The sequence below is a fragment of the Vibrio ouci genome (assembly GCF_004551525.1).
In the GTDB taxonomy this organism is placed as follows: domain Bacteria; phylum Pseudomonadota; class Gammaproteobacteria; order Enterobacterales; family Vibrionaceae; genus Vibrio; species Vibrio ouci.
Window position 1 is genome coordinate 57672 of record NZ_SATR01000009.1, and the last position, 57671, is coordinate 115342.

The 57671-nt window shown below is 45.7% G+C and carries 46 protein-coding genes and 2 riboswitches; of the genes, 9 read left to right on the plus strand and 37 right to left on the minus strand.

The features are described from left to right. Positions 1-499 precede the first annotated feature (499 nt). Positions 500-1720, plus strand: coding sequence for an arginine deiminase (arcA, locus tag ELS82_RS08045; protein WP_134835037.1), 1221 nt, complete (start codon positions 500-502; stop codon positions 1718-1720). 197 nt (positions 1721-1917) lie between these two features. Here arcA and tldD read toward each other — a convergent pair whose 3' ends face one another. The 26 genes from tldD to ELS82_RS08175 all read right to left on the minus strand — a co-directional run bounded on the left by tldD (position 1918) and on the right by ELS82_RS08175 (position 31441). Beyond that, positions 1918-3363 (minus strand): metalloprotease TldD, encoded by a 1446-nt coding sequence (gene tldD, locus ELS82_RS08050; RefSeq protein WP_134835038.1) that lies wholly within the window; start codon positions 3361-3363, stop codon positions 1918-1920. A gap of 9 nt (positions 3364-3372) precedes the next feature. Further along, the gene (locus tag ELS82_RS08055; protein WP_134835039.1) at positions 3373-4191 is read right to left on the minus strand and encodes a carbon-nitrogen hydrolase family protein; all 819 of its coding nucleotides are present in this window, start codon (positions 4189-4191) and stop codon (positions 3373-3375) included. Between the two features lie 12 nt (positions 4192-4203). Beyond that, entirely contained in the window at positions 4204-8073 is a 3870-nt protein-coding gene (locus ELS82_RS08060) for a YhdP family protein (RefSeq protein WP_134835040.1), read from the minus strand. A 9-nt stretch (positions 8074-8082) separates the two neighbouring features. Next, positions 8083-9552: a ribonuclease G gene (rng, locus tag ELS82_RS08065; RefSeq protein WP_134835041.1), complete on the minus strand. Its 1470-nt coding sequence runs from the start codon at positions 9550-9552 to the stop codon at positions 8083-8085. 21 nt (positions 9553-9573) lie between these two features. After that, entirely contained in the window at positions 9574-10134 is a 561-nt protein-coding gene (locus ELS82_RS08070; protein ID WP_134835042.1) for a Maf family protein, read from the minus strand. A 3-nt stretch (positions 10135-10137) separates the two neighbouring features. Further along, a complete protein-coding gene (gene mreD, locus ELS82_RS08075) occupies positions 10138-10626 on the minus strand; it encodes a rod shape-determining protein MreD (protein WP_004415751.1) in 489 nt (162 codons plus the stop codon). Between the two features lie 6 nt (positions 10627-10632). Beyond that, positions 10633-11502 (minus strand): rod shape-determining protein MreC, encoded by an 870-nt coding sequence (gene mreC / locus ELS82_RS08080; RefSeq protein WP_134835043.1) that lies wholly within the window; start codon positions 11500-11502, stop codon positions 10633-10635. A 56-nt stretch (positions 11503-11558) separates the two neighbouring features. Further along, entirely contained in the window at positions 11559-12602 is a 1044-nt protein-coding gene (locus ELS82_RS08085) for a rod shape-determining protein (RefSeq protein WP_004415753.1), read from the minus strand. 152 nt (positions 12603-12754) lie between these two features. Further along, the gene (locus ELS82_RS08090; RefSeq protein ID WP_134835044.1) at positions 12755-15964 is read right to left on the minus strand and encodes a DUF6701 domain-containing protein; all 3210 of its coding nucleotides are present in this window, start codon (positions 15962-15964) and stop codon (positions 12755-12757) included. A 2-nt stretch (positions 15965-15966) separates the two neighbouring features. Next, positions 15967-16413, minus strand: a complete 447-nt coding sequence (locus ELS82_RS08095; protein ID WP_134835045.1) for an MSHA biogenesis protein MshP — start codon at positions 16411-16413, stop codon at positions 15967-15969. Further along, positions 16403-17113: a prepilin-type N-terminal cleavage/methylation domain-containing protein gene (locus ELS82_RS08100; protein WP_134835046.1), complete on the minus strand. Its 711-nt coding sequence runs from the start codon at positions 17111-17113 to the stop codon at positions 16403-16405. Before ELS82_RS08100 ends, ELS82_RS08095 begins: the two co-directional genes overlap by 11 nt. Next, positions 17113-17490: an MSHA biogenesis protein MshD gene (locus ELS82_RS08105; RefSeq protein ID WP_134835047.1), complete on the minus strand. Its 378-nt coding sequence runs from the start codon at positions 17488-17490 to the stop codon at positions 17113-17115. The genes ELS82_RS08100 and ELS82_RS08105 overlap by 1 nt, the downstream gene beginning before the upstream one ends. Continuing rightward, positions 17490-18011, minus strand: coding sequence for a type II secretion system protein (locus tag ELS82_RS08110; protein ID WP_134835048.1), 522 nt, complete (start codon positions 18009-18011; stop codon positions 17490-17492). Before ELS82_RS08110 ends, ELS82_RS08105 begins: the two co-directional genes overlap by 1 nt. 151 nt (positions 18012-18162) lie before the next feature. After that, entirely contained in the window at positions 18163-18618 is a 456-nt protein-coding gene (locus tag ELS82_RS08115; RefSeq protein ID WP_134835049.1) for a type II secretion system protein, read from the minus strand. Positions 18619-18652: 34 nt separating this feature from the next. Further along, positions 18653-19219 carry a prepilin-type N-terminal cleavage/methylation domain-containing protein gene (locus tag ELS82_RS08120; RefSeq protein WP_134835050.1) on the minus strand — a complete coding sequence of 189 codons (567 nt, stop codon included), beginning with the start codon at positions 19217-19219 and terminating at the stop codon, positions 18653-18655. Positions 19220-19298: 79 nt separating this feature from the next. After that, complete coding sequence (locus tag ELS82_RS08125; RefSeq protein WP_134835051.1) at positions 19299-19778, minus strand: MSHA biogenesis protein MshF; 480 nt, start codon at positions 19776-19778, stop codon at positions 19299-19301. Further along, positions 19762-20982, minus strand: a complete 1221-nt coding sequence (locus tag ELS82_RS08130) for a type II secretion system F family protein (protein WP_134835052.1) — start codon at positions 20980-20982, stop codon at positions 19762-19764. The genes ELS82_RS08125 and ELS82_RS08130 overlap by 17 nt, the downstream gene beginning before the upstream one ends. 9 nt (positions 20983-20991) lie before the next feature. Beyond that, on the minus strand, positions 20992-22716 hold the full coding sequence (gene mshE, locus ELS82_RS08135; protein WP_134835053.1) for an MSHA fimbrial ATPase MshE: 1725 nt from the start codon (positions 22714-22716) through the stop codon (positions 20992-20994). Beyond that, on the minus strand, positions 22706-23785 hold the full coding sequence (locus tag ELS82_RS08140; protein WP_134835054.1) for a tetratricopeptide repeat protein: 1080 nt from the start codon (positions 23783-23785) through the stop codon (positions 22706-22708). The genes mshE and ELS82_RS08140 overlap by 11 nt, the downstream gene beginning before the upstream one ends. Before the next feature lie 3 nt (positions 23786-23788). Then, positions 23789-24628 carry an ExeA family protein gene (locus ELS82_RS08145; RefSeq protein ID WP_134835055.1) on the minus strand — a complete coding sequence of 280 codons (840 nt, stop codon included), beginning with the start codon at positions 24626-24628 and terminating at the stop codon, positions 23789-23791. Positions 24629-24633: 5 nt separating this feature from the next. Continuing rightward, positions 24634-26292, minus strand: coding sequence for a pilus (MSHA type) biogenesis protein MshL (gene mshL / locus ELS82_RS08150; protein WP_134835056.1), 1659 nt, complete (start codon positions 26290-26292; stop codon positions 24634-24636). Positions 26293-26307: 15 nt separating this feature from the next. Further along, positions 26308-26634 carry an MSHA biogenesis protein MshK gene (locus ELS82_RS08155; protein WP_134835057.1) on the minus strand — a complete coding sequence of 109 codons (327 nt, stop codon included), beginning with the start codon at positions 26632-26634 and terminating at the stop codon, positions 26308-26310. Beyond that, positions 26627-27277: a type II secretion system protein GspM gene (locus ELS82_RS08160; protein ID WP_134835058.1), complete on the minus strand. Its 651-nt coding sequence runs from the start codon at positions 27275-27277 to the stop codon at positions 26627-26629. The genes ELS82_RS08155 and ELS82_RS08160 overlap by 8 nt, the downstream gene beginning before the upstream one ends. After that, entirely contained in the window at positions 27277-28716 is a 1440-nt protein-coding gene (locus tag ELS82_RS08165) for an MSHA biogenesis protein MshI (protein WP_134835059.1), read from the minus strand. Before ELS82_RS08165 ends, ELS82_RS08160 begins: the two co-directional genes overlap by 1 nt. A gap of 8 nt (positions 28717-28724) precedes the next feature. After that, positions 28725-30734, minus strand: a complete 2010-nt coding sequence (gene csrD, locus ELS82_RS08170) for an RNase E specificity factor CsrD (protein WP_134835060.1) — start codon at positions 30732-30734, stop codon at positions 28725-28727. 173 nt (positions 30735-30907) lie between these two features. Further along, the gene (locus tag ELS82_RS08175) at positions 30908-31441 is read right to left on the minus strand and encodes a single-stranded DNA-binding protein (protein WP_134835061.1); all 534 of its coding nucleotides are present in this window, start codon (positions 31439-31441) and stop codon (positions 30908-30910) included. Between the two features lie 282 nt (positions 31442-31723). On the opposite strand from ELS82_RS08175, the gene ELS82_RS08180 reads away from it, so the two are divergent. The 4 genes from ELS82_RS08180 (at position 31724) to ELS82_RS08195 (ending at position 38153) form a co-directional block, all read left to right on the plus strand. Then, positions 31724-32371, plus strand: coding sequence for a LuxR C-terminal-related transcriptional regulator (locus tag ELS82_RS08180; protein ID WP_134835062.1), 648 nt, complete (start codon positions 31724-31726; stop codon positions 32369-32371). Positions 32372-32484: 113 nt separating this feature from the next. Continuing rightward, positions 32485-33360, plus strand: coding sequence for a UTP--glucose-1-phosphate uridylyltransferase GalU (gene galU, locus ELS82_RS08185; RefSeq protein WP_134835063.1), 876 nt, complete (start codon positions 32485-32487; stop codon positions 33358-33360). Positions 33361-33490: 130 nt separating this feature from the next. After that, positions 33491-36313: an excinuclease ABC subunit UvrA gene (uvrA, locus tag ELS82_RS08190; protein WP_134835064.1), complete on the plus strand. Its 2823-nt coding sequence runs from the start codon at positions 33491-33493 to the stop codon at positions 36311-36313. Between the two features lie 67 nt (positions 36314-36380). Further along, positions 36381-38153, plus strand: coding sequence for a PglL family O-oligosaccharyltransferase (locus ELS82_RS08195; RefSeq protein WP_134835065.1), 1773 nt, complete (start codon positions 36381-36383; stop codon positions 38151-38153). Positions 38154-38198: 45 nt separating this feature from the next. Here ELS82_RS08195 and ELS82_RS08200 read toward each other — a convergent pair whose 3' ends face one another. Further along, positions 38199-39320 carry a pyridoxal-phosphate-dependent aminotransferase family protein gene (locus ELS82_RS08200; RefSeq protein WP_134835066.1) on the minus strand — a complete coding sequence of 374 codons (1122 nt, stop codon included), beginning with the start codon at positions 39318-39320 and terminating at the stop codon, positions 38199-38201. A gap of 223 nt (positions 39321-39543) precedes the next feature. Further along, a riboswitch (Lysine riboswitch) is annotated at positions 39544-39720 on the plus strand. Between the two features lie 114 nt (positions 39721-39834). On the opposite strand from ELS82_RS08200, the gene lysC reads away from it, so the two are divergent. Beyond that, on the plus strand, positions 39835-41196 hold the full coding sequence (gene lysC, locus ELS82_RS08205; protein ID WP_134835067.1) for a lysine-sensitive aspartokinase 3: 1362 nt from the start codon (positions 39835-39837) through the stop codon (positions 41194-41196). A 177-nt stretch (positions 41197-41373) separates the two neighbouring features. On the opposite strand, the gene pmbA is transcribed toward lysC, so the two are convergent. Continuing rightward, positions 41374-42717 carry a metalloprotease PmbA gene (gene pmbA, locus ELS82_RS08210; RefSeq protein WP_134835068.1) on the minus strand — a complete coding sequence of 448 codons (1344 nt, stop codon included), beginning with the start codon at positions 42715-42717 and terminating at the stop codon, positions 41374-41376. A gap of 108 nt (positions 42718-42825) precedes the next feature. Between pmbA and yjgA the strand changes: the two genes are divergently transcribed. Then, positions 42826-43353, plus strand: a complete 528-nt coding sequence (gene yjgA / locus ELS82_RS08215) for a ribosome biogenesis factor YjgA (protein WP_134835069.1) — start codon at positions 42826-42828, stop codon at positions 43351-43353. A 246-nt stretch (positions 43354-43599) separates the two neighbouring features. Here yjgA and thiQ read toward each other — a convergent pair whose 3' ends face one another. The 5 genes from thiQ to mpl form a co-directional block, all read right to left on the minus strand. Next, complete coding sequence (thiQ, locus tag ELS82_RS08220) at positions 43600-44304, minus strand: thiamine ABC transporter ATP-binding protein (RefSeq protein WP_134835070.1); 705 nt, start codon at positions 44302-44304, stop codon at positions 43600-43602. Then, on the minus strand, positions 44288-45892 hold the full coding sequence (thiP, locus tag ELS82_RS08225) for a thiamine/thiamine pyrophosphate ABC transporter permease ThiP (protein WP_134835071.1): 1605 nt from the start codon (positions 45890-45892) through the stop codon (positions 44288-44290). Before thiP ends, thiQ begins: the two co-directional genes overlap by 17 nt. Positions 45893-45901: 9 nt before the next feature. Next, positions 45902-46909 carry a thiamine ABC transporter substrate binding subunit gene (thiB, locus tag ELS82_RS08230; RefSeq protein WP_134835072.1) on the minus strand — a complete coding sequence of 336 codons (1008 nt, stop codon included), beginning with the start codon at positions 46907-46909 and terminating at the stop codon, positions 45902-45904. Positions 46910-46963: 54 nt separating this feature from the next. Next, a riboswitch (TPP riboswitch) is annotated at positions 46964-47077 on the minus strand. A 142-nt stretch (positions 47078-47219) separates the two neighbouring features. Further along, entirely contained in the window at positions 47220-47846 is a 627-nt protein-coding gene (locus ELS82_RS08235; protein ID WP_134835073.1) for a flavin prenyltransferase UbiX, read from the minus strand. A gap of 8 nt (positions 47847-47854) precedes the next feature. Next, positions 47855-49210: a UDP-N-acetylmuramate:L-alanyl-gamma-D-glutamyl-meso-diaminopimelate ligase gene (mpl, locus tag ELS82_RS08240; protein ID WP_134835074.1), complete on the minus strand. Its 1356-nt coding sequence runs from the start codon at positions 49208-49210 to the stop codon at positions 47855-47857. Between the two features lie 310 nt (positions 49211-49520). On the opposite strand from mpl, the gene fbp reads away from it, so the two are divergent. Continuing rightward, positions 49521-50537: a class 1 fructose-bisphosphatase gene (gene fbp, locus ELS82_RS08245; protein WP_004415789.1), complete on the plus strand. Its 1017-nt coding sequence runs from the start codon at positions 49521-49523 to the stop codon at positions 50535-50537. A gap of 78 nt (positions 50538-50615) precedes the next feature. On the opposite strand, the gene ELS82_RS08250 is transcribed toward fbp, so the two are convergent. The 4 genes from ELS82_RS08250 to tamA are packed head-to-tail and all read right to left on the minus strand — an operon-like array spanning position 50616 to position 56864. Next, positions 50616-50975: a DUF2799 domain-containing protein gene (locus ELS82_RS08250; RefSeq protein ID WP_134835075.1), complete on the minus strand. Its 360-nt coding sequence runs from the start codon at positions 50973-50975 to the stop codon at positions 50616-50618. 49 nt (positions 50976-51024) lie between these two features. Continuing rightward, positions 51025-51372 (minus strand): gamma-glutamylcyclotransferase family protein, encoded by a 348-nt coding sequence (locus tag ELS82_RS08255; protein WP_134835076.1) that lies wholly within the window; start codon positions 51370-51372, stop codon positions 51025-51027. Between the two features lie 15 nt (positions 51373-51387). Next, complete coding sequence (tamB, locus tag ELS82_RS08260; protein WP_134835077.1) at positions 51388-55152, minus strand: autotransporter assembly complex protein TamB; 3765 nt, start codon at positions 55150-55152, stop codon at positions 51388-51390. Continuing rightward, positions 55149-56864, minus strand: a complete 1716-nt coding sequence (tamA, locus tag ELS82_RS08265) for an autotransporter assembly complex protein TamA (RefSeq protein WP_134835078.1) — start codon at positions 56862-56864, stop codon at positions 55149-55151. Before tamA ends, tamB begins: the two co-directional genes overlap by 4 nt. A 117-nt stretch (positions 56865-56981) precedes the next feature. Here tamA and msrA point away from each other — a divergent pair, with 117 nt between their 5' ends. Further along, positions 56982-57608, plus strand: a complete 627-nt coding sequence (gene msrA, locus ELS82_RS08270) for a peptide-methionine (S)-S-oxide reductase MsrA (protein WP_134835079.1) — start codon at positions 56982-56984, stop codon at positions 57606-57608. Positions 57609-57671: the final 63 nt, after the last annotated feature.

A 57671-nucleotide genomic window follows, 5' to 3' on the forward strand; every position in this document is an offset into this window, starting at 1 on the left:
GCTAAATTACTACCCAGAATATGGCTTGATCGCGATCTTTATCCGTCCTCGCAGGCTAGATCAAACCTGATCAAGCTCACAAGATGGTAAATTTAACATTTTGTTATCAAGTGCCCGATTCAGAATTATCTCTTTTAAACCCTTCGGCACCTATAAGCCAAGATTATGCGTTTTTATCACTATTCTTTGCATATCAAGTACGCGACTGTAATTGCATAAAAATATGCGCCACCGAAAGCAAAGCGCAAATTAGTGAATAGCTATGCTATAACTTGCTAGAACTTCGCACTTCTAAAGCGTGAAGCTAACGCATAGAGACGCAACTTTGAGAATACAACACCCAAACAACATATTTGGTGATTCTATAAATTACCGCCAATTATCAGTATAAAATACCAGAATAAAAACAAAAGGCAGTTATTTTTGCCACCAGACAAGCTTGCATCTTTATAACAAACTTGTCATAAATACGCTCTGGAATTAATTGTAAGGATACAAAATGAGTAAGTTGTACGTAGGCTCAGAAGTTGGTCAATTAAGACGAGTATTATTAAACCGTCCTGAGCGAGCACTCACCCACTTAACCCCTTCAAACTGTCATGAACTGCTATTTGATGATGTACTGGCTGTCGAAGCAGCCGGTGAAGAGCATGACAAGTTTGCCCAGACACTGACCAGCCAAGGGGTTGAAGTACTACTACTGCACGACTTACTGGTTGAAACATTAGAAGTTGCTGAGGCGCGAGCTTGGCTGCTTAATACCCAGATTTCTGATTTCCGCTATGGCCCTACTTTTGCCAAGGACCTACGCAACTATCTATCAGATATGGATAACGAACACCTAGCGACAGTTCTTCTTGGCGGTCTTGCTTATTCAGAACTACCAATCAAGTCTTCATCAATGCTACCGCGTATGCATCAGCCCCTCGACTTTGTCATTGAGCCGCTACCAAACCATCTATTCACCCGTGATACGTCATGTTGGGTATACGGTGGTGTATCGCTTAACCCAATGATGAAGCCTGCTCGTCAACGCGAAACCAATCATCTACGCGCGATTTACCGCTGGCACCCTGTCTTTGCTGGCCAAGACTTTATCAAGTACTTCGGTGATGAAGATCTTCATTACGATAACGCCAACATTGAAGGCGGCGATGTACTGGTTATTGGTAAAGGTGCTGTGCTTGTTGGTATGTCTGAAAGAACAACCGCTCAGGGTGTTGAAAACCTTGCGGCAAGTCTATTTAAGCATGGTCAAGCCAAGGAAGTGATTGCGATTGAGCTACCAAAACACCGCTCATGCATGCACTTAGATACCGTTATGACCCACATGGATATTGATACTTTCTCAGTCTACCCAGAGATCATGCGTAAAGATCTCAACACATGGCGTTTATCACCAAAAGACGATGGCGATATGAAAGTAGAAAAAGTACCGAGCTTTATTCATGCCATTGAAGAAGCACTCGGCTTAGATTACTTGAAGATCATTACCACTGGCGGTGACAGCTACGAAGCAGAGCGTGAACAGTGGAATGATGCCAATAATGTATTAACAGTCAAACCGGGTGTGGTTATCGGCTATGAACGTAACGTCTACACCAATGAGAAATACGATAAAGCAGGTATCGAGGTTCTGACTATCCCAGGCAATGAACTCGGTCGTGGCCGTGGTGGTGCGCGCTGTATGAGCTGTCCTATAGAGCGTGACGGTATTTAACACCACGCTTAACGGGAATTAAAAAGGGGTTGATGTGTAAACATCAACCCTTTTTGTTTTTTTAATGAATTAGGCCGTCATCCCCGAGAGTGAGGGACGAGCGAGTTGGGGATCTCTTCAAGCGCGTAGAAAGCCTCAAGAAATTCCCTACTCACTCCTTCGTCGTTCTATGGAATGACATAGACGGCAAGTCGTTTTTATTCGGTACCACCGACCGTGATTGAGTCGAGCTTCAATGTTGGCTGACCAACACCAACCGGTACGCTTTGGCCAGCTTTACCACACACGCCCACACCGCGGTCGAGGCTAAGATCGTTACCTACCATAGAGACCTGCTGCATGGCTTCAATACCAGAGCCGATCAAAGTTGCCCCTTTAACAGGACGAGTAATCTTACCGTTTTCAATCAAGTAAGCTTCAGACGCAGAGAACACAAACTTACCAGAGGTGATATCAACCTGACCGCCACCAAAGTTTGGCGCATATAAGCCTTTCTCAACCGTGGAAATAATCTCTTCTGGTGTGTGCTGACCCGGTAGCATGTAAGTATTGGTCATACGTGGCATTGGCAGGTGAGCGTAGGATTCACGACGGCCATTACCGGTTGGGTTTACCCCCATAAGGCGCGCATTGAGCTTATCTTGCATATAGCCTTTTAACACACCGTTCTCAATCAATGTGTTGTACTGGCCATTTACACCTTCATCATCAACGTTTAAAGAGCCACGTAGGTCTTTTAAAGTGCCATCGTCAACAATAGTACATAGATCTGAAGTGACTTTTTGGCCCACTTTACCGCTAAAGACTGAAGACTCTTTACGGTTAAAGTCACCCTCTAAGCCATGACCAACCGCTTCGTGCAATAGCACTCCTGGCCAACCAGAGCCAAGTACGACTGGCATCATACCTGCGGGTGCTGCATCGGCTTCAAGATTAACTAAAGCCATACGAATCGCTTCATCTGCATAGTGGTAGGCAACCTTGGCGCCATCGCTATCAGATAAGAAGAAGTCATAGCCAAATCGACCACCGCCACCTGAGCTGCCGCGCTCACGGCGATCGCCTTTCTGAGCAAGCACGCTGATTGATAGACGAACCAAAGGACGAGTATCGCCAGCATAGGTACCATCGGTTGCTGCAACCAGCATTTGTTCATGGACACCGCTTAAGCTAACCGAAACTTCTTTAATTAACGGCTCTTTAGTGCGGATGTAGGCATCTAGCTCTTTAAGCAGCTGAGTTTTTTGCTCTTTAGCCCAACACTCTAGTGGGTTAGCAGCGGTGTAATAACTCTGGTTATCGCTACGTTTAAATGCCTGAACTTGACCATTTTGACCTTGCTGAGCAATACCACGCGCCGCGATTGCACTTTGCTTCAGACCTTCTAATTGAATCTGGTCTGAATATGCAAAACCCGTTTTCTCACCGGTTACCGCTCGCACGCCTACGCCACAGTCAATATTAAAAGAGCCATCTTTAATGATGCTGTCTTCCAATACCAAAGACTCATGCCAGCTTGACTGGAAATAGATATCGGCATAGTCGATCTGGCGAGTGGCAATACTTGCCAAGGTATCTGCAATGTCTTGTTCACTAAGTCCGGCTGGTTTAAGCAACGCGTCTTCTACGTGATTTATGGTCATACTTTGCTCTTAATTTTGTAACTGATTGCTGAATCGAGTGTGCTGCCCTACTGGCATCGCGGCTCTCAACTCATCGACTTGGGTTAGGTCAATTTCGACTAATAAATTACTTGGCTGATCAGATAATGCTCCGATAATCTCTCCCCATGGAGAAATCACCATTGAGTGTCCCCAAGTTTCTCGTCCACACGGATGGACTCCTGCTTGATTCACCGCGATAAGCCATGACTGTGTTTCAATCGCACGCGCGCGCAGTAACGGCTCCCAGTGTGCTTGCCCTGTCACCGCTGTAAAAGCAGCTGGGACAAGAATCAAGTTCGCACCTAACCGGGTGAGTTCACTATAAAGTGCAGGAAAGCGGATATCATAGCAGATACTCAAGCCAAGATGCGCGAATGGAGCTGGATAAGTAACAATTTGAGAGCCCGGAGTAAAAGTTTCAGACTCTCGGTAGCGTTTATGTCCATCGGCCACATCGACGTCAAACATATGCAATTTGTCATAATGCGCGACTAACTCTCCTTGCGGAGAAAAAAGCAGTGACGTGGTGGTAACACCCTTTTGCTGCTGGATGGGCATACTACCAATCAGTAGCCACACAGAATTATCGCGAGCAAGATCGGCTAACTCGTTCTGTAATGGGCTATTTACCAAAGGCTCTGCATGTTGGTGATAGTCTTTACGACTACCGAAAACAAGGCTGTTTTCCGGGGTGACTATAAAGGTCGCGCCCTCTTTTGCTAAGGCAATCACCTGTTCACGGATATACGCCAAGTTGTGCTGCGGATTTGGCCCAGACGTCATCTGAATTAACCCTACTCGTTCCATGAGCAAATCTCCTTATTTCACCGCTTCTCGCAGTTTTTGTGGCAACTTAAATTCACCTTGGCTACGGGATAACTCTTTAACTATAGGCGCATCCAATGGGCCCTTCACTTCATAGTTAACTTGAGTAAAGACTTCCACCACAGGTGAAATCACCGTCGTAATAGCCAGTACGTATAACGCGGTTTGTGGCGTCACGGCAAACGCAGTCAACACTGGTATCCCTGAAGTTATATCAGGGGTAAAGTTCACCTCTGCATCTACGGTTCGGGTGTTCAGGTTAGCTAACCCTTTAATGTTCATCTCACCGGCAACCGCATCCATTTTGATGTCATTGGTGAGGAAAATACCATTGCGGATTGAACCACTGCCGGTAATGGAGTTAAACGCCATACCTTTATCAAACACATCAGTAAAATCGAGCTGCATTTTACGAATAATCGAGTCGAGACTGAAAATACCGAGTAATCTCGCCGCGCCGCTAACATCAGAAATAACACCTTTGCCTAGCTTGGTCTTAACATCACCTTGCAAGCTCGACACACGGCCTGACCATGGCGAACCATCCCACTCAATATTGGCACTGATGTCAAAAGGCGCACGCTGGATACCTGAAGAGATACCAAAGCGTTCCATCACATCACTGTTGTTCTCGCCCGACATAGCAATATTGAACTTCGTGTGGCTTTGCTTATCGTTCAGTTGCCACCAGCCATCCATATTGACCTTATTACTACCGCTTTCAAACGAGAGCTTCTTCCACTCAATTTTTTCACCTTGGCGCTGAAGGTCTAGGTGCGTTTTGCCGACCTTATATCCCTGTAGCCAGAAATCATCAATATTTAGCGTGATATTCGGGATCTGCTGATGGAAAGTTCGATCAAATGCGCTCACCAGTGGTTGTTCATCATTGGTCACATCGAACATGGTTTTATCTTTTAGCTCTTCGTCCAACACTGGGACATAGATATGGAGGCGTTCGAGAGAAACCGATAAATCATACGGTTCAATGTAACTCGCTTCCCCTTTCGCTTCTTGGCTATCAAGGTTCATATACCAGCCCAAACCTTTACGCTTGGCACTGAAGTCGACATCATTCCATTCAATATTTGCCAGCGTCAGCTCTTTTACATCAAGATCAATTCTCGATGGTAGCGGTATCTGTGGCGTATTCATTTGTGCTAATACCGCGGATGAGCTTTGTTGCTCTTGGCTAACAAGTTCAATCCAATCATCTAGGTTGAATTTGTCTGTGCGAACTTGAGCTTGATGGCCAGTAATTGGACTGATTTTAAAGCTGCCTTTACCCAGTACTAAATTGGTCGCTTTTAGCACAGGCACATCCGGACGAATGTCGATTTCGGTTTGATACTTAGCATCAGGCAGTTGCAGTCTTGCGGTAATACTCTCTTGGTTGCCTGAAGCTTGCAGGCGGGCTTTGCCTTTTTCACCGCTCTTTTTACCTAACGGCGCCGGATAGTTACTGCTTACTAACTTAAGGTCAGCAACAGTATCAATTTGGTAAGTAAAGCCAACGTCATTCAGTTGCAGGTCAATATCCATCTGCCAAGGTGCATGCCCGCCAACAGGCGCTACCCATTGATTGCCAAGATAAGGAGCCAGCGGTTTAACATCCCAATCCCCAACCACATTGATCGCCACACCGTAGCCTTGACCAATGTTCTCACCGCTAAAATCAATAGAGACAGGCTGAGTCAGTAACTCAGCCGATAATCCAGCAGCACTGACCACATCGTTATCAAACTCTACCCGACCAGACACGGTTTCGAGTGTCATCGGCGGTGCATCTATCGTTACATGGTTTTTACTTAGGTCAGCGTAACCCCAAGCGCGCGCTTCTTTATCCATATCAAACGGGATATTAAGCTGGAACTTCGATTTCACTGGCCCATCAACTTGCACGGCCGTTAGCGCGGCACCAACAGAGTCCACCAACGGAGAGGCTGTCATGTAATCGCGAACTGCATTGCCTTGCGCACTGGCCTGCGCTTCAATCTCAATGTGCCCATCAGGCCCAAGTACTGGGATACGGCCAGTAATACGCTGAGCTTTCACATCCATTAATGTTGCGCTGTGCGAATCAAGGTACATCGCATCATTTTGGAACAAGAGGTCCAGTTGTAAGTCGGTAATCGCTGGCCAAGCGGTATCAAAACTAAATTTAGCCTGCTTTAAACCTACCCAAGCCTGAAACATGCCATTGTGTTTCTGATAAGGAAAATCACCTAACTCGCCATACCAAAGCAACTTAGCAGTATTTACTCGTCCACCTTGAATTGCGGTACTCAAATAGTCCGTTAGGTCTCGACCAAGTGCTAGCGTTGGCAAGTAACGCCAAGTTTCACCAGCGTTATAGAGGTCAGCTTCAGCATAAAAAGATAAGAACGGGCTGCGCTGTTTAGGAAAATCGAGACGGAAGGCACCAAGCACTTGCAGATCAGGGGTTGCGGCAGTGACTTTATCCGCCCACAGGCTCCAGCCTTGCTCGCCATTTTGCCAAACAATGTCCACCTGGCCTTGTTTGATATTTAACGGAGCTTGAAACACTTCACCATAAGGAAGAACGTCATCAATCAGAGAAACACTGGCTTTAGCTTGCTGCAAGTTACCTGCAACCTTAGCCGATAGATGATGCACACCTGGCAGTAGCTCCCACTGAGACATGGTACCACCAGTGAGATCAGCCGAGTACTTCAAGCTATCAAGACCATCGCTCATGGAAACGCGAATATCTTCAACGAGGCCACCGAGTGAAAATGTCTCGATCAATTTTGACGTCGCTTGAGAATTTGGTGCCAGTTTGACCAAGGGAGTGATCGTTGCAATGTCGAGTTGAGACACATTGAGGCGCCATTGTTCAGGCTGCCAATCAAAGGCCATATCTAGTTCAGGCCACTCTTTCTCATCGGTTCTCAATTCAAGTGAGTGAGCATTTACTTGCCAACCATTATCTTTCGGCTCAAGCTCTAGAACACCTGACTCAATCGACAGTTCATGGCGTCCACCTTCTTGCCAAATCAGCTCAGAAGACTCCAACTCTAAGTAAGCACTTACTGGCTGACTGTTTTCAAGCGTTAGCCAACTATTAAAGCTGATCTGCCCTTTCTCAATACCTGTTTCTGTTTTGAGGTATTTACTCAACCATGGGGTCACTAGTACATTTTGCGCAGAAACATAAAACTCACCGCTCACGTCCGCTAACGAACCGTAATCGACAAAGTTTGCTTTTACCTGCGCTGAGTTAAGTTGAGTATTAACTAAGCTGATTTCACCGTCTGTAAGGTGATGACGACCATTATTTTGCCATCTCAGTTTGGCAATGTTCAGCTCACGGTCAGTCCCATCAATGCCTAAGAAATGAATTTGCGAATTCGCTAAGGTAAAACTGTCTAACTGGCGAAGAAACAACTGGTCTAACTGCTGTATCACTCCCCTCTGCTCACCTTGCGGTTTTAACTCTGATTTCTCATCATCCGTTGCCCAGTGCACGGAAGTGATATCTAAATTGAGCTGATAGATATTCAAATCCGCAACGACAGGTTGAAGCTGCATGATCGTTTGAAACAGATCAATTTCAACTTCAACTGTTTGAGCAGAAAAGTGAATACCACTGCTCTCAGGCGTTTGTGCTTTAACCCCTTGCAGTGAAATGGATGGGTGAGTGTTGCGCCAAAAACCATGCAGACCAGAAATCTCAAAATTCAAACCTGAGCCTTGGTTAACCCAAGTCTGTATTTGAGGTTTAAAATGGTTGAGCTGAGGTAGTGCGATACGCAGAGCCGTTACTGCGATTGCCAAAACAACCAAAACAGTAACGGTCAGCCAAAGAAAAAGTCGCATCAGACGAGTTGCAGTCGTAGTCACATACAGCCTTTACATCATTACAACGTCAAACTGCTCTTGAATATAGAGAGGTTCAGCTTGAATCTTCACTTGCTTACCAATAAAGACCTCTAGCTCTGCAAGTGCATGAGACTCATCGCCTTGCAGGGTATCGGCAACCGCAGGTGATGCGTAAACAACAAATTTATCTGCATCATAAGCTCGATTGACACGTGTCACTTCACGTAAGATTTCGTAGCACACAGACTCAACGGTCTTAACGCTGCCACGCCCTTCACATGTTGGACAAGTTGAACACAAGATGTGTTCGATACTTTCACGGGTACGCTTACGGGTCATCTCAACCAAACCAAGCTGAGTGAAGCCATTGATATTGGTTTTAACGCGATCTTTGTCTAATGCATTTTCCAGTGAGGTAAGCACGCGGCTACGATGCTCGTCAGCGATCATATCAATAAAGTCGATAATGATGATGCCACCTAAATTGCGCAGACGTAGTTGGCGCGCAATGGCCTGAGTCGCTTCAATGTTAGTGTTGAAAATCGTCTCTTCAAGATTACGTCGCCCAACGAAAGCACCGGTATTGATATCGACGGTCGTCATCGCTTCTGTTTGGTCGATAATCAGGTAGCCACCCGATTTAAGCTCAACTTTGCGCTCTAATGAACGTTGAATCTCATTCTCGGTGTCGTACATATCGAAGATAGGCTTTTCACCTTCATAAAGCTCAAGCTTTTCTGTCAGTTCAGGGACATACTCAGAAGTAAACTCTTTGAGGTTTTCAAACTCGATACGCGAGTCGACAAGAATTTTGTTTAGCTCTGTACCGACGAAATCACGTAAGATTCGCTGCGATAGGCCTAATTCACCATACAGGGTAGCACGAGTTTTGTACTTACTGCGGCGCTCAATAACCTTAGACCAAAGGCGCTTAAGGAAAGCGGCATCTTGCGACAGCTCTTTCTCATCCGCACCTTCAGCAGCAGTACGAATGATAAAGCCACCATTTTCATCGCAGTAATGACCCACTACCTTCTTAAGGCGATTACGCTCTTGTTCACTTTCGATACGCTGAGAGACGCCAACGTGGCTTGCTCCCGGCATAAAGACTAAGTAACGAGAAGGAAGGGTAATATCGGTAGTTAGACGTGCGCCTTTGGTACCTAGTGGATCTTTCACCACCTGCACAACAATGTCTTGTCCTTGGCGAACAAGCTCAGAGATATCACGAACTTGGAACTGCTGCTTTTCATTGTCAGCAACACATTCAGTATGCGGGACAATATCAGACGCATGCAGGAACGCGGCTTTTTCTAAACCAATATCAACAAAGGCAGCTTGCATGCCGGGCAGTACTCGACTGACTTTACCTTTGTAAATATTACCAACAATCCCGCGTTTAGCTTCACGTTCGACATGGATTTCTTGTAGGGTTCCCCCTTCAATCATGGCCACACGAGTTTCACTCGGGGTCACGTTGATCAGCAACTCTGCACTCATGAGCGCACCTCAAAAATAAAATTATAAAAATTTGTGCAAGAGCTGGTCAGTTTCAAATAATGGTAGGCCAACGACAGCGTAGTAGCTGCCTTCAATACGGGTGACAAAACGCCCACCGATACCCTGAATTCCATAACTGCCAGCTTTATCGCATGGTTCGCCCGTTTGCCAATATCGTTCTATTTCTTGCTCTGACAGGGTCTTAAACCATACGTCTGTCGATACCACGACAGTCTCTTGAATCTCGTTAGTTGCCACCGTTACGGCGGTCATCACTTGATGCTCTCGGCCTGAAAGCATCAGTAGCATTTGTTTAGCATGCGCTAAGTCGTCAGGTTTCTCTAATACTTTATCGTCGCATACGACAATCGTATCGGAGCCTAACACCACTGATTCTGGTTGTAGCTCAACAGCGGCCATCGCTTTATCTAGCGACAAGCGCGACACATACTCAAATGGCGTTTCGCCTTGTTGTTGGCTCTCTTCAACATCCGTCTTCAAAACAGAAAATTGAAAGCCCAATTGAGTAAGTAGCTCTTTTCTTCTTGGCGAGCCTGAAGCCAAAATCAGTGGTTTAGTCATTATTTATCGTACATGCCAATGGCGTCTTACTCGACGCATTAATAAGAACATCCAAGGCCACAATATGCAGTTGATCAATCCACTCCACATCGTAACAGGATTGAACATCACATCTTGAATCAGGTACTCACCACAGAAAATGAGCACATCTAAAACCACCGACATGATTCCTATTAGGATAGCCTGTTGCCACAGTGCCATGTTGCGAATAACCAAAAAGTTAAGCGCCACAAGGTAAACCACAATCGACATCATCATCCCTCGGATACCAAGGGTTGAGCCTAATAGTAAGTCCCATAACAGGCCAACAATCAGTGCGGTACCTACATTCACGCGATGAGGCAGTGCCAGTACCCAGTAACAGGTTACCAGCAATAGCCAAGATGGTCGTAACATGTCGAGCACACCAGGCCAAGGGATCGTCTGTAGGGTTAACGCCACCAAGAACGAGCATGCAATGACAAATTTGCCTTTTAGTACACTATTCGCCATGTTTGCTTATTCCTCAAGAGTTCCAGATAAGGACTGTTGAACCTTATCCTGACGCGAGTCGTTCGGCCAAATTAGTAGCAGGTAACGTAGACGCTCAAAGTCGACGACAGGCTCTGCTTCAATTAAGGCAAACTCGCGGCTTGTATTACGTTCGACTTCAGCCACATGAGCCACTGGGAAACCTTCTGGGTAAACGCCACCTAGACCTGATGTCACCAGCAAGTCCCCTTCCTCAATATCTAAACTGATTGGAATATGGTCAAGGTTGATACGATCAGACTTATCTGTGCCAGAAGCAATAATACGAATATCGTTACGGATCACTTGAACTGGGATGGCGCTTAGGCTGTCAGTTAACAGCAAAACGCGACTATTGTGCGCAGAAACAAACGTTACTTGACCAACAATACCTTTCTCGTTGGCAACCGGCTGCCCGACATAGACGCCATCGATTTGTCCCTTATCAATCACCACTTGGTGACGATATGGAGAAGTGTCGACCGCCATCACTTCGGTCACGACTTTACGCTCATCACGGATGAACGATGAGCCAAGTAACTTTCTTAAGCGCTGATTTTCTTCTCGATATTGATCGAGGAGTAATAGGTCATTTTTGAGACGCAGCACTTCACGTTTCAGATTATGAGTGCTTTCCATATAATCCCGACGGATATTGAAGCGCTCATAAGCACCATCAAACATTACTCGAGGCACGTCCGCTAAATATTGGATAGGAGCGACCATGCTGTTGAGTAAATAACGCACTTGGGTAAATGCGCCTAAACGACTATCAGCCAGCATAAGGCTGGCTGATAGAATGACGGCAAAAAACAGACGTAGCTGAAGTGAAGGTCCCTGGCCAAAAATAGGCTTCATGAATAGTGAGATCCTTGTATCTTGCCCGCCTCAGCATCACACTGAGGCCACATCGATTATTCTTCGCTGAATAGATCGCCGCCGTGCATATCGATCATTTCTAGAGCTTTACCGCCACCACGAGCCACACACGTTAGTGGATCTTCAGCGATAACAACTGGAATGCCTGTTTCTTCAGTTAGAAGGCGATCAAGGTCTTTTAGTAGTGCACCACCACCTGTTAGAACCATACCGTTTTCAGAGATGTCTGAAGCTAGCTCTGGTGGACATTGCTCAAGTGCAACCATCACAGCCGATACAATACCTGTTAGCGGTTCTTGTAGCGCTTCAAGAATTTCATTTGAGTTTAGGCAGAAGCTGCGAGGCACACCTTCAGCTAGGTTACGACCGCGAACTTCGATCTCTTCTACATCATCACCTGGATATGCAGAACCAATCTCATGTTTGATCTTTTCAGCCGTTGCTTCACCGATCAAGCTGCCGTAGTTACGACGTACATAGTTGATGATCGCTTCATCGAAACGGTCACCACCAATACGTACAGATGAAGAGTAAACCACACCGTTAAGTGAGATTACCGCGACTTCTGTTGTACCGCCGCCGATATCGACCACCATTGAACCTGTTGGTTCAGATACACGCAGGCCGGCACCGATTGCTGCAGCCATTGGTTCATCAATTAGGTAAACCTCACGCGCGCCAGCACCTAGTGCTGATTCACGGATTGCACGACGCTCTACTTGTGTTGAACCACAAGGTACACAAACTAGAACACGTGGGCTTGGTTTTAATACGCTGTTGTCATGCACTTGCTTAATGAAGTGCTGTAGCATTTTTTCGGTTACGTAAAAGTCAGCAATAACGCCATCTTTCATAGGACGGATCGCCGAGATATTCCCTGGCGTACGACCCAGCATTTGTTTTGCTGCGTGACCAACCGCTGCAACGCTTTTGCCCGCACGGTTACGGTCTTGGCGAATAGCGACTACAGAAGGCTCGTCTAGGACGATACCCTGTCCTTTAACGTAAATAAGAGTGTTGGCAGTACCTAAATCGATAGATAGGTCATTTGAAAATATGCCACGAAGTTTTTTGAACATATTCTTCGCTCGTCCTGAAAGAGTTAGAAGATAGAAAATTGCACTAAATGTACCAATGCCTTGCCGTCACAGCAAGGCATTGAAGTGTAAACATGGGCTGAAACCCGCAATTTCTAACAGATTCCTTACTTAAGCCAAAGAATTTACAATTATTATTGGCCGATCAAGCCTGGTTCACCGCGGAAGATCACTCGATCGTTACCTCGGTATATACCAAATGTCACAACACTGGATGGATCTTGTTCACCATTCGCATCATCACTGGCTAGATCATCATCCCAATTGTAACGAAGCCATGGCATGTCGTTATCGGTATTATCAAGCTCCAGCCATATCTGAGTCTGCTGACGAACCTGAGAGGAATGAGTCACAGTAATCGAATCGGACTCACCATCATTAACTAGCCCACCATTGGCGAAGCTCAAAGTTTCCGCGGTTTGACCTTCTTCAACCCAGATATTGTTATTGTTGGTCGATGTGCTTTCACCAAGAATAGTAGACACCGCATCGTCATCACTATTGACTACAAAGCGCCCACCGTTCCAGAACTCAACCCTAAGCGGGATGTTAAGCGTTGTATTTACGGTGCTGCCCAAGCTATCAAGAGCAACACGGCCAAAGCGCAGGTCGGGTTGGGTTGTTAGTAATCGAGGATCGCTTCCATTTTCTTCAGATGACTGATAAGCCACAGGGTCCACATTAGGTAGCCCTTCATCAGTGATCGAGATATTGCTTACTCCATCTCCAATACCATTAAATGGACCGTCTTCATAACCAATAGCTGTCGCAGCCTTCTCCCAACAAAGCTCACTAGCACAATTGGTCGTTGGCGAAGATTCAGCAATTTCGAAGGTGCCGATACTGCGGCCAGATGACAAGCTCCACTGTTTATTTGGCACTGGGGAATTGAACCGCTCAGTAAAGTCTGGCTCAAAAAGGGCAAAACTTGCCGTTAAGGACGACACAAAACTCGCATAATTTTGTACTGTACTCCCATTTGCATTTAACGCTTCAACATCAAATGAGACCCCATCAAAGGGTTGATTCATATAGGCAAATGATTGAGAACTCGGATAGTCCCAAACTGGAGTGTTTATCACTCTAAAGAATTTAGGATAAAAGCGACCGATATCTTCGATGTCAGAGTCCAGTTCCATCGTTAAGTAAGTCGCACCAGTTTGGAATCGAATCGTCCCTACTTCATTCCACGTATGTGACAGCGTTTGTGTGAGGTTACCACTGTCAAATGATGGAATAGATGTAGGTGTTATTACTCCTTGCTGTGGTGGGCTCGTTGGATAAACAAGGCTGTATGTTAATTCAAGAGGCCCATTGTCTAGACCATAGTTACCTGTTTGAGGATAGCTACACTCTTCATTCATATTGCCTCTGGAATCAGGATGTATGATAGGGATGTAGCTCGCGCTAAACTCATCACCTGAAGCCATGAATCCAGGAGTCCCTGTCGTTGTAGCTGGGTTCCCATTGGCGCTATTGCTCGTCTCATTAACATTACAGATAGCGATTTTCCAAGGCCTTGAATAGACGTCAAATTCACCTTTTAAGCTTCCGCCTTCTGAAGGACAACGTTCCTCATCACAGACAAAATTTGAATCTTCAATCTGAACCGTTATATGACCTGATTCTTTGAATGTTAAATCGGCTTGTCGATTATTATCATTCAGCACAGCACTAAACTCTAAATCATCGGCTGTAGGAGAAATACTTGGTCGGTTATAATTAAAGCTTGCTGTCGGGCTCCCCGTGTAACCGAGGTTAATTAGCTGTCCATTATCACTGCAAGCTTTTACGCCAATCGTAATTTGATTATTTTGTCCCGCGATTAGGTATTGGTCATCCACTTCAAACTTGTATGGTACATATTTGATCTGCTCGGTATCTTCAAAACTCTGCCCATTCGCGGTGAGACTCGCTTTAAGATCGTAATTACCAATCGAAGATGTTGGATTGGTAACGACTCTGTATTTAGCAATACCGTTCGCTTCAGAAATAAAATTAATGGTTAAGTTAGAACCATTTTCTTGTACTAGAGTTGGCTGATACCCAGTAACCAAGTTACCATCCCTGTCAAACATATGTACTTCAACAATATTCTCAGGATCAGATTCACAGGTTAGGTGGTAGTTGAATGGTTTGATCTCTATAGAAGAGAGAGACGGTGTCGGTTGAGACTCACAACTCAGAGGGTAGATCTTATTTTTGCTACCACTAATAGCAATACTGTGGGCCGTAATACCACCACGAATTTGGTTGTTACTACCATTAATAATGAACCCATTGCTGTTGTTATCAGCCCCTGGGTCTATATAGAAAAATGCATTGATGACATAGTTTCCATCGTCACCATCAAAGCTCGGGATGACAATTCCCGAATCACTTCCATGACCTACAAATAACAGCTCGTGGCTACTTCCTAGCTGATTTATCTTTACGTTCTTAGCGTCAAACTCAATCTCTTTATAATGAATAATACTTGGAGCTAGCACCTCCAGTTGTGCGTTCTGTTCACCAAACTCGAGTTCTTCTATCCAATAATGCCCACCTGTTAATTGCAGCTTAGCATTCTGGTCTATTGTGACCTCATCATAATAGCCACTGTTCAACTGACAAGTTTGGTCATCGGCACAGTTATAATCTCTAGATCCCCCGTTAAAGTCTGGACTAGGCATAGGCAACGACCCATGGACTTTGCTAGCATCAAAGCTACATACTCCGATAGAACCGTTCGGGTACTCACATAAGTTTGCAGGCTGAATTATAGTGAGGAACGAATACTTAGGATCGTTATTCACTGGATAGATACGATTATCAACCCCTCCTACTTGCATTGCCCCGAAAGGCGCTGGAGTTGTTGTGTATACGTTAGTTTGAAGCCCATTAGGTACATAATCACATACATTAATTTCAAAAGGTGGAGGGTCAACTGACTCACTACACTCAATGTTATTAATTCCCCCCGAAACATCTGGATTATGCTCTCCATTTTCAAGAGATTGAATTTTCTGTTCAATAAGAGTCCAACCATTACCTGAATCACGGTAATAGCTCAACTGACTTGATTTGTTTGTTTTACGATAATCGCTAACTATGCGAATTTGATAAGTATCGCCTGTAACTAAAGTCTCATCAGTAAACACTGATGACTCTGCCCTAACTTTAGTATTCCACAGAGTATATCCATGCCCACCTTGCTGAAGAAAAAAAGACTGATACTCATCCGTGGCAGTAACGGTAAATGAAACCGTGAAGTCATCCTTACCTTTGTAGTGGCAAGCGGCTACAGCCATAGATGAAAACAGTAGTGATACTAACAGCAATGAAAACAAACGAACTAACTTCATTCTTAGTCCCTCAGCCACACTTGCTGACTACGTTGCACTTCATGGATGCCTGTTCCGCAACTAACTGTTGATTGCAAAATATAAAATGTTCGGTCATCAAGCTCACCTCTGTCTTCACACTCTAGCTCTTGCAGCGCGCACGAAGCTGTCGCACTCGTAATCAACGTCTGCTCAATGAAACCTCTAATATCACCGCTAGCATCAAGCCTTGAGCCTGTACAAATTAAACCAACATTATCCGTATTTTCATCTGGGTACATCTCAGTCAGTACATACTCGTTAGCAGAATGACTCAATAACCAAGCTTGTGTGCCTAGAACTCCACGCGTGGTGGAGTCTCGACTTGACCAACTGGTTAGATTCAAACTGGTCGCCAGATAGCCCATCACCAAGATAACGAAGATAACAATGATCAGCATGCTGCCGCTTTGCTTTGACTTACGGGACATTGATCACCTGTATATCTTGATTATAGGTAGAGGACTCGCCATTTAACTCAAAAGTAAGCGTCACATTCACCACTCCATTGTGCTGAACATCGGCAGCTTGATAAGTGAGTTGGTTGCCGTTTCCCGCTAACTTGTCGGTAACAGTCATGCCATTACGGGTTATTCGGGTTCCTGCGATGCAATAAGTCACCTGCTCATTACCGTCAAAGATAAAGTGACGATTACTGACTGAGCCACCAACCAAATCTTGTGCTCCACTGGCAAAGCTAAATACATTGTCTTCGACCAGATCCGCACTTTCGACAGAATAGATATTGTCGAGATCATTTAAGTTCGCTGCTGAGCGGGTTGGATTGATGATTAAACGCTGCGTTGCGCTGGCACCACTTACCGATGCTGAATTACTGACGATGAAGTTCAAATCTGCACCAGACACTGCGTAAAAGCCTGAGTCCGCAATAGAATAAAACGACACGCAATTACTGCCATCGCCTTCAAACATGTTTGGTACGGCGTGACGAACTTCACGAGACATCTTCTCTAGCACAAAAGAGGCTTCCGTCTGCAGTCGGTAACGCTCGACTGAGCCAAAATAGCCAGTAACACCTAGATTAGTAAAGTTGGCGATCCCAAGTAATAGTATCGCCGACACAATCAGCGCCAACACCATTTCAATCAGGGTAAAGCCTTGGTTCCGCATCAGTACTCTCCCTTAAAGCCAGTAAAAGTAATCGGCGGTTGGCTACTTGCTGTAATGGTTAAAGAAATCTGCTGTAAATTCGCCGCGCCACTCACTGGGTCAATATCGATATCCAATACAAAATTGGCATAGCTAGGGTCTAGGTTGTCGATGATATTTTCTGCGGCACTGGCAAGAGAGGTTACGCTGGTATCAACAGAGAGCATGTCGGTCATCACACTCTGCCCCAGAGCCGAACTGCGGGAAAAGTAATGGTACTCGCCAGATTGAGATAATTGAGGTGCAAGAAAAGAAGAAAAGATAACCACAGCGACACCTAAAATAATCGTCACAATAACAGCTTCAAATAAGGTGAACCCATACGCTGACTTTCTCATTATATGCACCCCGAGTTTTGCGGAAAAACAAAGCCTTCACTATTGATACAGACCCAAGAGCTGTTCGAGCCATCTAGTGTAGAGATACGAATATCAATATTCCCACCTTCTACCGTCGCACTGGTCGGGTTGCCAAGTAAATCAAAACTCACTCGATTATCATTAGCAGTGATGGCGAATTGGTAATTGTCAGTCAGCACAACATCACTTCTTTGTTCAGCACGGTTAAGCGTTAAGTCGCACCCTTCTACAGAGCCTAAACAGTTGGTTGAAGTAGTACCAATCGCCCTTGTGGCCAGTATGAAGTTTTGGTTGGTATTGACCCCGTTATATTGCATGCGATTAACTTGTATTTGGCGCACCAAAGCAATGGTTTGGTCTTGTAGCGCATACAGCTCGTAGTCTTGACGTCCCGAAAAACGCGTTGCCGCGACGACTGACACGATAGCAAGTAACAGAATAACAACGACTAACTCTGTAAGAGTGAAACCTTGAGATGAGGAGTTAGGCTTTGCTTCCATGAGGCACCTAAGTGATTATTTTTTCTACTTATACAGTATAAAAGAGAACAGCAATTAAAGGGAATGTTTTGCGGTTATTTGAGAAGGATTAAAAGAAATTAATTCAGGCAAAGAAAAGGCCAGCGAATGCTGGCCTGTAGAAAAGAATTTACTAGTTACAGCCGTCTGTATCAACAACAGCCACAGCAGCACTAGCAACATTCGTTCCTGTTGCCTGAGTATATTGCACGGCACAAGTTGCATCCGTTGTACCTTCAAAGCTATAAGTGATACTTGTCGCTGTACTAGCAACAACATCCCAATCAGTTCCTAAACCAACTACTGCAGCTCCGATACCCGTAGCTGTCGCTGTAGGATAACCAAAAACAGTATCGATACCATCTACGTCTGTTGGGTTTGTATCACTTGCTTCTACGCCATCAATTGCAGCTTTACCGTAAACGATACCAGCTGCACCATCAATAGCGCCCTTCAAGCCTTGCAGTGAAGCTTGGCGCGCATCCGATTGCAAGTTCAAAAAGCGTGGTGCTGCAGTCACTGCAAGAATACCAAGAATAACAATTACCACCACTAGTTCAATTAGGGTGAAACCGCCTTGTCTTTTCATAGTTTAACTCTCTCTATGGATAATATTTGCAGCACTACTGCAACGTTACGGTCACACGACCAGTTTCAATTTCATACACAAACTGATGGTCGCTATTGCCTTCTTGCTGCACATAAGTACAGGTAGAGGCGCCGTTATCAGCTTGCGCAGAGTATTTAATATTCGAGTCGGTTGCGGCGTCTGCCACGGTACCAACTCGAGGTGGATTCTGGAGTAAGTTTTCCATTAAATCGATACAAGCTTGATCATCAAGGCTAGTTGGAAAACTACTGTTGTCTGTATTCAGGCCGTACGGGTAACCATCACGGAAATCACCGCCAGTTTGATCTGAGCTTGTTAGCCAAAAATCAATACCATCATAGTTAACTGTATTACGCACTTCGGTATTAATCGTCAGCGATGGCCTTGCTTCTGCTTCCCATTGAGCGCGAGCAGAAAGTACACCTGTCGCATAGCCACCAGCCACACCTTCAACACTGGCTTTTTTAGCCTCGTCAGTGACATCTAAAAAGCGAGGCAATGCCGCTACAGCTAACAAGCCGACGACAACAATAACGACCACTAGCTCAACTAAAGAAAAACCAGATTGTTTGTTAAACATAATAATCACTACTCACTATTTAGTACACCGTATTATACGTAATTTATACATTTGCGCTACTAATCAACACGTCAAAAAATCAATTCGCCAAAAATCCGACCTTTGCGGAAAATTTATTATTAATCAAACCAATAGAGATAAATTGTTCTTGATTATACAAGTAATTACAACGATAAGAAGAGCCAATAAACTCACTTTCAATTGCGACCGGAAAACTGCCTAACACCTCTTTTTCCGGATAAAGAATATCCAGCAAAAAAGCACAATCTTTTTGCTGCTGAACATTCATCGGCAAAACCCAACCTGAATCTGTATAAGTAATCAATTTACCATCCAACTCTAGAGTCTGTTTTTGCCCAGCAAGCAACCACTGCTGCTTGTAGTAACCTGCTTGCTCAATCACTCGTTTGCTCGCCACTAAAAATGCGGTGTCACTTGCCTCTCGCTCAACCTCTTTCCAAACGAGTAAGAAACTCATCACCAAAATAATGATAACTAGCAGCCAGATAACCAAACGCGAACGCTCAAGGTTGGTGATCAAGCTAGCCTTTGATGGCATCGAGCATTCCCCACATTGGTAAGAAGATGCCCAGTGCTAAAATCAACACCATGCCCGCAACAATCACCAATAAGATCGGCTCAATTCTCGCGGTCAGTGTTTTTAGATCATAGTCAACTTCACGGTCATAAAAATCAGCGACTTCTAACAGTAGCTCATCAATGCGGCCCGTCTCTTCACCCACCGATATCATCTGAATAACCAGAGGAGTGAAAACCCCACTGTTAATTGCGGTTGATGAAATGGTGCCACCTGCCTCAATTGAGGACTTCATTTCAAGCAATCTGTTTTCCAAAAACTTATTGCCCAGCGCCTCTGCTGACAAAGCTAACGACTGGTTCAATGGCACGCCAGCCTTGAGCATCAACGCGAAAGTTCGCGAGAAACGAGACAATTGAGCACGATTAATCAACTCACCAACAACCGGCATACGTAAACGGAACTTATCCCACTTTTCACGTCCATTGGCGGTATTGAGCCAAGCTTTAAACGCAAAACCCATTGCCACCATAGCAACCAGCATCATCATCCAATAATTTACAAAAAATTCTGAGGTCGCTATCAATATTCTAGTCGGTAGTGGCAGATCCACACCAAAGCGCGCAAACATGCTCGAAAACTGTGGAATAACTTTTACGTTAAGTACAAACATCGCCACCGTAATAAAGCTGATGACAAAGGTCGGATAACGCATCGCGGTCTTTATTCGCTTACGAGTCTCTACCTCTTGTTCATAGTAGTTGGCAAGTTGCAGCAGCGCTTCATCAAGTCGACCCGTGTTTTCCCCGACATGAATCATTGACACAAATAGCGGACTAAACACTTTAGGAAACATCTGCATTGAACTTGATAGACTTCTACCGTTAGTCAGCTCTTGCGTCACATCTTCCAGTGCATCTTGTAACTGCTTGTTGGAGCTGTTTTGGCTTAGCCCTTTCATTGAGCGCAGTAAAGGCACACCAGCCTTGGTTAAGCTGTATAACTGACGACAGAAGATCACCAATACTTCAAGAGGCACTGCTGGCGTCAGTAGCGCTTTGAAATCTATATTAAGAGCACTCTTTCCCCCACCAGCTTTAATGCTGATAGGGATAATACCTTTATTCATCAGTTGCTCGACGACAGCGTCTTGCGTCGGCGCGTCTATATGACCCGAGACGGAAGAACCGTCACTGTTTCGCCCTTGATAATGAAAACTTGGCATAACCTAGGCCTATATATAGATTGCTTGCTCAAAGCCAGATGAGTCGCCCTCACCTAAGCTCATCACTTCGCTGAAACTCACAACACCTTCAAGAGCGAGTTCCATTGCCGAAGCAAGCAGGGGTTTGTAGTTTTCAGACTGACGGGCAACGCGAGAAAATCCAACCGCATCATTGGCTCTTAGCATGTCCATCATATCTTGCTCTAGCTCTAGCAGCTCAAACACACCAATTCGTCCACGATAACCCGTCAAGTTACAGTTTTGACAGCCTCGCCCTTTAACAAATTGGCGGCCAACTTGATTCGGGAAACGTTGGGCAAGCCACTGCTTACGAGCATCATCAAGTTCTTCTTCGGTCTTACAATCAGGGCATACTTTACGCACTAATCGCTGTGCTACAACTGCTCGTACCGCACTGGCAACTAGATAACCGGGTGCCCCCATGTCCATCATTCGCAGGGCACTATCAACCGCATCATTGGTATGCAGAGTACTTAACACTAAGTGACCGGTTAATGCGGCTCTCAAACCGATTTCAACCGTTTCTTGATCACGCATCTCCCCGACTAAGATGATATCTGGATCCTGACGAAGAAAAGTTCTTAGTACTGTTGAGAAATCAAGGTCGATTTTTGGATTCACTTGCACCTGACAGACACGAGGTAAACGATATTCCACTGGGTCCTCAGCGGTAATGATTTTTTTCCCCGGCTGATTAAGCTCACTTAGCGCTCCGTATAGCGTGGTGGTTTTACCTGAGCCTGTTGGGCCCGTCACCAGAATCATGCCATGAGGACGGCGGAGCTGGAGACGTAAGCGTTCAAGTAGATGGCTAGGGATGCCTGACTGTTCCAGTTTTCGTACACCCGAAGACTGATTGAGCAAGCGCATAACCACAGACTCACCATGCTGTACGGGTAACGTCGACATACGAATATCGACCGATTGCCCTTTAGCTCGGATGTTGAAACGGCCATCTTGCGGCAAGCGCTTCTCTGAAATATCTAGGTTGGCCATTAACTTGAGACGTAACACTAATGCCGAGGCGATGTTCACCTCATTAAGCAAGGTTTCGTGCAGCACCCCATCAATACGTTGACGTAAGCGCAAAACATTGGCATCTGGCTCAATATGAATATCTGAAGCGCCAACTTGAATCGCATCTTCAAACAAGGAGTTAATCAGTTTTACAACTGTAACTTCTTCACTGTCATCACCTTCGATATTAAAATCGAAAGCTTCTGTGACTTGGTGCTCTGCTTGTAACTGCTCCGCAAACGACGCGATTTCTTTGGTACGTCGGTAGTAACGATCGAAGCCTTCCACCAGTTGCTTCTCTGGTGCAATAACAAACTCAATACCATATTGACCTAGCTGACCCAAGAGTGCTTCTTGAGCAAAGAGATCCGCAGGATCACTCATCGCCACACGTAAGGTATCCATCTGGCGACCAATCACCAGTGCGCGTAAGCGACGTGCGTGTACTTCAGGTAGAAGCTGAACCGCTTCGACATCGACATCAGCGCGGCTTAAATCAATCAGAGGAATATCTAGCTGCTGCGACAAAAACGTCAGCATTTGATGTTCAGAGAGAAAGCCTAACTCAATCAGCGCTGCACCAAGCTTTCGTCCGGTGGTTTTCTGCGCATTTAGCGCTTGCTCAACCTGGTGCTCAGTGATGATGCCTTCTTCGACTAATAGGTCACCAAGTCGCTTTCTTAGTTTAATTTTCACTCGGTTGTTCCTCTAAACGGCTAATCAAGGTTAATCGATCACGAATAAATTGCTGAGTTTGACTCGATAAACCAAGCTTGGTTATCGCTTGTTGATAAGAGGTTTTGGCAGAATCCAGATCAAATGCGCGCTCTTGTTGGATACCTAAACCTAACCACCAGCGTCCGCTTTCAGGCTCTTTCTCGACCAGCTTTTGATAACTTTGTAGTGCTAAATCATCCTGCTTGGCTTTTTGTGCCAATACGGCGCGCAGCGACAAGTACTCGACCGACGCAGATTTTGGCAAAGTGCTTAACACCGTCAATGCCGCTTCACCCTGCTTCTCTTTCATCAGCATTTTGGCTAGTGAGAGCCGCAGTTGGCCATTATCCGGTTCGAGTGCAATGCCTTTTTGCAGTATTTCAGCGGCTTTGCGCACTTCGCCTTTACCGTAATAGAGTGCAGACAAACGTCTACGCACCTCATCATTGCTAGGTGTGTAGCGAAGCGCTTCGTGATAATTTTTTAAAGCCTCAGCCAAATTATTGCTGTCTAAAGCTTTCTTAGCTCGCTCTTGTGCCTTTTTAGAGAGTTGCTGTGGCGTGAGTTCAACCTGCTCAATCACCACTTCACCGCTCTTCGCTGATGGCGCTGGTTTTGCTTTATCGGCACTATTAACTTGAGCAACCAATATCGGCGCTAATTTAGGCTTAGCAACGGATGGAGGAGATTCAGCGGCAATTTCAGCTTTTCGAGCAGCAGGCTTAGGTGTAGCGCTCGGTAACTCCTCACCGCTTGGCGTTGACTGGTAAATTGGCTGTTGCTCAGTATTTATTTTGCTAGTCGGAGAGGCAATCGCACTATGACTTGATACTGGTTCAGGAATGGAAAGCGCTTGCGGGTGGGCAACAACAACCTCTTGCTGAGAAACCGCCCAACCTCCAACAGCTAGACTTAAACCAAAGCTTCCTACAACCCAAGGTAGAATCGCTCTCTGCTTAACAGGCTTCACTTCAGCCTTTACTATGCCTTGTGAGCAAGCAGATTTCTTGTTGGCCAATTCTGACAGTGCATTATTCATCGCACTCATGGTTTAACTCCAGCCCCACAGTCGCGGGCTTTTAAATTTAGGTTTACAACTATCGTAAGTGTCATGGACAGCATCAAATAAGCAAGCATTGGTGACACTTTTCGATTTTTTGCTAAAGGCTAACACTAGGGCTTTATGACAAATTTGATTGATCAATCTCGGATAGCCCTTACTCGCTCGCCATATCGCTTTCTTTTGGCTCAGTGACAACAATGACATCTCACCACCAGATTTAGCTAATCGGTTGTCGATATAAGCCACCGCTTCATCCAAGGTTAGTCCTCTTAACTGAGCACTAAAAGTAATTCTCTGACGCAACTGTCGCAGGTGGTGCTGTGACAAACGCTCATCAAGCTCAGGTTGCCCAAATAAGACGATTTGCAATAGTTTGGCTTGCTCGGTTTCTAAATTGCCAAACAGCCTAAGCACTTCTAACGCGTCGTCACTTAGCGCCTGAGCCTCATCAACAAGCACAACCACTTGCAAGCCATCTCGTGCCAACTCGATTAACCGTCGTTGAATATCATCAACAATCGATGTTACATCTATCGACTCAATTCCGAGCTCTTTTGCTACCGCCACTCTAAGGCGATCGCCATCAAGAGCTGGGTTGGGTAAAAATACCAACTGTACGTGAGGCTTAAAATACTTAGCCATAACACGACAAACCATGGTTTTACCCGTTCCGACCTCTCCCGTCACTTTGATCAAACCCTCACCCATCTCAAGAGCGGCATTGACGGTCTGAATCGCTTCGTAGTGAGGTGCCAATCCTAGAAACAGATCCGTATCTGGAGTCAGGTGGAAAGGCAGCGATTCAAAGCCAAAGTGTTCGAGGTACATTTCAATTACTGCTCGTCAGGAAACCACTCTTGTAACAAATCACGTGAACGCTCTAACTCTTTTTGCCACGTATTCACACCAACAACGGAAGGCTTAAGCAAGATCACTAACTCTGTTTTCTGCGTCAATTGTGTCGTATTGCGGAACAGATGGCCTAGAGCAGGTATATCACCTAAGAAAGGAACCTTTGAAACTTGGTCAATGGTATTAGACTTCATCAAGCCACCAATCACTACTACATCGCCATCTTGCGCGCGAATCACAGAGTCTGATTCACGAATCGAGCTACGCGCTAATGGCAAGGTAATCTTGGTGTTACCGTAGCCAATCTCTTTCACTTGCTCATCAACATCAATTACGGCTGGGTGAACATGTAATAGCACATTCCCTTGGTCATCGATCTGTGGTGTCACATCAAGAGAGATACCTGAGAAGAACGGCGTCAGTTCTACTTCCGGTGAAGGCTCTGAATTATCTCCACTTCCAACGACACTAGAAAGATCGGTCACGTAGTACTCATCGGTACCCACTTTAATCACCGCTTTCTGGTTATTCGATGCCGTCACTCGCGGGCTAGACAGAACGTTCAAGTCACCTTGTGTAGCCATAAAGCTCAATACCGCTTCAAAGCTACCACTTGAAATAACTAGGTTAGACTGACCACCGAGTAAAGTTTCGATCGCATCTAAACCAGGTAAAGGAAGTGGAACAATACTGCCATTAGTATCTTTAACGATCGAACCCTGACCGATAGTGTAGTTGGTACCATTTGAACTGAAGGCCTTCGACCAGTTAATACCTTGCTGATAGCCATCACTCAGCGTGACTTCTAGAATTTTTGCCTCAAGAATCACTTGACGATGCATGCGCTGCTGGGAAATACCTAAGAAGCTACGTACTTCTCGAATTTCATCAGGGTATGCTCTAACAGTAATGACGCTCGCTTGAGGTGTTACGACAACGCTTTGCCCATTTCCAGAGCCGATAAGCTGTGATACTGCGACTTCTAGCTGAGGCCAAAAGTCACTTTCATTAGTGGTTTCAATTTCAGTACCGCCCTTCGCTGTGCTGGTTGAGCTTGAGGAAGAGCTTGACGATGAACTCGAAGAGTTCGAAGAAGACGAATCCGATGAACCAGTATCTGTATTGGTAATCGTACCTGTTGAGATAGAAGTTAAAGAGCGTCCGACACGCTTAAATTGGAGGTAATCAACAGGAATAGTAACTGTACGCAGGCCAGCAGGGTACACTTGAATAACATTGCCCGTTTTGACGATGTCATAGCCATACATATCTTGGACCACAGATAGCACTTCATCGAGTGAAACATCCGTTAGGTTTACGGTAATCGCACCACTAACTTGAGGGTGGATCGCAGCGCTGAACTGGGTGCCTTTGACTAAGCTGGCAAAAAACGCCTTAGCTTCGACTTGATTTGCCTTAATTCTGAAGCGCTTGATTGTTTGTGTCGTGCCTAGCTCATCACCATTTAATTCTGGCATCAGGTCAGCTTCTACCGAAGGCGGCAGCGTTTCAAGACTACGACTATTATTTTCATTGATCGCTTGATTCAATGCACTTTTCGCTTCAACGGGGTCTCTGTGCCCCATTGAGCAACCAGCTAATAGTGATGTAATGGTTATTGCTATAGCGAGTTTACGCATATATTTCTACTGACCTTACTGTTTTACGTCCAGAGTGAACAATTCTAACTTCCACTGCTTACCACTACGGGATAAGGTGACCACTTCTGGTTCAATCCGATTAACTCGATAACCACTGACGCTCTCGCCAGCTAATACTACTTTGCCACTTAAGATCGCGCGGCACTTAACCACTTCAGAACAGACAATGCTTTGTAAACGAGGCAAAGGTTTTGTTACTACTTTAGGTATCGCTGTTGCTTGGTTGGGTTGCTGCCACCCCAACGGCGCGGTGGGATCCTTTGATGCCCAGGCGCTTAACGAAGTGAAAACCAATAAAGTAAATAGCCATGTTTTAGCCACCGATAAACTCCTGCCTTGTGCCTAGGGTATAAACTTCTAATACTAATCGAGCAGTAGGATACTCTTCTACAGAGTACTGAAAAGCTCGCCAATAGTATTTTACCGGTAGACTTTCCAACGTCTCTAAATACTCAACGATCGCAAAATAGCTCCCGGTTAGCTCTAGCCTAACTGGATGTAAGTAGTAACTAGAAAATGACTTATTTTCTTTATCGCTAACAATTGACTCGGCATTCATCGACTCTAAAGAGACAAGGCGTAACCCTTTGGTTCCCGCTAACACATCTTCTAATAGCTGAGCCATCTCACTTGGTGCTATTAAGCTTTCAACAATTTCTGCGAGCTGCTGGGAGAGTAACTGACTTTCCGTCATCAGTTGCTTGTACTCAAGGTTCAGCTCTTGATCAGGATCTTTCTTTAGTTTAGCTGTCATCACCAGAATGTCTGCTTCCAGCCTCTGAGTGCTTAGCTTGGTATTCGAGATCTGCTTGTTTAATGCCTGAGTGCTTTTTAGCGCAGGCTCCACGACAAAAGTGAACAGACATAGAGTAATAAGGACAAAGCCACATAACGTTACTAGCCATTTCTCGCGCAGACTCATCTGAGTAAACTTTTCACTCCACTGCTGCCAGTACTGCTGCATCACTTTTTCTCCTGCTTAGTTTTAAGCTCGAAGGTAATAATATCGTGCTCATTTCGACCTATCTTTAATTTCTCAAAGCTACGCCCTACCAGGTTAATTTCACTTTTAAATTGGTTGACCCAATTTGGAATCGATTTCGCTTCTCGTGCTAACCCCTTGAGGTCAAGAGTCGTCGCATCAATAAATATCGAGCTTAAAGAGATATCATCACGGCCAAGCTCAGACAGGGAACGCATCACCCCGGAATAGCCCTGCTGTTGAGAGTCATCAAACTCTCCGACTGCATCTAAAGAAGTACGCTTTGCTTCAATTTCAAGTTTTAGTCGCGCTACGGCAGCAACTTTCGCCGCTGTCGGTTTATGTTTATCTAAGCGCTCTGCCAGACTTGTTACTTGCTGTTTAAACTCTGACTCCTGAGCCCTAAATAGCTGTAGCTCTTGCTCTAATTGGCTCTTTTGAAACTGGAAGTAGCTTGCACTTAACAACAATAATGCTGCAACAGCGCCCCATCCAGTCGCAACATTTTTCAGAGTAAGGTGATCTTTTTTCGGCTTGAGGTCTGCGGGAAATAAATTCACCTCGCTATGGTGAAGATCACTAAGCATAGCAGCTAAAACACGCCCAGACTCTTGCTCAGAATCAGACAAAGCAGCAACTTTAACATTCAGCCTATCGCTTAGCGCCAGTACAATCTCTTGCTGCTCTTCTTCATCACAGCAAACTTGCATCTGGTGCAGCGAAGCTCCTCTCAATTGAGATGAGAGATAATCAATAGAGCGCTGCAATTCCAGCGCGATACCATCAAGCTGTAAAACACTGCTTGCAACACCAGTTAACGGCGGGGTTACGCCACGAATAGTACGCTGGAATGCACACTGTTTTTCAACGAACGCACTGACACGAAACTGGCCTTTTTTACTGCGTTGGAGCAGTAAAAAATTAGATTTGTCGTTAGCCGTATATCCCCAGATTTCATCTTCAACTAAGACTTGATGAAGCTCTATATCTAGCTTCATCAACGATTCATAGAGACCGACAATGAGCGCGCGAGAAACAACATATACTTGGCGCTTAGTGCTTAATGGTAAAGGAGCCGAATCAGCCACAATCTCGGTAATGCGCTCGCTAATAATCTCCTTGAGCAGAAACGGTAATGCACTAGAGATTTCTTCATCAGGAACGTTCGGTTTCTCAATTTGATAAGTCTGATACAAATTAGAGTGAAGAACGACATCCAGTGTTACATCAGAGATATTTTTGTCGCGGAGGACTTTAACTAACGCCTCTTGCCAAGGAATGTTGTCAAATGGAACCTGCTGCGGTAAGTCGCTTCCGACTTCCGACGAAAAAAAGAGTGCACTCGGCTGTACCACAACCCCAATGCGAGCTGCAGTTTGCTTACTGTTTTTAAATTTACCGATCAGGGATTGAATATTCATTTGGTTATTTACGTTTTCCGCCAACGATTGCGTCGGCCAATCTGAACTTTATTCGGCGTAGCGACGACACTCTGTTTCACTGTTTGTTTTGGCAATAGCTGCTGTTCTGCTTCTAAATAACGTCCTTGTATTCCGTGTACACCTAACTCAACTACACTTTGATGTTCTTGTTTGTTGTCGACTCCGACAGCGATCACTTGAGTATTTAATCCGGCACACGCGCCTAACAAGCTTCGAACAAAAAGCTGGTTTTCATGGCGCTGGTCGATCTTCTTCACTAAGCTTCTGTGCAGCTTTAGCTGACTCACAGGAAGCTCTTTTAAATAGTGCGTACTGACAATCGAGCGCCCTGCTTGACCAATGGCAACCTGACAGCCAAGTCCGGCAATCATTTTTATCACTGGGCGCATATAGTCTAAGTGTTGTACGACTTTTGCTTCAGCAAATTCAAAGATCAATCTTACCCGCAGTTCCGACGAAATCTGCAGTAGCTCATCCCTAAACCACTTAAAGTAGTTTCGATCCGCAAAAGGTACCACATGCAGGTTAATTGCGTAACGGTTTGAATCCCTTGAATCTTTTAAATATTGTGTAATTGCTACAATGACCGCTTTATCAAGCACCCCTTCATAACCAACCGATTCAACTGCTGAATTAAATCGCGACGCTTTTATCACGCCATTTTCTGGATCGTTTAAACGCACAAATAACTCTAAGTGATCCACAGACTTTTCTTTCTGCGTATCGAGCATGTAACAAGACTGAGAGAATAGATAAAGCTGATCCGGTTTCAACACTTGATCAAATAGGGTTCTCCAGCGAACACTGCCTCGCTCTTCGGTCTGCGATGTGTGTTTTTTAAATCGACTCCAAGTATTGTTTCGCTGTAACTGGGCACTTTTCAGCGCAGTTTCAGCTTCATCAATAATTCTAGTTGGACTTTCGCCTTCATGATACATACTCACACCAACATGCACCCAGTCATCAAGCGCTAAAGGTTGAGGCGGTTGAATTTTTGCTAACTGCTTTAAACACTGAGTCGCGATATTCGAGACTTCTTTACTCGACAGGTTCGGGGCAAAAATCGCAAAATCTGAGCTGAAATAACGAGATAAAATGATATCTGGATAACGCTGAATTACGTTATTAAGCCCTTCTCCAACTTCGACCAAGAAGTCATTGGCAACCTGCTTACCTTGCTCTTCTTCAACATCCTCCCAGTCATTAATTCGCAGCAGCAGCACACCACCTTGCGAACCATGTTCTGAAAGCGCTGACTCCAACTTACTATCAAACAGGATGCGATTAGCCGTCCCTGTCAGTTGGTCTAAGAAGGTTTGGGTGCGAATAAAGGTATCAAATCGGCTGCGTTCTTGGCGGGCGTCTTGCAGCTCTTCAATTAACCGATCGAGCGCTTCGCTTGCAGTATAAGGCCACTCTTTAAGATCTCCTTCAGCGTATTCCTCGACTCGACCAGCCAATATCATTCGTCCTCGTTCTTCAAGAAGCTCGGAGCCAATTAGCTGCTCTTTCAGCCACTTCAAACCTCGCATTAAGCAAAAGACAATTAACGCGACGGCAAGCGTGATTGACCACAGAGCTTGCATCGAATATCCATAACCGATGTAGGGAGGAACAGCTTTAAAGCGAATACTGTAACCATCATTGCGTTCAAGTATGTATTCGGCTTGGTATAACAGAGAGGCATCGATTTTGGAGGAGGTATCTTTAAAGCGATAAATCACGCCATAAGACGACAGCAGTTCCATCTCGACGATATTGGAGGCCTGGAGCATTTTGGGCATCCAGCGCTGCAAAGAGTATGCGGCATCAGGGTCTTCCATCTCTTTATCAACGACTTCGACAATCCCTTGCAAAGAGTGGTCGAGATACTCTTGCCCCAAACGTTTAAAGGATAAAGTACCTCCCAAGAATAGGATAAACATGGCACTGATAACGATGACCGTTACAAACGCAACCAAACGCGTACTTAACTTTAAGGTAGGGGTATACCTCATTAATGAAAAATCCTTTTTCTACCACAGATGATTGTTGTCAGGATGGCAACCCATATAGAACAAATATACTACCTAAATAGTAAAACCTATAGTGAGTTTTAGTTATTGAGGTTTATCTTACCTAATATATAAAAAAGCCGCGACATGCGCGGCTTTTTTTCAATAACAGACACTTAGAATGGGATGTCGTCATCAAAATCCATTGGCGGCTCGTTATACTGAGGCTGAGCTTGCTTTGGCTGAGATTGTGGCTGCTGTTGAGCCGGTTGGTGCTGCATTGGCTGTTGAGGTTGTCCCCAACCACCTTGCTGTGGCTGAGATTGACCCATGCCTTGTGCTGGAGCGCCACCTTGAGCACGGCCACCTAGCATTTGCATTACACCGTTAAAGCCTTGTACTACAACTTCTGTCGTATAACGGTCTTGACCACTTTGATCTTGCCATTTACGAGTTTGCAGTTGACCTTCAACGTATACTTGCGAACCTTTGCGTAGGTACTCGCCTGCAACTTCAGCTAACTTGCCAAACAGAGCCACACGGTGCCATTCTGTTTTTTCGCGCTGCTCGCCAGTTGCTTTATCACGCCATGACTCAGACGTTGCGATAGTGATGTTTGCCACAGCACCGCCGCTCGGCATGTAACGTATTTCTGGGTCAGAACCCAGATTTCCGACTAATATAACTTTGTTAACTCCACGGCTAGCCATGTTTCACTCCGTCCAAAAAAGGTATTGATGTAGAAATAGCGCAATAGGATAACACGCTTTCCGCTTGGTACAAATCTTCCTACCAACAATGTCCATTTGCCTTCGACAACAACATTATACAGCGCTGATTTTTAGAGAGTGTTCAAATTTTACCTAGCCTGAGTAATCGATAAATTACTTCCAACTATGAAACTAAACGCAAAGAGCACACCTAAATTCGCACTCTAGCGCCGCATGCTCCACCCTATCAAAAAATATAAAACGTCAGTATGCGAGGAAATTATGGCTAAGAACATTTACAGCAGAACTATTTACTTTTTGTGCGAAGACCCCAACGCCGCTCACCCGGTTATCGAACAGGTTGAACAACAAACTGGTATCGCCATCCCAAGAATGGTCGCCGACGATTTATTGTTGGCACTGCAACAGCACAAACACCGTATATTAATGATAGACCACTACGACTATGCAAAAATTAAAAGCCAATTGCGCGACTTACCGCTGGCTAATAAATCGTTTGAAACCATTGTGTTTAATGTCAGCCATCGCTTAACTACCGATGAGCTGCTCTCTTTTGGCCATCTCAAGGGGCTGTTCTATCACAAAGATAACATTGAGGTGATTGCGAAAGGTTGTGAAGAGATCATTAATGGTGAGAACTGGTTGCCAAGAAAGGTAGCATCACAACTGCTGTTTCATTATCGCAATGTCGTCGATACGCATACCTCCCCAGCGACAGTGGATCTCACCACTCGCGAAATTCAAATCCTGCGCTGTCTAATGACAGGCTCTTCGAATATCCAAATCGCCGAAGATATGTTTATCAGTGAATTCACCGTGAAGTCTCACCTGCAGAAGATATTTAAAAAGCTATCGGTCAAGAATCGCGTTCAAGCTGCAGCATGGGCAAAGCAGCATATGCGCCCTTAACTGATTAACATGACACATTTTTAACTTCAAACTTGGCGTATTCATTATCTATTTATGCAAATCATGGTATGGTTGCGCCAGTTCAAATATAAATAGAAAGTTAAGGTTTTATCATGATCAAAAAATGCCTTTTCCCTGCAGCTGGCTATGGCACACGTTTCTTACCTGCAACAAAGTCGATGCCAAAAGAGATGATGCCAGTAGTCAACAAGCCGCTAATCGAGTACGGCGTTGAAGAAGCAATTCAAGCTGGTATGGATGGGATGTGTATTGTTACTGGCCGTGGCAAACATTCGATCATGGATCACTTTGATAAAAACTATGAGCTTGAGCATCAGATCAGCGGCACCAATAAAGAAGAACTGTTAGTTGATATCCGTGACATCATTGATACTGCCAACTTCACTTATATTCGTCAGCGTGAAATGAAAGGTTTAGGCCATGCAATCTTAACCGGTAAAGAGTTGATCGGTGATGAACCATTTGCTGTTGTGCTTGCTGATGACCTATGTGTCAATGAGCAAGAGGGCGTATTGGCGCAAATGGTCGCGCTGTTTAAACAGTTCCGTTGCTCTATTGTTGCTGTGCAGGAAGTACCAGCAGACGAAACGCATAAGTACGGTGTCATTTCGGGCGAAATGATCAAAGACGATATCTACCGCGTTGATGATATGGTGGAAAAACCAGAGCCAGGTACTGCACCAAGCAATTTAGCGATTATTGGTCGTTATATCCTTACTCCAGATATTTTTGAGCTGATCGAAAATACTGAACCAGGTAAAGGCGGTGAAATCCAGATCACTGATGCACTACTAAAACAAGCTCAAGCAGGCTGCGTTCTGGCATACAAATTTAAAGGTCAGCGTTTCGACTGTGGTAGCGTAGAAGGCTACATTGAAGCAACGAATTACTGCTTTGAAAACCTATACCTAAAAGACACCAAAAAGTCTGAACTAGACAAGCAGCAAACCACTAAAGAACAAGCTTAATTAATCAATAAGTTACTATCTAAGGGCGACTAACACAGTCGCCCTTACTGTTTTTTTATCCAGTATTTCTTTGCACATTTGTCACTCTATGTAATACTTAGCCCACTTGATTTTTCATAGAGTGACGAGAATGGATCAGATAGAAGTCCGCGGTGCCCGCACCCATAACCTGAAGAATATCAATTTAACTATCCCTCGCGATAAGCTTATCGTTATTACAGGTTTGTCTGGTTCAGGTAAATCTTCTCTAGCCTTCGACACTCTCTATGCAGAAGGCCAACGCCGCTATGTAGAATCGCTTTCTGCTTACGCGCGTCAGTTTTTATCGCTAATGGAAAAGCCTGATGTTGACCATATTGAAGGCTTATCTCCTGCCATCTCTATTGAGCAAAAATCAACATCGCATAACCCTCGTTCTACCGTCGGTACCATTACCGAAGTCTATGACTACCTACGTTTGCTATACGCTCGTGTCGGTGAACCTCGTTGTCCTGAGCATCACACCCCACTTGCCGCGCAGACCATTTCTCAAATGGTCGATAAGGTTTTAGAGCTACCAGAAGGCTCAAAGATGATGCTCCTTGCGCCAATCGTCAAAGAGCGTAAAGGTGAGCACGTTAAAACACTCGAGAACCTAGCAGCACAGGGGTTTATTCGCGCGCGTATCGATGGTGAAACCTGTGACCTTTCTGATCCCCCAACGCTAGAACTGCATAAAAAGCACACCATTGAAGTGGTTGTCGATCGTTTCAAAGTACGTGGCGATCTTCAGCAGCGTTTAGCGGAATCTTTTGAAACCACACTTGAGCTATCAGGTGGTATTGCAGTAGTCGCACCAATGGACGGTGAAGGTGAGGAAATCATATTCTCCGCCAACTTTGCCTGTCCACTATGTGGCTATAGCATGCAAGAGTTAGAACCACGTTTGTTCTCATTCAATAACCCAGCAGGAGCCTGCGGTACTTGTGATGGTTTAGGGGTACAACAATACTTTGATCCTGAGCGAGTGATCGTCGACGATTCACTAAGCTTGGCCGACGGGGCAATTCGCGGATGGGATCAAAAGAACTATTACTACTTCCAGATGCTCTCCTCACTAGCAGAGCACTTTGACTTCGACCTCAAGGTTCCTTTTAAGTCGCTGCCGAAAAAAACTCGCGATATTATTCTTACTGGTTCAGGTCGAACAGAAGTTGAGTTTAAGTACATCAATGACCGCGGTGATATTCGTGTAAAGCGACACCCATTTGAAGGGATCCTCAATACACTAGAGCGTCGCTACCGCGATACAGAGTCTAACGCTGTTCGCGAAGATTTAGCTAAATACATCTCAACCAAGACCTGTTCAAGCTGTGACGGTAGCCGTCTACGTTTAGAGGCACGTAACGTCTTTATTGGCGATACCACTCTTCCGCAAATCGTTGAGCTGAGCATTGCCGATGCTCTGGGCTTTTTTGCCACACTGAAACTAGAAGGTCAGCGTGCTCAGATTGCTGAAAAAGTGATGAAAGAGATCAATGACCGACTGCAATTTCTGGTTAATGTCGGCCTTAACTACCTCAACTTATCCCGCAGTGCAGAAACTCTCTCTGGTGGTGAAGCGCAACGCATTCGACTGGCGAGCCAAATTGGTGCCGGACTGGTCGGCGTAATGTACGTTCTTGATGAACCTTCAATTGGTCTACATCAACGTGATAATGAGCGCTTACTGAAAACCCTGACTCATTTGCGCGACCTAGGTAACACCGTGCTTGTGGTTGAGCACGATGAAGATGCCATCCGTATTGCAGACCATGTGATTGATATCGGCCCGGGTGCTGGTGTTCATGGTGGTAATGTGGTCGCAGAAGGGACCATGGATGAAATTATTGCCAACCCTAACTCACTAACCGGTCAGTACCTTAGCGGCAAAAAAGAGATTGCTATACCAGAGACCCGAACACCTAAAGACAAGAAAAAGGTTGTCGAGCTTATCGGGGCAACAGGCAATAACTTAAAAGATGTCACACTAGAGATCCCTGTGGGCCTATTTAGCTGCATTACTGGCGTTTCAGGTTCAGGTAAGTCGACGCTGATTAACGATACTTTCTTTAAGATCGCTCACACCCAGTTAAATGGGGCTACCACTGCGACGCCAGCGCCGTACAAAAAGATCAAAGGCCTTGAGCATTTCGATAAAGTCATCGATATCGACCAAAGCCCAATTGGTCGCACACCACGTTCTAACCCAGCGACGTATACTGGTATTTTCACGCCAATTCGTGAGCTGTTTGCCGGCACTCAAGAGTCACGTTCTCGTGGCTATAAACCGGGCCGCTTTAGCTTTAACGTGCGCGGTGGCCGCTGTGAAGCATGTCAGGGTGATGGTGTAATTAAAGTTGAAATGCACTTCCTGCCAGATGTTTACGTCCCTTGTGATGTGTGTAAAGGCAAGCGTTACAACCGCGAGACACTAGAGGTGCGTTACAAGGGAAGAACTATTGATGAAGTGTTAGAGATGACTGTTGAAGATGCTCGCGAGTTCTTTGATCCCGTACCTGTCATTGCGCGTAAGCTGCAAACTCTGATGGATGTTGGCCTGTCGTACATTCGCTTAGGCCAAGCGGCCACCACCTTATCTGGTGGCGAAGCTCAGCGTGTAAAACTGGCGCGTGAATTGTCTAAACGTGATACTGGCAAAACCTTATATATTCTCGACGAGCCGACTACAGGTCTACACTTCCACGATATCCAACAGTTACTGACCGTATTGCATCGCCTGCGTGACCACGGCAATACCGTTGTCGTGATCGAACACAACCTAGATGTGATCAAAACCGCCGATTGGATCGTCGATCTAGGCCCTGAAGGTGGTCAAGGTGGAGGGGAAATCATTGCAACCGGCACACCAGAAGATGTGGCTCAAGTCAAAGGCTCGCATACCGCTAGGTTCCTCAATCCTATGTTAAAATAGCAAATAATTGTAAGATAAACAGACCAGTGCCAATCCACTGGTCTGTTTTTTTAAGGTGTTGTAATTTATGGCGACTACTCATGTAGCAGGAACGGAACTAGAATTCAAAGCAGCAAAGCCGCCTTTGATTAAACCATTCTTAGTTTCTATAGGCATTGTTTACTTACTTGCAATGCACTTTTTTATGCCTAACCCAGGCGGTTCCGGTCTAGCTCTTGCTTTTAACCCAACCACTTGGCTTGCACTGAGTTTCTCTATCGCCATCGGTCTGTACCAGTTCGGTACTCAGGGCAAATTAAGGTATAACAAACTTACCGTCGGCTTGTTTATCAGTTGTGTGATGCTGACTTTGCCTGTTCTCTATCACAATGCCGCCCCTTCTTTGTCTAGTGGTAAGCTCATCGGTCTTTGGAGTGGATACCTACTCTTCGTCGTACTACAACAATTTCGTTTTAGTAATAAACAGAAGCAACGTTTGCTGTGGTTTATCACTATCGCGGTATTCATTGAAGCACTATTCAGCTGGGCACAATTCTTTCTTTTAGAACCGGGCAATATCTTTGGTTACAATACCGTCAACAATCGCCCTTATGGCATTTTCCAACAACCCAATGTGATGGCAAGCTTTCTCGCGACTGGTCTAGCATTGTCTGGTTATCTACTTACCCGCCAGCCGACAAAGTATCAACGTAAAGTGAGTGAAGTAGCTCTGCTTTATCTAATGCCAGTGACCACCATTCCACTGTTAATATTTTTAGCCTCTCGCACTGGATGGCTCGCTGGAGTACTCTCTGTTGGACTATTACTGCCGTACATCTACAGGTTTGCAACCAAAAAACGTTTCTTTGGTTGGTCACTAGCCGTGATTGCAGGTGTCACTATTGGCTTAAGTACCAATATGATCTCTGCGGACGCTTCACTTGCCTCACAACGGGCAAACTTGGAGAGTCCAAGACAATACACTTTCCCGCAAGCGCTCGACATGCTGATAGAAAAGCCATTTACTGGTTATGGCTATGGTCGTTTCGAGCCGGAATACATTGTCTACACGGCGCGCCAACATCAGCTCAACGAAGCATATAAACCAGGCCTTGCGGCGATGGACCACCCGCATAATGAGCTACTCTATTGGGGTGTGGAAGGCGGCCTGATCCCCTTACTTGCGATCTTCCTTGCAGCAATTCTGGTGTTAGTCCGCATCGCGCAGACCACGCGAGGAACGCGTCTCGCTTTGTTTGCTCTGTTTGTGCCGATCGTATTACATAGCCAACTTGAATATCCTTTTTATCACTCGGCTATCCACTGGATTACTTTTATTATCTTGCTTTACTGGGTCGACCAACGAGCCGCCTCTTACCGACAGCTATCATTAAGTTTTGTCTCGCAAACACTGTTACGCGTATTCAGCTTAGTGATTCCAATCCTCGTGAGCTTCTTTATGCTCACCACGCTGCACACCAATTACGTCTTAACTCAGTTTGAACGCTCACAGCCGAAGACCCCAGAACTGTTGGAACAGGTGAGTAACCCGATTGTTTGGCAGGATAGATTTGATTGGGATATCTTCAGCACTTACCTCAATATTGGCTTACACCAGCAAGAGGCCAAGTTTATTCAACCTTATATCGATTGGTCTTTGGAAATCATCAAAGATAAACCTCGTCCGGCTTTTTACAACAATTTGATCTTGGCTTATCAGGGACTGGGCGAAACCGTCAAAGCGGAGCAAATACGACGCGAAGCACAATTTCTCTTCCCTGAACGAGACTTTTCACAGGTGTCCTATATTCCACCTAATATCGATGTGTTAAAGGCTCAAAACGAGCAAGAGCAACAATAAATAAAGGCGACCATTGGTCGCCTTTATTACTTCAGTTCCAACACGCTATTGAGCAAGAGACTCTTCCAGTGCGCGTAAACATAGCGCAACGTTTTCAGCGCGAGCACCGTAGCCCATTAAGCCAATGCGCCAAGCTTTACCCGCCAGCGCGCCTAACCCTGCACCAATTTCAAGGTTGTAAGTATTAAGCAGATGATTACGTACTTTCGCATCATCAACACCTTGAGGAATGTAAATCGCATTCAGTTGCGGTAAGCGCGAGTTCTCTTCAACCACAAACTCAAAGCCTAACTTTTCCAAACCTTGTTTGAGTTTGTCGTGCATATCACGATGACGTTGCCAGGCATTCTCAAGCCCTTCATTTTTTAGAATCAATAGCGATTCATGCAGCGCATACAGGCTATTCACAGGTGCAGTATGGTGATAGCTACGCTTACCTTCACCGCTCCAATAACCTAGAACTAAACTTTGGTCGAGGAACCAACTCTGCACTGGTGTGGTACGAGACTGAATTTTCTCAATAGCGGCAGGGGAAAACGTCACGGGTGATAGACCTGGCACACACGACAAACACTTCTGACTGCCAGAGTAAACTGCGTCGAGTTGCCACTCATCCACTTTCAGTGGTACGCCGCCTAATGATGTTACCGCATCGACAATAGTCAGCACACCATATTGCTTGGCCAATTTGCCAAGTGCCTCGGCGTCACTGCAAGCGCCTGTTGATGTTTCAGCATGGACGAAAGCCAACACTTTCGCATCAGGGTTATCTTTCAGTGCTTGTTCAACTTTGGCCACCGATACAGGGGCGCCCCATTCGTCATCAACGACCTCAGCAAGACCACCAGCACGGACGACATTTTCACGCATTCGCTCGCCAAATACGCCATTGCGACACACAATAACTTTTTCACCCGGTTCAATCAGGTTAACAAAACAGGTTTCCATACCCGCGCTCCCCGGCGCTGATACGGCAATAGTAAATTCATTTTCGGTTTGAAAGGCGTATTTAAGTAGCGACTTAAGCTCGTCCATCATGCCAACAAACAATGGGTCCAAATGCCCGACAGTAGGACGACTCAAAGCTTGCAGCACTTGAGGAGAGATATCGGAAGGCCCCGGACCCATTAAAATTCGGTGCGGGGGAATAAAACTTTGAATCGTCATTGGCAGCTCCTTTTGAATAATTTTTTCATTCTATTTATTTTGCTTAACCACATTAATGCATATTTCCCCCACCAGCAATTAGCCCAAAGTCTTGAGGTCAAACCAGTGTCACAAGTTTGTTAATTTATAAACGCGATAAAGTTACAAATTCTCGTTGACATAAGTCACAGAAAAACGTTCAATGCTGGCTATGTGGTGAATATTTATTCCACATAGCAAATTATTTTGCAGAAGAGGAGCACTGCCCAGGTAGATATGTTGTGGAACCGCAAATCCATTACAGCATATTGAGGGGGAGTAGTGCCGAGGTAGATAAAAGTTGTGGCTTACGTCTATCGGTTGCTAGGGTTGAATCCCTACGACTGTCATCAGCCCCGTCTGATGATGAGCTTCTGAGGTATACCATTCAAATAAACACCTCTCTTTCGCTCAACTCTCTTCATCAAAGTAAAACATTGGATGTTGGTATAGCTACCAAATTATATATTTTCAGGAAGTCGTGGGAGAAAACGCTGTGAGCAGTTTTAATGTAGCTAAATTTGGTGGAACAAGTGTTGCAAATTTTGAAGCAATGAGCCGTTGTGCCGCTATTATTGAAAGCAACCCAAATACCAAACTCGTTGTCAGTAGTGCTTGTTCTGGAGTGACCAACTTACTGGTTGAACTGGCTAACGGTGTACAAGATCAAACTCGTCGTAGCGAAGTGTTAACTAAACTGGCTGAGATCCATCAAGCGGTTTTGAATCAGCTAGACAATGCAGCCCAAGCAGCCCAAGCAGCGAGTGAAGTGTCAGCAATTCTCGATACAGTGGCAAGCCTTGCGGAAGCCGCTTCTATTCAATCGAGCCATAAACTGACCGATCACCTTGTTGCATGTGGTGAGCTTATGTCGACTCACTTGTTAACACAGCTGATGGTCGAGCATGGTATCCAAGCGGTTAGATTCGATATCCGAGATGTGCTGCGCACAGATAGCAACTTTGGTAAAGCCGAGCCTCTTTTAGACGATATCAGCAAACTTGCGCAGCAAAACTTAATTCCACTCTGCCAAGACCATGTCGTGATTACCCAAGGCTTTATCGGTTCAGATGAGCAAGGGAACACCACAACACTAGGTCGTGGTGGCAGCGACTACAGCGCAGCATTAATTGCCGAAGCAGTGGAAGCATCTGGCTTAGAGATTTGGACCGATGTTCCGGGTATCTATACTACTGACCCTCGCATTGCCGCTAAAGCTTCGCCTATTCCAGAAATCAGCTTTAGCGAAGCATCAGAGATGGCTAACTTTGGCGCTAAGATTCTTCACCCATCGACATTACTACCTGCACTACGCCATGATATCCCAGTTTTTGTTGGCTCTTCAAAGCAACCAGAGAAAGGTGGCACTTGGATTCGTCATCAAGTTGAAAGCTCACCGCTGTTCCGCGCACTAGCCCTACGTTGCAACCAAACTATGGTGACACTACGCAGCGCGCAAATGTTCCATGCGTACGGCTTCTTAGCCAAAGTATTTGAAATCTTAGCTAAGCATAAAGTCTCGGTAGACTTGATTACCACTTCAGAAATCAGCGTCTCACTCACACTCGATCAAACAGACACATCTGGTGGCGCCCCACAGCTTCCTGAAGCGGCGCGCCTAGAACTTGAAGAGCTATGTACTGTTGAAGTTGAACACAACCTATGTCTAGTTGCTCTCATTGGTAACAATATGAGCGAAAGCAAAGGCTATGCGAAGCAAGTGTTCGGCACCTTAGAAGACTTCAACCTACGTATGATTTGTTACGGTGCAAGCCCACATAACCTGTGTTTCTTAGTCCATGAATCAGTCTCTAAACAAGCGATTCAGAAGCTACATACCGAGTTGTTTGAAGGCTAAAAAACAAAAAGGTTGATGTAAGAGCATCAACCTTTTCTTTTTTGTCATTCCCGAGAGGAAGGGACGACCGAGTTAGGAATCTTTTAAAGCGAGTAGAAAACCTTTAGAGATTCCCTACTCCTTCCTTCGTCAGTCTATGGAATGACAGATGGTACGTGAAAGCGAAGGTTTTATCCCTTACTCACCAGCCACTTTCATCGACTCAAGCAGAATCGAACCAGTTTGAATCTGAGAGCGCGTCTCGACATCATTACCGACTGCAACAATCTGGTTAAACATCTCTTTTAGATTGCTAGCAATGGTGATCTCAGAAACAGGGTATTGGATTTCACCATTCTCAACCCAGAAACCTGCTGCGCCGCGAGAGTAATCACCAGTAACGATATTCACCCCTTGGCCCATTACTTCTGTCACCAGCAAGCCTGTGCCTAGCTCTTTCAGCATCTGGTCGAAGTCCTGACCAGTCGACTTAACAAACCAATTATGGATACCACCAGCATGGCCCGTTGGCGTCATGTCCATCTTACGTGCCGCATAGCTTGTCAGCAGATAGGTCGCCAAAACACCATCGGTAATGATTTCGCGGTCTTGAGTAAACACACCTTCGCTATCAAATGGGCTTGATGCTAAACCGCGTAGCACATGTGGACGCTCTGATACGTTGAACCACTCAGGTAGCACTTGCTGACCAAGATGATCTAATAGGAATGACGATTTACGGTAAAGGTTACCGCCACTGATCGCCATCACAAGATGACCAAGCAGACCTGTCGCAACGTCAGCGGCAAACATCACTGGGTATTTACCCGTTTTCAGTTTCTGCGCATCCAAACGACTCACAGTCTTTTCAGCCGCTTTCTGGCCAACTAATTCAGGAGTCCAAAGGTCATCTTTATGACGAGCGACCGTATAGCTGTAGTCTCGCTCCATTTCGCCATTGGCGCCTTGGCCAATCACACAGCAGCTAGTGCTATGACGGCTTGACGCATAACTCGCCAGCAAACCATGACTGTTACCATATACTTTTAGACCATAGTGGCTATCGTAGCTGGCGCCGTCACTTTGCTTAATCTTGTCGCTGTACGATAAGGCCTGTTGTTCAGCCGCAATCGCCACTTGCGCAGCATAATCAGGGTCTGGCGTATCTGGGTGGAATAAATCTAAATCAGGAATCTCTTGCACCATTAACTCTTTCGGAGCCGGACCTGCGTATGGATCTTCAGAGGTATACTGAGCAATATCGAGAGCAGCAAGTACCGTTTGTTGGATTGCTTTTTCACTCAAGTCTGATGTTGAAGCGCTGCCTTTACGTTGATTGCGGTATACCGTGATACCCAGTGCGCCATCACTGTTAAACTCAACGTTTTCTACCTCGCACATATGGGTTGAAACGCTTAAGCCAGTTGACTTGCTGATGGCAACTTCTGCCGCATCCGATTTCTCTGCGGCCATCTCTAACGCTTTTGCTACTGCGCTTTCTAACTCAACACGTTGTTGAGCCACTTGCTGTCTTACGTCCATATTTGCTTATTTCTTAAGATCAATTGCCATTAGAATAACAAGAATTTCGCTTTCTCCCCACGATTCTTGTTAAAATAGAGAAATAGATGTTCAAATTAAGGCAGAAAGATGGCACGTAAGAATCAAAAAGCGCCATGGGAAGAGGAAGAAGAGATCATTTGGGTCAGTAAGACCGAATTGAAACGCGACATGGAAGAGCTACAAAAGCTTGGTGAAGAACTCGCAAGCCTGAAGCCGTCTGTACTAGAAAAGTTCCCTTTGAGCGAAGACCTAGCAGAAGCAATCAAAGACGCACAACGCTTTAAAAACGAAGCGCGTCGCCGTCAGCTTCAGTACATTGGTAAGCTGATGCGCTTTGAAGAGACTGAGCCTCTACAAGCGGCATTAGATAAAGTACGTAATAAGCACTCACAAGCGACTGCGGAACTGCACAAGTTAGAGCAACTTCGTGATCGTATCGTAGAAGAAGGTGATAGTGCGATTGGTGATGCGGTAGAACTATTCCCAAGCGCTGACCGCCAACGTCTACGTCAACTTGCACGTCAAGCGGCAAAAGAAAAGGCGTCTGGCAAGCCAGCTAAAGCGTTCCGCGAGATCTTCCAAGTGCTAAAAGCACTCAACGAAGAAGAGATGTAAGCTAGAAGCTAGAAGCTAGAAGCTAGAAGCTAGAAGCTAGAAGCTAGAAGCTAGAAGCTAGAAGCTAGAAGCTAGAAGCTAGAAGCTAGAAGAATTAAGGGTTGCCGTGAAAACGTCAACCCTTTTTATGTTCAATTAATTTGTAGAGGATCTCTTCCAGCAAGTCGATAGCTTTATGAGATTCCCTACTCCTTCCTTCGTCAGTCTAGGGAATGACTAGACTTGGGGCATCACCCTTTGCTTAGTTCATTCGCCTGCTCTAACAAATTCACTCAAGATCGAATTAGAGTGGCTAGATGATAGCTGGCCGATCTCGCCTGCTACTTCAACCCGACCATTGGCAACGAAAATAAAGTCCGAGCCAATCGCCCTCGCATCACTAATATGATGCGTCACCATCAGTACCGTAATGTTTCTTTCTTTGGCCAACTTAGCCACCAAGGAGAGCATCTCTTCACGTAAAATAGGATCCAGCGCTGAGAAAGGTTCGTCCAAAAGCCAAATCGCATGCGGCTGAACAAAACAACGAGCCAATGCCACTCGCTGACGCTGACCACCAGAGAGCTGCTCAGGTAATCGGTCTAAGTACTCATCGACACCCACTTGAGCCGCAGCCAGTTCCACTTGCTGCTGTTGATCATTGGTCAACTTAAGGCCTGGGTGCAGCCCCAAACCAATATTCTGCCGCACAGTAAGATGGGCAAACAGATTGTGCTCTTGAAACAGCATCGCAAAAGGCCGTTGATGAGGCTCTAACCCGACAATTTCTTTGTGCTCAACACGAATCGAACCTTGCGCCGGTTCAATAAATCCAGCGACTAAGGCAAGCAAAGTCGACTTACCCGCTCCACTCGGCCCCATCAAGGCGACAATCGAGCCCTGTTCAACCGCCACATCAAAGTGAAACAGCTCATTGTGATAATAATAATCGACGTTACTCAGGGTTAGCATGTTTGACCTTTTTATTTACTTTGAATAGCGTTTCAATCAAGGTGAAACACCCAACACTTAATAGTAACAATGTTACTGATACCACTGCCGCCGCTTCCATCTGATAACTGCCTAGCAGTTGGAAAAGGTACAAGGGCAAGGTACGAAATTCCTGACTACCAAATAGTGCCACTGCACTTAAATCACCGATAGCAAACATAAAGCTGATGGCAAAAGCATGAGCCAGCGGCTTTCTTAGTGCCTTCCATTCCACCACTTTAAATCGTTGCCAGCCTCTCATGCCTAAACTCGCACATACATATTGGTATTGCTGTTCTACATGCAACATAGGTTGAGACAAGGTTTTAATCACATAAGGCAGTCCCATCAGGGCATTGACCGCCACCACTACCACGAATGCAAGACTGAACACATCGGTAAACGAGCGCAGCAGCAAAAACAGTCCGGTCGAAATCACTAGCCCAGGAGTAACTAATATGATGGTGCCAATTAATTCGATATGATCGGCACGTTTTGTTCTGTCACTTAGACGCAGTCGGCGGCTGGTGATTAAAATCGCCACCCCAGCCGATAGCGCGATGATACTCGCCAGTGTGGCGACTTTAATTGACGCCCAAAACGCAGACCAAAAGCGGGCATCGGTTAAGACATTAATCACTTCTTTGTTGATGCCACTCAGCGCCACCATTAGCAATGGCGGCACGACTAATAGTACTGCGCCGATAATCCAGATCCAGTCCCAACACTTCGACATCAAGCTATCTTTAGACAAGAAGATATCTTGCGATTGACTGCCGCTCGTGACCGAAACTGGCTTCGCAAGTCTTTGAATACTCAACGCCATCACACCACATAGCGCCATCTGCCAAATGGCCAGCAATGCCCCTGTTTGTAAATCAAAATCAAACTTAATCGCTTGGTAGATTGCCAGCTCGATAGTGGTCGACTTGGGCCCGCCGCCCAATGCCATCACAGTCGCAAAACTGGTAAAACACAGCATAAACACCAAACCACTCACATGGGGTAACTGCTGACGTAAACGAGGCCATTCAATCCAGCGAAATTTGTCCCAATGCCCCATCCCAAGATGTGCACATAACTTGTGCTGCTCTTGTGGAATCGACTCCAACGCTTGAAGTAGCAATCGCGTCGCATAAGGAAGATTAAAGAACACATGTGCGAGTAAGATACCGTTCAAACCATAGATTGAGAACGGTAGCTTACTGTCTAGAGACTTAAACAAGGTCGCGAGCAAGCCACTGTTACCATAAATAGCTAACAGGCCAAACACACCGACCAAGACGGGTAGCACTAAGGTGGTGGCAAACAGCTTAAGCAATAACGTCTTACCGACAAACTGACGGCGTGAAAGTGCATGGGCAACAGGTAGAGCAAAACCGACGCTCAGTAGTGTCGAGAGAAAAGATTGGTAGAAGCTAAACTTAGTCACATGACGATAGTAAGGATCGTTCCAAACTAAGCTGATGTTTAAGGTATCCGCGTTGACCATCAATGCTGCCAGCGCTGAAACAACAAAGGTCGCGATGAAGATCGCGACCCATAGACCAATAAGAGGTGTTTTACGCAAAAGAAAGCCTTAGAAGGTTAATGCACTTTGCCATTCACGAATCCAAGATTTACGATTCTGAGCCACCTCATCAGCGCTAAAGCTTAGTGCTTGGCTAGGTACCGTCAGAGTTTCGAAACCTTTAGGCAGTTCAACATTAGTCACTGGATACATCCAGTTTCCAGTTGGCATTGCTGACTGGAATTCATCACTTAAGATAAAGCTCATGAATTCATCGGCAAGCTTTTCATTTTTAGAGCCTTTTACCTTTGCTGCCACTTCGACTTGAGTGTAGTGACCTTCAGCAAAATCAGCCGCGGCATACTTCTCATCACTTTCAGCAATCAAGTGATAAGCTGGCGACGTGGTATAGGAAAGGACCAGATCAGACTCGCCTTCTAGGAACATAGAGTATGCTTCAGACCAGCCTTTAGTAACCGTGACGGTTTTTTTAGCCAGGTTTTGCCATGCCTCTGTTACATCATCGCCGTAAACTGACTTCATCCACAGCATTAAGCCTTGGCCCGGTGTTGAAGTACGAGGGTCTTGATAAATCACTTTCAAATCATCACGTGACTCTACTAGCTCTTTTAAGCTCTTTGGTGGATTGGCCAACGTCTCTTTGTTGTAAACAAAGGCAAAATAGCCAAAGTCATACGGTACAAAAGTCTTGTCATTCCAACCGTTAGGCAGTGTCACTGAACCAGTGTCGACATTGTGCTGCGCCAATAAACCTGTTTCCTTAGCTTCCGCCATCAGATTATTGTCTAGACCAAGTACGATATCAGCTTTGCTATTGCCACCCTCTAGGCGCAGTCGATTTAGAATCGAAACACCATCATCTAAGGCAACAAAGTTGACGTCACATCCACACTTTGCTTCAAATGCTTTTTCGACGGTTGGGCCTGGGCCCCAATCGGCTGCAAATGAATCGTAGGTATAAACCGTCAGTATATTGTCTGCTGCACTTACTGAAAATGAAGCTAGAGTAACAGCCGCTAGAGTGCTGATTGAAAGGGTATTTAGAGTGTTTTTCACTGCTCGCTCTCTCCTTGTATGAGCGGCACAGGTTTGAGGGATACATCGGTATGAGATAAATCCAAACTCAATTCCTACGCCAGCATTATCTGGTTCAGGTCCACGGGTCCCAAGTCTCGCTTGATCTCAGCTTCATTGAAACAATGAATAGCTCCCCGATGAGTAACGGACAAATTGTAATAGTTATGAGACTCAATAGCCATCCCCTAAATAGTTGGAGTTGCAGCTAGGCGACAAGCAAATTCATCCCAATGAACATAGGTGCTCTATTTGATTTGGGTGAATTTGAGCAGTCAACAACGCTGCGACTTCAAATATGACGGGGATCGTAGCCCCAACGTGGAACAAGGCCCTGCTCTACGCCTAAATGATCAAGAATACGCGCGACCATAAAGTCGACTAAATCCTCAATCGATTTAGGCTGATGATAGAAACCCGGCGCGGCTGGCATAATCGTCACGCCCATCTGAGAAAGCTTGTGCATGTTCTCTAGATGTAAGGTAGAAAATGGCGTTTCACGTACCACCAGCAATAACTGACCACGTTCTTTCATCACCACATCAGCGGCGCGCTCAATCAAATTGTCAGACATACCGTGGGCAATCGCGGCAACGCTTCCCGCAGAGCATGGACAAACCACCATCTGTTTCGGCGCAGCTGAGCCTGAAGCCACAGGAGAGAACCAATCATCTTTGCCACAAACAACCAACTTATCTGGGTCACAGTTGAGATGCTCAACCAAGCTTTGTTTAGCAGTGTCAGGGTTGGCAGACAACTTTAAGCCATGCTCAGTTGCTAGCACGACACGCGCTGCCGAAGAGATCAGCAAATAGACCTGATAGTCTGCTGCTAATAAACACTCCAGTAGTCTCAGTCCATAAGGCGCACCAGATGCCCCTGTAAACGCTAATGTGATCGCTTTTTGTTGTTTACTCATGGTTATAACTATTCTTCGCCTAATTTTTCCAGTAGCTTGCCGTGAATACCTTCAAAGCCACCGTTGCTCATCACTAAGATATGGCTTCCCGCTTGAGCATGAGAAACGATCTTCGCAACCAGTTCATCGACATTGGCCGAAGTGTCAGCAGGTTGATGACATTGGCTAGCAATGTCTTTGACTGACCAATCAATGCTGTCAGGTTGATAAAGGAAGACTTGATCCGCCTTAGCCAGTGAAGCTGCCAGCGCATCTTTATGTACACCACGCTTCATTGTGGCGCTGCGCGGCTCTAACACAGCAATAATATTATCACTGCCGACCTTATTACGTAGACCACCAAGGGTCAGTTCAATCGCGGTTGGGTGATGCGCAAAATCGTCGTAGACAGTCACACCATTGACCTGTCCTTTTAATTCTAGTCGACGCTTAGTGTTGATAAATTTAGCCAGTGATTCACAGGCTAAGTCTGGCGTTACCCCGACATGACGCGCGGCACCAATCGCCATCAGAGCGTTATCAACGTTATGGTCACCAACAAGATCCCATTTGACGATGCCAACTTCTTCATCTTGGAAGAAAACTTTAAATTCAGAGCCATCAGCGATCAGTTTTTCTGCACGCCAGTTAGCTTGTTGGCCAGTAAACTCAGTTTCGCTCCAGCAACCACGCTGCAGTACATCCTCTAAAGCGATATCTTGTTTTGGTGCCAGTATGCGTCCATTGCTAGGGACTGTACGCACTAAGTGATGAAATTGACGCTTAATTGCCTCTAAATCATCGAAAATATCCGCATGATCGAACTCTAAGTTGTTCATCACTAAGGTTCTTGGATGATAGTGAACGAACTTCGAGCGCTTATCGAAAAAAGCACTGTCATATTCATCCGCTTCGACAACGAAAAACATGCTTTCACCAAGGCGAGCTGAAACTCCGAAGTTCCCCAGTACACCGCCAACAAGAAAACCAGGCTGGTAGCCGCAATCTTCAAGGATCCAAGCAAGCATACTCGAGGTGGTGGTTTTGCCATGTGTGCCTGATACCGCCAGTACCCAGCGATCATGCAGTAAAAACTCCTGCAACCACTGAGGACCTGATGTATAGCGCAAGTTACTATTTAAGACATGTTCAACACATGGATTGCCACGGCTCATCGCATTGCCAATCACGACAAGGTCAGGTGCAGGGTCTAGCTGAGATGGGTCAAAGCCTTCAATGATTTCAATACCTTGAGACTCTAACAGGGTACTCATCGGCGGGTAAACGTTGGCATCGCTCCCCGTCACTTTATGTCCAAGCTGACGAGCTAATACCGCTGCGCCACCCATAAATGTGCCGCAAATCCCCAAGATATGAATATGCATATACTGACCTTGTCCTAGGCAAAAATAAGTTCTTCATTATGGCGATAAAGCCGCCAAAAGCGAACCACTTTGAGTAGGTAAAATCCGCTTTATCTATCTAGTTGGTCACTCTTGCACCAGCTCATGGCCCTTCGATGAATAAATGTAAGTAAACCTATTAGTCGACAAATAAATTGAGATCTCAAGCAGTTAGTTCATTACCAATAAAAAGATCTAACTCTTACACTTAACCACGGGTAACCCTAAAAGATCCGCAGAGGTCCCTACTACCCACCCCCTATTATTAAGAGCGACTTTTTAAGGAAAAACCATGTCTGGAATGCGCACCCTTGGCGAGTTCATTGTTGAAAAACAAGCGGACTTCCCCCACGCAAGCGGTGATCTATCATCCCTACTCTCTTCTATTCGTCTTGCTGCTAAAATCGTTAACCGCGAAATCAATGCCGCAGGTTTAGGTGATATTACTGGTGCAGTCGGCACTGAAAATGTCCAAGGCGAAGATCAACAAAAGTTGGATGTGTATGCCAACGATAAGTTTAAGGCTGCGCTAGAAGCACGCGATCAAGTGTGTGGTGTAGCCAGTGAAGAAGAAGATGAGGCTGTAGCGTTTAACAAAGAACTCAACAAAAATGCTAAATACGTTGTTCTGATGGACCCACTTGATGGCTCATCAAACATCGATGTAAACGTTTCTGTTGGGACGATCTTCTCTATCTACCGTCGAGTGTCACCCATCGGCACACCACCAACAGAAGAAGATTTCCTTCAGCCAGGCCACAAACAGGTTGCGGCAGGTTATGTCATCTATGGCTCTTCAACCATGTTGGTTTACACAACAGGTAATGGCGTAAATGGTTTCACCTACGATCCATCACTTGGCACCTTCTGTCTGTCTCATGAAAACATGATGATCCCTCAAGATGGCAGTATTTACTCTATCAACGAAGGTAACTACATTCGCTTCCCTATGGGTGTGAAGAAGTACATCAAGTACTGTCAGGAAAGTGAGCCGAGCGAGAACCGCCCTTATACGTCTCGCTACATTGGTTCATTAGTGGCAGACTTCCACCGCAATTTGCTTAAAGGTGGTATCTACCTTTATCCAAGCACACAGAGTCACCCAAATGGCAAACTGCGTCTGCTTTATGAATGTAACCCAATGGCGTACATCATTGAGCAAGCTGGCGGTGTTGCGTCGGATGGCGTACAGCGCATTATGGATATCAAGCCAACTGAGCTTCACCAACGTGTACCATTCTTTGTTGGTTCGAAGAATATGGTGAAAAAAGTCGAACAGTTCTTAGAGCTGAACCGCGAAGAAAAGTAGCCTAATCGCTAGAACACAAAAGAGTCGACCAAGGTCGACTCTTTTTTATTGCTTCAAATATTAAACTCGCAACGAACGCTAAAACGGTGACCCAGCGGTCGAGTTCTTACCGGAGACATAATCTTGGTAGAAGAATGGGTCCAATCTTTCACAAATACCGCGGTAAGGCTTACCCATCACACCCAACATATAAGCGCTTTGYGCACAGTAGGTTTGTCTGCCTTGCTCATAACCATTGTCATAAGCAAGATAAAGCTCTGAATTTAGGTAGCCTTGGGAATCTAACTTAGCCAGCTTGCTCTCGGATTGTTTCATAAAGCCTTGCTCGGCCCGCTGCTGACCATAATCAGCCCAATCACTTTCAACATTGGTCATTGGCGTTGGTGCGACCGAACAACCCGCTAACATTAAAGTAATAACGACAAATAGGGTTTTCATAACTTTCTCCTTATCGAATGCCCGGTGCCGACCGCATATAAGCCCCAAGCTACACCTTAACAGACCAGTCTCCAGAGGAAATTATTACATCCAGCTGGCTGATATCTTGATATATATAGATCCAAGCCTGACCAAAAGGCGTATCAATCAACTCGCGTCGGTAAGTCACAGGGTGATCTTCCAACAAATCAAGCTGGGCTAATGCCTCTTCATCAACAAGATAGACTTCACCAATGATGGCACTATGCCCTTCTATTACGGCTGGGTAGGCCCCAAGATCATAAAGTGAGTAAATTGGCAAAGTAGTATGATTACCCAGCCATTGCGCCTGAGACAATAAATGATGATTGCACTCTCCGTGGCGTAGCGAGCCATAGACAAAAACCAAATGTTGCATCACGACTCCTTTTGTTTAGTTGAACTCAAATTGATACAGCAGATCCACGGCACTGTCGACACCGGTAATTGCTTCTACATAGAGATCTTGCATTAAACGATATCGCACCGTAAATTCGCCAACGGAATCAAAGATACCGACCCCATACTTCACCTGTAATCCAGGTAACACATAGCCACTCACCGTCACTTGCGAGTCGTCGCCACTACCGGCGGTATCAAGCTGTAAGTCCTGTACGCCAAAGGCTTCACCAATTTCACCGACCACTCGGCCGCTCTTGGCTAAGCTTAGACCAATCAAGGTGGTAGTCATTGAGTTGCCACCCGCTTCGCCATCGATGTCTTGACCACGCAGCAGGTACGAAAGCGCGTTCGCTTGTGGCATCGCAGGATCCGAGAATATCGTCACCGTCGGCTCACTTGCTGGACCTGTCACTTTCACACCAGCTGTCACGTCATCTTGAGTGTTATCAGGATTACGGATCGCTGTGATTTGCACGTATGGCTGATCCGCTGGGCCATTCATCAAGATCTTACCTTCTTGGATCAACAAGTCTTGACCAAAAGAGCTGTACGAACCATCTTCGATATTGATCTCACCAGTGATGAACGGACCTTTATCTTTCTGAGCAACGTTGAGGTTACCGACTAAACCACCTTCAAGTCCAAAGGCAGACAGCTTAAAGTCATCACCAATCTTAATATTGATATTGGTTTCAAGAACGAATGGAACACTGCTCTCTTGGTCGATCGGTTCCAACTGGTCATTTAACAGTACCTGATCCTTCGACACACCAATCGCACTTGGTGGTAGCTCTTCAACAACAATTCTTCCCCATGGCAACGAAATATCACCATCAATGCGAGCATGTTTCGGCGACGCTGAAATGGTCATATCCGGTTTCACTTTCATTTTGACCATCGGCGGCACATCAACATACAGCTCTTCAGCAAACACACGTACGTTACTGCTCCACGCTTTAAGGTCATGCCAATCCGCATCCCCCGCCACTTCGAGTTTTCCATCTGGGGTATGGATTGCTGCAGCCAATAGCGCTTCATAGCCGGTAAAGTCGATGGTCAAGCGACCAGAGTCCACCTCTATCGGTGAGATATCCCCTTTCAATGAGATGTCATCGACCAGGAACTTACCGTTTACTTTTGGCTGCATTACTGGGCCACTAAAGGCTAAATCGGTCGAAATATTCGATTTCAACTGACTGTAATCGCCAATGATAGGATCGAGGAAGTCTAAGTTAAATGTCGTTAGCTTTAGCTTACCTTCGATCTGTTTATCATCGGTTAGCACATCAGGGATCATAACCTGACCTGAGACATCGCCATTGTCCGTAATATCCAGCAACCAATCCGCTTGCAGTTTGTTATCGGCAATCTCGGCGTTGAGCTGTACCTTGTCCCAACCTACCGTCACAGGCTGCTCTAACTTTTGCACCACCTGACCTTTTGGCAGCTCAATCGACGCTTTTACTTGCGGGGCGGTATCTGGCGCCCATTTAGCCCACACATTAGCGTTGGTTTGCCCGGTTAGCTCTGTCGCTTGTGGCATAAAGGCTTTGAGCTGATCAAAGTCGAACTGCTTTAGGGTTAGCGCCGCTTCGCCGCTTTGGCCTACCTGAATATCTTTATCCAAGCAGAGTGATGAATCGGCTTGCAACCAACAGTGCGCCGCAACGGACACCTGTTGCGTTGCCATTTCAAAGCCTAATTTGGTCGCCTGATTAAGTCGCCATTCACCTTGCTGTGAACTCAAGGTCATTCTTTCTAGCGCGCCCTGCCAAATCAGGTCTGGCTTGTCGGTCAATGAGCCGCTTAGCGCCAAACTGGTCGATGCGACATTCGAAGCCACATCTAAGCTCAGGTTATGCTCTTGCTGAGAGCCGTTAAACACCATCGCAACGCTATCCACCAAGGTCTCTTGGTATTGCGCATTTTGAACTTGCAGAGAAAGACGGCCAGCAGGTACAGGTAACGGGGTGAGGTTGCCGTTTAAAGCAATATGTTCAACACTGGCTTGCTGTTGCCAATCAATCCCTTGAACATCTAGTGCAACGCCGACTTGAGGCTCTTTCAAGGCACCACGCAGTGAAATGTCACCGGTCGCTTTACCACGTAAATCCGGTACCGTCTTAATCAACTCTGGGAAGTCGATGGCAAGGTCCATGCGCCACTCTTTATCAAGTTGGCCCTTTGCTTCGACCTTATTCGGCCCATGAGAGAGCACCAGTCGAGGCGTTTTAAGACTTAGATCGCCCTTACCGCTTTTATCAGATGCCGACAATGAGCCTTCAATATTGAGTGGGTACTCTCTCAGGATCCCGTCAATATCTAATGTTGGCAATTCAACCTGCCAGCCACCTTGTTCAGTCAAGCTACCTGTTGTCGCCAGCTTACCGCTGATATCACCTTCCGCCTCTGGCCATTGCAGACCTGGCTGAATATGGGAAAGATTTAAATTAGCAGCCCAGTTAATCGGCGCCTGCCAGTTAGCCATTACATCACCAGAGACATGGCCGCCTAAGGTCGCTAAATCAACTTTTTTCAGCTTCACTTGGTTCAGATCGCCGTCACCTTGCAATGAAACCGTAAGGTCAGGGATATCCTTACCTTTAATGTCACTTGCGAGAGCTAGCTGATAACCATCTAGCGAGCCCTTAGTCTTGATCTTATCAATAGCAACAAAGTAATCACCCTTACCAGTTAGCGGCCACTGAACATCACCGTCACTTAAGGAAATATCAAAAGGTAACTCAGGTTTTAGTGGCTCGATATTAGCGGCTAATTTTGCCTTGGCTAAGCCGCCTAAGGTGGCATTTAAACTCAAGTTGGCCACGCTACCGTCAGCACTCAGTTTTAACGTCTGACCTGGTGCGACTTTATCTTTAACCGTCGCGTCTAACTTCAATGTCAGTGGGTAATCACCTTGCAGATCAACCTTAGTTACGAGATCCGCTTGTGCTTGCGGCATATCGAGTTCAAGTGTATGCACATTCACAGTCGAACCTTTGGCATCCGCACTTAAACCAAGGTGATTGACCACAACGGGTGTCTCTTGATCCAACTTAAAGTCATGGATATCGATACGCACGACTTCAACCTGCAACGGTAACTCGATATCAGGCAAGACGATCGGTGTGGGCTCTTTGCTCGCAGGCTGAGGGGCTTGCTGCTCTTTAGCAGCCTCATCAGTAGGTGCTAACTTAACCGTTGGAGAGGTGAGCGTAGTCTTGTTTAATCGTAAGCGGTTACCCTGAAATGCAACGCCAGAGGTAAACGACTGCCAAGAGATTTGGTTGTGTAAAACATCTAACTCAATATCCGTTAATGCGATGCGGCTGACCACAATCGGAATCGGTGAGGTAATCTTGCTCGTCGATGGCGCAGGTTCTTCTTGCTCAGGCGCACTGCTTGGTGGCAGCTCTGGCATTGAAAAACGTAAGCCGTCAATGGCAATCTCATCGACACATACCCTAGGTTCAGTTAAACAGTTGGCCCTGACAGCTAAGGTAATCGACTTGAGTTCAGTATCAACATTTAAAGATTCATCTTTGAATTTGACATTATTCAGGGTGAAGCGAGGAAAGATCGCCCCTTTTGACGACTCGACTTGAAGCTGAGGAACAAACTTCTCTGCTCCCCATAAAGCAAGGTTTAAACCGCTATTAGTAAACAATAACGTGCCTAACGCAATGACAATTAGCGCGAGTAAACCTAATAAGAAAAGTGACAGCCACTTTGACCACTTAATTACAACTCGGGTCATAGCTCAGGTCCTAAGGTAAAGTGAATTTTAAACTCATCGCCTGGGTTTGCATCTAGGCCCCAAGCAAAATCAAGACGAATTGGACCAACTGGTGACGCCCAACGTACGCCAACACCAGTGCCGCGTTTTAGATCAATCTCATCATTGAAGGCATCACCAACATCGTAAAACACCGCGCCCCACCAGTTTCCGTAAACTCGGTATTGATACTCAAGTGAGCTGGTCGCCATGTATTTAGCACCTGTTAATGCACCACTTTCATCGGTAGGAGAGATCGACTCATAGCCATAACCGCGTAAGTTATTATCACCACCAGCAAAAAAGCGCAGCGATGGTGACAGCTTAGAAAAATCTTCAGCGAAGTTCGCGCCACCATCAATACGGAAAATACCGCGATGATTACGGCCGACACCACGAATCCACGTCATACCACCAATCAATCGCGTCACTCTAGTTTCCGACAACGCGCTCGGGTCACCATATTCGATGGTTAAACTTTGGCGATCACCCCACATCGGCATGGAACCACCGCGAATGCGGCTACGAGTAAACGAAATACCCGGTAAGAGGAACTGGGCAGTATCATCCTGTATGCCTTGCTCATAGTTCTCAAGCAAGTAGCGTACGTAGAGTGTTCTGTGCCAACCATTATCAAGTAGCCAGTGCCTTTCAAGTGATAAATTGGACTCTAAACTTTTCGTATCGCGATTATCGACGTTCTTTAATCCATATTGAATTCGATAATACTCATTAAGCACATCTTCAAGAGGAATACGGTAACCGGCAGTAATGGTCTGCTCTGGTGCCGACAGAGAAAAGCTACTATCAAAGCTATGGCCGCGGCTATTTACCCACGGTTTCTTCCACTTCAAAGAGCCACGAACCCCGACATCGGTCGAGTAACCGATACCCGTTTCGAGTTGATTACGAGCCTGCGGAGAAAGCGATACCTTCATCGGTAGCTCTCGACCTTCCCCTAACTGAGATAGATCGGGTTCAACAAATACCGAAGAGAACCAATCGGTATTAGAGAGATTCTGGTTATATTCGCCAACTTGGGAGACTAAATAAGGGTCGCCACTTTTATAAGGTGACAGTGACTCGACACGCTCTTGGTCGATTTGGCTACCGGTAATGGTGCTGTCACCAAAATGGTAACGAATGCCACTATCGTAATGCAGGCGGATAAATGCTTGGTTTAGATCTGGCGCGACTTCAAGGCGACTGAGTTTAAAGTCACCTTCAAAGTAGCCCTTTTGTAAGGCGAGATTGCGAATACCTGATTTCAGCGCGTCATAAGCACTATGATTGAGAGCATCACCTGATTTAAGGCCACTTTTGTTAATCAAGGCTGCAAAGTCAGGATCGTTTTTCGCTTCTCCTGTAATCTGCACATCCACTTCTTGAATGATGACTACCGGCCCCGGAGTCACTTTTACAATTAGCTCACTATCATCTTCAGCGACTGAGAAGTCGAACTTGGGATGGTAATAACCCAATGCCAGCAATGCTTCGATAATGTTGCGTTCTACTCGAGCTTGAAAACGTAAGTTGGTTGAATACTCTTCAACTGGAATAGAAGATAGATACACATCAACGTTATCTTGCAACGCACCCTCTAATCCCTCAACCGAAAGATCGACATCTTGAGCCCATGCTAGTGGAGTGGCTGCAAGAAGGGTTAATAGCGCTGGTAAAGACTTTCTGATCATGCTTAATTATCTATATACATCATGTAAGGGAATAATACCGCCAGTAAAAATATAAGTCTGTACGAAAACAGTCAATTAGGCGGTCTATATAATTCTATCTTTAGCAAGGAAACTACGATGCTCAACAAACAAACCCTGATTTCGGCCCAAGATGCTTTGCCTGGCCGCGAGACTCCGCTTGTCATTGATGACACTCATTTCGTCAATCAATCCAGTTTGACCGCAGAACCTGCTCAAGGTTGCGAGCAAATACTCTTGGGTATGGGCTGCTTCTGGGGTGCCGAACGCCTGTTTTGGCAACTTGATGGTGTCGTCAGTACTTCGGTTGGCTATTCTGGAGGCTTTACCGTAAACCCGACCTACGAAGAAGTCTGCTCTGGCCAAACCGGTCATACCGAAGTGGTACGTGTAATCTTTGATACTAATGTGATTTCTTTGCAGCAATTACTACGCACTTTCTGGGAAAAACATGACCCAACCCAAGGGATGCGCCAAGGCAATGACCTAGGAACCCAATACCGCTCTGCCATCTATGTATTTAGCGAAGAACAACTGCAGGTAGCTATTAACTCTAAAGAGGAATATCAGACCTTATTAGGCAATAATAAGGGCAGTATCACCACCGATATCTTACCGGCTGGCAAATACTACTTTGCTGAAAACTACCACCAGCAATATCTTGCTAAGAACCCTAATGGCTATTGTGGTATTGGCGGGACAGGCGTCTGTTTTCCGCCTCAATAACAGAGAGTAAAAAGTCGCCACTTGGCGACTTTTTCATATAACGAAAAGCAAGCAACGCTCAAC

Coding starts and splice junctions, on each gene's coding strand:
- arcA (WP_134835037.1), top strand. CDS start 500: ATGAGTAAGTTGTACGTAGGCTCAGAAGTTGGTCAATTAAGACGAGTA.
- tldD (WP_134835038.1), bottom strand. CDS start 3,363: ATGACCATAAATCACGTAGAAGACGCGTTGCTTAAACCAGCCGGACTT.
- ELS82_RS08055 (WP_134835039.1), bottom strand. CDS start 4,191: ATGGAACGAGTAGGGTTAATTCAGATGACGTCTGGGCCAAATCCGCAG.
- rng (WP_134835041.1), bottom strand. CDS start 9,552: ATGAGTGCAGAGTTGCTGATCAACGTGACCCCGAGTGAAACTCGTGTG.
- ELS82_RS08070 (WP_134835042.1), bottom strand. CDS start 10,134: ATGACTAAACCACTGATTTTGGCTTCAGGCTCGCCAAGAAGAAAAGAG.
- mreD (WP_004415751.1), bottom strand. CDS start 10,626: ATGGCGAATAGTGTACTAAAAGGCAAATTTGTCATTGCATGCTCGTTC.
- mreC (WP_134835043.1), bottom strand. CDS start 11,502: ATGAAGCCTATTTTTGGCCAGGGACCTTCACTTCAGCTACGTCTGTTT.
- ELS82_RS08085 (WP_004415753.1), bottom strand. CDS start 12,602: ATGTTCAAAAAACTTCGTGGCATATTTTCAAATGACCTATCTATCGAT.
- ELS82_RS08090 (WP_134835044.1), bottom strand. CDS start 15,964: ATGAAGTTAGTTCGTTTGTTTTCATTGCTGTTAGTATCACTACTGTTT.
- ELS82_RS08095 (WP_134835045.1), bottom strand. CDS start 16,413: ATGTCCCGTAAGTCAAAGCAAAGCGGCAGCATGCTGATCATTGTTATC.
- ELS82_RS08100 (WP_134835046.1), bottom strand. CDS start 17,113: ATGCGGAACCAAGGCTTTACCCTGATTGAAATGGTGTTGGCGCTGATT.
- ELS82_RS08105 (WP_134835047.1), bottom strand. CDS start 17,490: ATGAGAAAGTCAGCGTATGGGTTCACCTTATTTGAAGCTGTTATTGTG.
- ELS82_RS08110 (WP_134835048.1), bottom strand. CDS start 18,011: ATGGAAGCAAAGCCTAACTCCTCATCTCAAGGTTTCACTCTTACAGAG.
- ELS82_RS08115 (WP_134835049.1), bottom strand. CDS start 18,618: ATGAAAAGACAAGGCGGTTTCACCCTAATTGAACTAGTGGTGGTAATT.
- ELS82_RS08120 (WP_134835050.1), bottom strand. CDS start 19,219: ATGTTTAACAAACAATCTGGTTTTTCTTTAGTTGAGCTAGTGGTCGTT.
- ELS82_RS08125 (WP_134835051.1), bottom strand. CDS start 19,778: ATGCCATCAAAGGCTAGCTTGATCACCAACCTTGAGCGTTCGCGTTTG.
- ELS82_RS08130 (WP_134835052.1), bottom strand. CDS start 20,982: ATGCCAAGTTTTCATTATCAAGGGCGAAACAGTGACGGTTCTTCCGTC.
- ELS82_RS08140 (WP_134835054.1), bottom strand. CDS start 23,785: ATGAGTGCGATGAATAATGCACTGTCAGAATTGGCCAACAAGAAATCT.
- ELS82_RS08145 (WP_134835055.1), bottom strand. CDS start 24,628: ATGTACCTCGAACACTTTGGCTTTGAATCGCTGCCTTTCCACCTGACT.
- mshL (WP_134835056.1), bottom strand. CDS start 26,292: ATGCGTAAACTCGCTATAGCAATAACCATTACATCACTATTAGCTGGT.
- ELS82_RS08160 (WP_134835058.1), bottom strand. CDS start 27,277: ATGCAGCAGTACTGGCAGCAGTGGAGTGAAAAGTTTACTCAGATGAGT.
- ELS82_RS08165 (WP_134835059.1), bottom strand. CDS start 28,716: ATGAATATTCAATCCCTGATCGGTAAATTTAAAAACAGTAAGCAAACT.
- csrD (WP_134835060.1), bottom strand. CDS start 30,734: ATGAGGTATACCCCTACCTTAAAGTTAAGTACGCGTTTGGTTGCGTTT.
- ELS82_RS08175 (WP_134835061.1), bottom strand. CDS start 31,441: ATGGCTAGCCGTGGAGTTAACAAAGTTATATTAGTCGGAAATCTGGGT.
- ELS82_RS08180 (WP_134835062.1), top strand. CDS start 31,724: ATGGCTAAGAACATTTACAGCAGAACTATTTACTTTTTGTGCGAAGAC.
- galU (WP_134835063.1), top strand. CDS start 32,485: ATGATCAAAAAATGCCTTTTCCCTGCAGCTGGCTATGGCACACGTTTC.
- uvrA (WP_134835064.1), top strand. CDS start 33,491: ATGGATCAGATAGAAGTCCGCGGTGCCCGCACCCATAACCTGAAGAAT.
- ELS82_RS08195 (WP_134835065.1), top strand. CDS start 36,381: ATGGCGACTACTCATGTAGCAGGAACGGAACTAGAATTCAAAGCAGCA.
- ELS82_RS08200 (WP_134835066.1), bottom strand. CDS start 39,320: ATGACGATTCAAAGTTTTATTCCCCCGCACCGAATTTTAATGGGTCCG.
- pmbA (WP_134835068.1), bottom strand. CDS start 42,717: ATGGACGTAAGACAGCAAGTGGCTCAACAACGTGTTGAGTTAGAAAGC.
- yjgA (WP_134835069.1), top strand. CDS start 42,826: ATGGCACGTAAGAATCAAAAAGCGCCATGGGAAGAGGAAGAAGAGATC.
- thiQ (WP_134835070.1), bottom strand. CDS start 44,304: ATGCTAACCCTGAGTAACGTCGATTATTATTATCACAATGAGCTGTTT.
- ELS82_RS08235 (WP_134835073.1), bottom strand. CDS start 47,846: ATGAGTAAACAACAAAAAGCGATCACATTAGCGTTTACAGGGGCATCT.
- mpl (WP_134835074.1), bottom strand. CDS start 49,210: ATGCATATTCATATCTTGGGGATTTGCGGCACATTTATGGGTGGCGCA.
- fbp (WP_004415789.1), top strand. CDS start 49,521: ATGTCTGGAATGCGCACCCTTGGCGAGTTCATTGTTGAAAAACAAGCG.
- ELS82_RS08255 (WP_134835076.1), bottom strand. CDS start 51,372: ATGCAACATTTGGTTTTTGTCTATGGCTCGCTACGCCACGGAGAGTGC.
- tamB (WP_134835077.1), bottom strand. CDS start 55,152: ATGACCCGAGTTGTAATTAAGTGGTCAAAGTGGCTGTCACTTTTCTTA.
- tamA (WP_134835078.1), bottom strand. CDS start 56,864: ATGATCAGAAAGTCTTTACCAGCGCTATTAACCCTTCTTGCAGCCACT.
- msrA (WP_134835079.1), top strand. CDS start 56,982: ATGCTCAACAAACAAACCCTGATTTCGGCCCAAGATGCTTTGCCTGGC.